This is a genomic window from Mycobacterium venezuelense (assembly GCF_054919535.1).
Window position 1 is genome coordinate 113739 of the sequence record NZ_JBONDW010000010.1, and the last position, 55897, is coordinate 169635.

A 55897-nucleotide genomic window follows, 5' to 3' on the forward strand; every position below is an offset into this window, starting at 1 on the left:
TCTCGATTGATGATCTTCGTGAAGACGGACGCCATGGCCATGAGCATAGTGAGCGGGCGCGGACGCGAGGAGCACACACGGGGTCGAAATGAGACGCCCATCTCGTTGCGTATGGAACGACCGCACGGTTGACTAGTACGGCTTACTAATTTTTTGCATGAAGGAGTTGAGCCGCTCGTGACCGACGCGGTGAAGTGGGAAGCCAATGGCGACGACCCAGCTGCCCCGGACGTACGTGACACTCGGTACGAGTGGATCGATCTCGATGTTCTTGCCGAGAACTGGTGGGAGGTGGTCGATGACCCGGTGCTCGCCGATCGCGGTCAGGACGGCTGGACCTACCACTCCTGCACACCGTCACCGCACGGCGACGATCGCGTTGTTCTGACGTACTACCGGGCGCTCAAACTGCCTGTCTCGCACGGCGTCAGGCCCAGCCGGCGCGGTCGTCGCTTCGAGCGCGGGGTGTGCGGCAGGCGCTAACCGCCACCGATCAGATCGTGCAGTTCGTCGATCGTCCACGGCGGTGACGTGTGGTGGTCGCGGTAGCCGATGAAACCCGGTGATGGTCGGGCGAATTCGCCGACGAAGCCGCCCGCGGCGATGAAGATCCGGCCGGTCACGTCGCGCGCCTTGTCGCTGACGAGGTATCCGTAGGTGGGCGCGACGTACTCGGGCGGGGCCGCGTCGAGCGCGCCCTGCATACTGACGTCGTCGAGGAGCCCGCGCCGGTTCAGATCGGCGATGTGCTGTTCGTAATCGGATCCGGTGGATAGGCGCGTCTTGGCGCCCGGGCACACCACGTTGGCGCGCACGCCGTGTTCGCTCAGTTCGGCGGCGATCGCGAGCGTCAGCCCGTTGACCGCCCCCTTGCCCGCCGGATAACCGGTGCCGCCGTAATCGCCGAGGAAGGCGAACGAGCTGGTGTTAACGATGGCTCCGCCGCCCTGGGCGACCATCTTCGGTGCGGCGGCGCGGCAGGTTTCGAACGCGGTGAGCAGGTGTGCGTGAAGCAGGTCTTTGAACTCGGCACTGCTCACGTTGAGGATCGACGACCCCACCGGCTCGGCGGTCCCAGCACAGTTGACGAGGATGTCGATGCGTCCGAACTCACCGACGCACCTGTCGATCAGCGCGTCGGCCACCTCCGCGTCGGCGGGTGAACCCGGATGTGCCACACCGGAAATCCGCTCCGCCGCGGCCTTGGTGGCCGCGTCGTCGCGGCCGTTGACCACCACGCCCGCGCCAAGGCCCGCGAGTAGTTCGGCGACCGCGAGGCCGATGCCGCGGGTGCCGCCCACGACGACGGCACCGCGGCCGGCCAAGGGACTACTCAGTTTTCTTCCTGTCCGAACTTCATGGCGTCCATGTTCCAGTACCCACGCAGATTCGTGATGAGCCCGGCGTCGTCGACCTTGTAGGTGAACACACCGCGCACGGTCGCGGTGAACCCGTTCGGAAACCTGGTGTGCAGCACCAGGATGTAGGCGATCTCGGCAGGCGAGCTCGACGGGAACGTCTCCTCGCACGTGACCGTCAGCTGGTTCGGGCCGATGTTGGTGTCGTAGAACGCCGACACCGCCTCTTTGCCGCGGACACCGGTGCCGTCCGGATTGGTGACGGCTTCACCGATCGGGTCTTCGATCACGACGTCGTCGGCCATCAACGCCAGCCAGCCGTCCTTATCTCCGGACTGCACGCAGCGCCACGAGGCCAGTGACGCCGCGCGCGCCGGTGAGATCTCCTGGGTTTCAGTCATGCCGGCTCAGCGATCCTCGTCCGTGAAACGGATGACGCCACGGATGTTGCGGCCTTCCAGCATGTCCTTGTAGCCGTCGTTGATCTGCTCCAGCTTGTACTGGCGGGTGACCATGTCGTCGAGGTTGAGCTTGCCCGCCTTGTACATCGACAGCAGCTGCGGAATGTCGAAGTGCGGGTTGCCGCCGCCGAAGATGGTGCCCTGCAGGTTCTTCTGCAACAGCGTCAGCATCGCGAGGTTGATGTTGGCGCTGGTGTCGAGCAGGCTGCCGATCGCCGTCACCACGCAGGTACCGCCCTTGCTGGTGAGGTTCAGGTAGTTGTCGACTTCGGAGCCGTGCAGCTCACCGACGGTGACGATGACCTTCTTGGCCATCAGACCCCAGGTGACCTCCGCGATGCCGGCCATCGCGGCGTTGATGTCGGGATAAACGTGCGTGGCACCGAATTTCAGGGCCTGGTCGCGCTTCCACTCGACCGGGTCGACGACGAAAATGTGCCGAGCGCCGGCATTCACCGCGCCCTGCAGCGCAGCCATGCCCACACCGCCGACGCCGATGACCGCGACGTCATCGCCGGGGCGGATGTCACCGGCGCGCACGGCCGAGCCGTAGCCCGTGGTGACACCGCAGCCGACGAGGCAGGCCACCTCGAACGGGATCGACTTGTCGATCTTCACGACCGAGCTCTTGTGCACCACCATGTACGGCGAGAAGGTGCCGAGCAGTGTCATCGGGAAGACCGGCTGACCCTTGGCGTGGATGCGGTTGGTGCCGTCCGAGACGGCCAGCCCGCCGAGCAAGCCAGCGCCGAGATCGCACAGATTACGCAGGCCGGCCTGACATGACGGACAGACGCCGCAGGACGGGATGAACGACAGCACCACATGGTCGCCGGGCTCGATGCCCTCGACGCCCGGGCCGACCTCGGTGACGATGCCGGCACCCTCGTGCCCGCCGAGTACCGGGAAGCCGGCCATCGGGATGCCGCCGGTGACCAAGTGGTGGTCGGAGTGGCACATGCCCGACGCTTCCATCTGGATCTTGACCTCGTCCTTGACGGGGTCGCCGATCTCGATCTCCTCGATGGACCACGGTTGATTGAACTCCCAGATGAGAGCGCCTTTTGTCTTCATCCATACGTGCCTTCCACTAGTGCCGGTGACCACAGACTAGAACCATTAGTTACGTGCGTCACACGCACCCCCAATCAACTGCTTGGCCGGGACTACCAGATCGGAACCGGTGCTTCGCCGAGCGGGTAGTAGCCGGGGAGCTTCTCGCCCGCGAGGCTGCGCTCGATGCGCTTCTGCATGCCTTCGGAGAGTTTTCCGCTCTCCATGAGCTTCAGATACAGCTTCTGCACGTGGCCGAAGTCGAAGAAGTCGCGCTGCCATTCGATCTTGGGTTCACCGTCGACCTCCGCCAGCCGGAACCAGCTGCCGCCGATGCCGTAGATCTCTTCCTGCGCGCCGTCGGCGTCGGTGGCCACCTGCTTCCAGAACCCGACGACCTCACCCTGCTTGTCGTCGATGATGACCTTCTGGTACGGGTAGGTCCAGTTGCCCAGGCCTTCCATCTCCAAACCCAGTGCGATGTCGCGAATCTCATTGATGCCGACACACATGACGTCTTCTTTCGGGCCGATGTTCCAGCCGTAGGTCGCGTCATCGGTGTAGAAGTCCGCCAACGGTTTCCAGTCACCGGCCTTCTCGGCATCGCGGTTGACCTGAAGCCAGCGCTCGACCCAGTCCTCTAATTGGGCACGCTCAAATGACGCCATTGTCAGTCCTTCTCTTTGATGGAAATTGCTTGGGTGGGACACATTTCAACGGCCCGCTCGACATCCTCGCGGATCTCGTCGGGTGGTTCGGGGTCGACGATCTCGACGACGCCGCGCTTGGGCACCTTGAACACATCCGGCGCCTCCAGTTCGCACATGGCGTGGCCCTGGCACAGATCTTCGTCGAGTTCTACGCGGTAGCAGCCCATAGGCGTCAGTCCTTCACGCGCCTGCGGTAACGGACCTTGGCCGGGCGGGCCAGCTGGACGACCATCTTGGAGTGGTCGTTTCGGTAGCTCTCGGGGGGCTGTGCCATCTCGAACTCATACTCGCGCAACAGAACCGAGAAGATCGCCTTGATCTGCATCTGCGCGAAGGCCGCACCGACGCAGCGGTGCCGCCCGGCCCCGAACGGAATCCAGGTCCAGCGGTTGACCAGGTCCTCTTGGCGCGGCTTCACATAGCGGTCGGGATCGAAGGCATCGGGATCGGGGAAGTCCTCAGGAATGCGGTTCGAGATCGCCGGCGAGGCCGCCACCATCTGCCCCTTGTGGATCGGGAAGCCCTCCACCTCGAACTCGTCCTGTGCGACCCGCATGAGAATGATCAGCGGCGGATGCAGCCGCAGGGTCTCCTTGAGTGCGTTGTCCAGGTGCGGAATTTGGCGCAGCGCATGGAAGCTCACCTCTTGACCATCGGCGTAGAGCTCGTCGAGCTCCTGCTGGACCTTGGCGTAGTACTCCGGATGACGCAGCAGCTCGATCATCGTCCACGACGAGGTGCCCGAGCTCGTGTGGTGCCCGGCGAACATCAGCGAGATGAACATGCCCGTCACCTCGTTGGCCGAGAAGCGCGGGTTGCCGTCTTCGTCCTTGATCGACACCAGCACGTCGAGCAGGTCGCGATCGCTCTTGTCCTTGGGCGGGTTGGCGATTCGCCCGTTCATGACCTCCTGCACCAACTCCACGAGGTTGGCCCGGGCCTCATCGCGGATGCGGAAGCTCTCGATGGGCAGGTAGGGGTCGACGTAGCAGAGCGGATCGGTGCCGCGCTCGAGCAGGTGGTAGTAGTTCGCGAACCGGGAGTCGAGCTGGTTGCGGAACTTCAACCCGATCAAGCAGGCCGTCGAAGTGTAGATGGTCAGCTCGGCGAAAAACTCCAGTAGATCAATTTCCCCGCTCTCACCCCATCCTTCGGTCATCCTGCGGACTTCGTTCTCGATGGTCGCCGCATGACCCTTCATCTGCTCGCCGCGCAGCGCGGTATTGTGCAGCATCTCGGCCCGGCGCTCCGGGTCGGCGTCGAACACCACGCCCTCGCCGAAGATCGGCGTCATGAACGGATATGCCTCGGCCTGGTTGAGCTCGCTGTCGGTGGACCGGAAGAAGAACTCGTTGGCTTCGGCTCCGGACAGCAGCACGACCTGCTTGTCGGCGAGCTGGAACCAGCCGGCGTCACCGCATTCCTCACGGATGCGCTTCATGAGCCCGATCGGATCGGTGCGGAACTCTTCCAGGTGGCCGTGCTCCTCTTCGCCACCCGAAACCCGTTGTACCTCTTTAGTTACGGTCATTGTCCGGGCATCCCTTCTTCACCCAAGGCCAGCTTCTGGCGGTCCTTGACCTCCGCCAGCGGAGCCTCGGGCTGAAGCTCCATGCTCGCGATGAACCCGCCGCGCGGAGTCTCGGCGACAAACGTGATCGCGCGGGCCAGGTCGGCCGCGCGCAGGAAGTAGTCGTGGCGCGCCTGGCCCCACTTCGCCCAGTCTTCGAGCGCAGGTCCGATGAGCTCGGCGGGCAGGCTCCAGCCCATCGAGGTCTTCGTCGGACCGGGATGCACGATCGAGGCGCGCACACCGGTGCCCTCGAGCTCCATCTGGTAGTTGGTGACCATTGCCACGAGAGCGGCCTTGGCGGCGCCGTAGGCGCCCATATGCGGCCGCTGGCGAAGCGCGACATCGGATCCCACGAAGATCAGGTCTCCGCGCCTGCGCTCGATCATGCCGGGCAGCACCGCCGTCGCGACCCGGTTGGCGCCGATCAGATGGATCTGCACCTGTGACTCGAACTGCTCGGTGCTGATCGAGTCGAGCTTGCCGAAATAGGTGTCGCCCGCTCCGGCGACGAGCACCTCGATGTCGCCGAGTTCGGAGGTGGTCTGCTCGACGGCGGCTTTCACCGAATCCGGGTCGGTGACATCGAGATGCACAGCAATGGCCTCGCCGCCGTCGGCGCGGATCTTGCCGACGATCTCCTCGAGCTTCTCCATCCGGCGAGCGCCGAGCGCGACGGGAAATCCGCTGGCGGCGAGCTTGATCGCGGTAGCCTCGCCGATGCCGGACGAGGCGCCGGCGACGAGCGCGGGACGGCGCTCGGGAAGCGGTTCAAAACGGGGCATTTAACGTTTCTCCACTGTGATCGGAAGGTGAGCGAACCCGCGGACACTGCTGGAATGGACTCGGACGGCATTGGCCTCGTCGACCTCATATCCGCGGATTCGCTTGAACAACTCGGTCAACGCCACCCTGGCCTCCATGCGCGCGAGGTGCGCGCCGAGGCAGAAATGGGCGCCGCTGCCGAAACTCACCAGCTTCGAACCGATGTCACGGCCGATCCGGTACTCGTCGGGATTCTCGAAGGCACGCTCGTCGCGGTTGGCCGAACCGGCCAGCAGCACCAGCACATCGCCCGCTGGAATCGTGGTGTCGTAGAACGTCAGGTCTTCGACGACCGCGCGGGCCAGGATCTGGCTGGACGTGTCGTAGCGCAGCGTCTCCTCGACCCACGGCGTGATGAGGTCGTGATCGTCGAACACCGGCGCGAGCTGATCGGCGTTCTTGTAGCCCCAATATGCCGCGTTGGCAAGAAGTTTGGTGGTGGTCTCGTTGCCGGCGACGACCATCAGGAACAGGAATGCCATGATCTCGTCGTCGGTGAGCTTGTCCCCGTCGATCTCGGCTTCCACGAGCGCCGATGTCAGGTCGTCGGTCAGGTTGCGGCGGCGCTGCTTGACCATGTCGGCGTAGTAGACCAGGAGCTCGCCGGACGCCGCGATGGCCGATGCAGGCACGTCGGCGACTCCGTCCTCGCGGTGCATGACGCCGTCGGCCAGCGCCCTGATGCGTACCCGGTCCTCTTCTGGCACACCCATGAGCTCGGAGATGACGTCCATGGGAAGCTTGCCCGCGAAGTCGTCCACATAGTCGAAGCTGTCGGATTCGAGCGCGGCATCGAGATGCTGTACGGCGATCTCGGTGACCCGGCCTTCGAGTTCGCGGATGCGCCGCGGCGTGAAACCCTTCGAGACGAGCGTGCGCAGCCGCAGGTGGGCGGGATCGTCGAGGGCCAAGAAGGACATCACGCGATGGGCTTCGTCGTTGCGCGACACCGGATCCAGCGAGACACCATGCTTGTTCGACAGTGCGGTGCTGTTGCGGAATCCCTGCACCACGTCCTTGTGCCGCGAGAGCGCCCAGAACTTGAGGTTCTCGTTGCGGTACAGGGGCGCCTCATCCCGCAGGCGCTTGTAGTAGGGGTATGGGTCCTCGTGGAAGTGGTAGTCGTACGGGTCGAGTATCAACTCGACCGTGGGTAGGGTCATCGGTTCTCTCCGAGGTTCATGGGGTTTTCTCATCTCCGAGAAGAAGGCCGACCACGTAGGTGAGGCGGTCGGCGATCTGGTGGTAGGTGAAGGCGCCGCTGCCGGCATTGACCAGCGCCCCGAAGAAGGTCATTTCCAGGGCCGACACGATGCGCGGATCTGCATCGGGTCCAACGGCTGAACGGATCCGTTTGTGGATCTCGGCTCCGATGCGGTCGCGGACTGTGCGTACCGCCGGATCGCTGCCGCCGCCCAGCAGAGCCGTGGTGCAGGCGGCGGCGACTTCGGGCTCGTCCGCGACGACCAACGTCAGCGCGCGGACCGCCTTGTCGACCCGGGTGATCATGGAGTCGTTGACGTCGGTGAAGTAGGGGACCTGGCGCACCAGATCGAGGTAGACCTCGGCGATCAGATGGTTCTTCGACGAGAAGTAGGTGTAGGCCGTGGCCGGCGCGACCTTGGCGCGGGCCGCGACGGCGCGCACCGTGAGATCGGCATACGACGATTCGCGCAGCATCTCGATCCCGGCGGTGAGGACCTTGCGGAAGGTCTCCTCCTGGCGTCGGTTGCGCGGCGTCTCGTTGACTGATCCTGTGACTGCGGCCACTGCATCGCTGGACACATGTCCAAGTTATCCGACGATGCGCTCGCCGGGCAAGTGCGGCGGTGGTAATGCCAGGCCAACACGCTGTTTTCACGCCTCGCCCGCGCAGCCGGCCCGGACACCCTTGCGGCTCGACATTGTCGGGGACTATCGTTCGAAACGAGACAGCCGGACAGTTGTCCAGAATTCGTGAAGTGGAGTTCACCGATGCCGGTACTGGCCGATCGCCAGAGTCAACTGCTCATCGACGGCAAGCTCGTCGGCGGTGGCGGGGGCGTGTTCGAGACCGTCAACCCCGCGACCGAAGAGGTCCTCGGCGTCGCGGCCGACGCCACCGCCGAGGACATGAGCAATGCCATCGAGGCGGCGCGGCGCGCCTTCGACGACACCGACTGGTCGACGAACACCGCGCTGCGGGTGCGATGCCTGCGCCAGCTGCGGGATGCGATGCGCGAAAACGTCGAAGAGCTACGGGAACTGACCATCTCGGAGGTCGGCGCACCGCGCATGCTCACCTCGGGCGCTCAGCTGGAAGGCCCCATCGACGACCTCGCGTTCTCGGCCGACACCGCCGAGAACTACGAGTGGCGAACCGATCTCGGCCATGCGACACCGCAGGGCATCCCGACGAACCGGGTGGTGGCGCGTGAAGCCGTCGGTGTCGTCGGCGCGATCACGCCGTGGAACTTCCCGCACCAGATCAACCTGGCGAAGGTCGGCCCCGCACTCGCGGCGGGCAACACGCTGATCCTCAAGCCGGCCCCGGACACCCCGTGGGCGGCGGCCGCCGTCGGCCAGATCATCGCCGAGCAGACCGATTTCCCGCCGGGCGTGGTCAACATCGTCACGTCCAGCGATCACTCGGTGGGCGCACTGCTGTCGAAAGACCCACGAGTGGACATGGTTTCGTTCACCGGATCGACGGCGACGGGCCGCGCGGTGATGACCGACGCGGCGCTGACCATCAAGAAGGTGTTCCTCGAACTCGGCGGCAAGTCGGCGTTCCTGGTGCTCGACGACGCCGATCTGGCAGGCGCCTGCTCGATGTCGGCGTTCACGGTGGCCATGCACGCGGGTCAGGGATGTGCGATCACCACGCGCCTGGTGGTGCCGAGGGCCCGCTACGACGAGGCCGTCGAGATCGCCGCGGCCACCCTGGGGTCGATCAAGCCGGGCGATCCGAACAGCAAGCGCACGGTGTGCGGGCCGCTGATCTCGGCCCGCCAGCGTGATCGGGTCCAGTCCTATCTCGACCTCGCGATCGCCGAGGGCGGCCGGTTCGCCTGCGGCGGTGGCCGTCCCGCCGATCTGGACACCGGCTTCTACATTGAGCCGACCGTGATCGCCGGGCTCGACAACAACGCGCGCGTCTCGCGTGAAGAGATCTTCGGGCCGGTCCTGACGGTGATCGCGCACGACGGCGACGACGATGCCGTGCGGATTGCCAACGACTCGCCCTACGGGTTGTCGGGCACTGTCTTCGGCAGCGACGACGAGCGCGCCCAGGCGGTGGCTGCGCGGATGCGGGTCGGCACGGTCAATGTCAACGGCGGCATCTGGTACTCGGCCGATGCTCCGTTCGGCGGTTACAAACAGTCCGGGGTCGGCCGGGAGATGGGCGTGGCCGGCTTCGAGGAATACACCGAGATCAAATGCATTGCGACGCTGGCTAACTAAGGAGAACCTGAATGGGACAGTTCGATAACAAGGTGGCCATCGTCACCGGCGCCGGCGGTGGCATCGGGCAGGCGTACGCCGAGGCGCTCGCGCGCGAAGGCGCTGCGGTCGTGGTTGCCGACATCAACGCCGAGGGCGCCCAGAAGGTCGTCGACGGCATTAAGGGCGAGGGTGGCAACGCCCTCGCCGTGCGGGTCGACGTCTCCGACATCGACTCGGCCAAAGATATGGCCGCTCAGACTCTTTCGGAGTTCAGCGGCATCGACTACCTGGTCAACAACGCCGCGATCTTCGGTGGAATGAAGCTCGACTTCCTGCTCACGGTCGACTGGGACTACTACAAGAAGTTCATGAGCGTGAACCTCGACGGCGCGCTCGTCTGCACCCGCGCGGTGTACCGCAAGATGGCCAAGCGCGGTGGCGGGGCGATCGTCAACCAGTCCTCGACCGCGGCATGGCTGTACTCCAACTTCTACGGTCTGGCCAAGGTCGGCATCAACGGCCTGACTCAGCAGCTGGCCACCGAGCTGGGTGGTCAGAACATCCGCATCAACGCGATCGCACCCGGTCCGATCGACACCGAGGCCAACCGGACGACCACGCCGCAGGAGATGGTCGCCGACATCGTCAAGGGCATTCCGCTGTCGCGCATGGGGCAGCCAGAGGATCTGGTCGGCATGTGCCTGTTCCTGTTGTCCGATCAGGCCAGCTGGATCACGGGCCAGATCTTCAATGTCGACGGCGGACAGATCATCCGGTCATGACTCCGCAGCGATACGGATACATCGGCCTTGGGAACATGGGCGCGCCGATGGCCAAACGGCTCGTCGAGTGGCCGGGCGGGGTCATCGTCTACGACGTGCGCACCGAGGCGATGACGCCGTTGGCCGAGCTGGGTGCGTCCTTGGCGGACGATGTCACGGATGTTGCTCAGGCCGACATCATCAGTGTGACCGTGCTCAACGACGAGCAGGTGCGCGACGTGGTTGGGCAGCTGGCATCGAAGGTCAAGCCCGACACCGTCATCGCGATCCACTCCACGATCAGCGACACCACGGCGGTGGAGCTGGCAGCTCAGCTCAAACCGCAGGGCATCCACGTCGTCGATGCTCCGGTCAGCGGCGGCGGGGGAGCCGCGGAGAAGGGTGAGCTCGCGATCATGGTCGGCGCCGAGCGTCCCGTCTATGAACGAATCAAGCCGGCGTTCAAGCAGTTCGCGTCTATGGTGATCCATGCCGGTGAGCCAGGCGCGGGGACACGGATGAAGCTGGCCCGCAACATGTTGACCTTCACCTCCTACGCCGCGGCATGCGAGGCGATGAAGCTGGCCGAGGCCGCCGGGCTGGACGTGCAGGCGCTGGGCCGCGTGGTCCGGCACACCGATGCGCTGACCGGTGGTCCGGGGGCCATCATGGTGCGCGACAACATGTCCCAGTTGACGCCCGACCACTGGCTCTACGATGCGTTCACCCACACCCGTGGTCTCGGTGAAAAGGACCTCAGCTTGGCGCTCGGGCTGGGAGACGTTGTCGGAGTTGATCTTCCATTGGCTCAGGTGGCCCTGCAGCGGCTCGCCGACGGGCTGGGCGTACCGCACACGAAGGAGTGACAGGTATGGACGAACTGCGGGCCAAGGGCCTGGCCAAGATGAACGAGGTTTACGGCTGGGAGATGCCCAACATCGAGGGAGACCCGTACTTCGATCTCACCGTCGACCACCTTTTCGGCACCATCTGGACCAAACCCGGGCTGTCCATGCGCGAGAAGCGGCTCATGACGTTGTCCGCGGTGACCGCCGTCGGATTGCAGGACCTCGCCGAGATCCAGGTCAATGCCGCGTTGCTCAACGGTGAGTTCACCGAGGAAGAGCTCAAGGACATCGCGATATTCCTCACCCAGTACCTCGGCTTCCCCCTCGGCTCTGCGCTCAACGGCACTGTGTCGAAGGTGGTGGCCAAGCGGCGCAAGGCGGCCGAGAAGGGCGAGGCCGAGGACCGGCGCGCGAACGTGAACGCCGCGGTCAAGATGAATACGGGGACGACGCTCGATGACAAGTAGGTATGCGGCACTAACCCACGACCAGTTGGTCAAGCTGGTGCCTGAGCTGCTGCTCATGGGCCAGATGATCGACCGGTCCGGAATGGCTTGGTGCATCAGCAGTTTCGGACGTGAAGAGATGCTGCAGATCGCCATCGAGGAATGGATGGCGGCCAGCCCCGTCTACACCAAGCGCATGCAGAAGGCGCTGAACTACGAGGGCGTCGACGTCATCACGATCTTCAAGGGTCTGCAGCTCGACATCGGTGCGCCGCCGCAGTTCATGGACTTCCGCTACACCGTGCACGACCGCTGGCACGGTGAATTCCACCTCGATCATTGCGGCGCCCTGCTCGATGTCGAGCCGATGGGAGAGGATTACGTGCGCGGCATGTGCCACGACATCGAGGACCCCACGTTCGACGCAACGGCGCTGGCCACCAACCGCAAAGCCCAGATCCGGCCGATCCACCGGCCGCCGCGCACACCCGCCGACCGGCATCCGCACTGCGCGTGGACCGTGATCATCGACGAGTCCTACCCCGAGGTACCCGACCTTCCGGCCCTCGACGTGATCCGCCGAACCCGCGCCGCCCAAACCGAACTCGATCCGATCGATCCGTCCGACGAGGGGCAGGCCGACTACTCCGGCCCGCTGCTGTCGGATTTCGATTTCGCCGCGTTCTCGCATTCCGCCCTGGTCCGGATTGCCGACGAGGTGTGCCTGCAGATGCATCTGCTCAACCTGTCGTACGTCATCGCCGTCGGTGCGCGCGCCGAGGCGGACACCGCGCTCGCGGCCGACATCTGCACCAAGCAGCTGATCGGCGTGGCAGGCCTGGGCGCCGAGCGCATCCACCGGGCGCTGGAACTGCCCGGCGGCATCGAGGGCGCGGTCCGGGTACTCGAACTCCACCCGCTGCTGAACCCGATGGCCTATGTCACCGCCGAATTCGGGCCCGACACAGTCTCGGTGCGTCGTTCCCCCGCGCACGAGGACGGCGCGTGGGTGTCGCTCGTGACGCCTGGCGAGACACGTCCGCTGCAGGCGATCGTCGCGGGCGTCGACCCTCGTCTGAACGTCGAGGTGATCGGCTCGGAGTCCGACTGGACTGCGCGAGTGTTCGAAAGCGAGACCCCGGCAAAGGAATTCGGCGAGGTTGCGGTGGCGAAGGTGAGCGGCGGTGCTACGTTCCAGTTCGAGCCGAGGAAGTCGTTGCCGTTGACGGTGGTGTGACGACTCCGGCGTCACATCCGCCACATCCGTACCTGTCCGGAAGTGCGGACACGGTTTTCAACTGCGATATCGCGGGCGATATCGCTCTATTTCGGAAGCGTCAGCGGCTGTTCGCGGGGTCCGTCGTCACGACGGCCGCGCCCACCCAGCGCCGCAGATAGTCGCGCAGCGCCTCACCGGTGCGCGGTGGCCGGCCCGGGTCGATGACGAACGACTGGATGATCCGCAGCAGGTGTTCGGCAAGCTCGTCGAGGTCGGCGTCGCGGTAACCCAGGCCGGCCCAGTCCACGTCGAACTTGCGCAACATCGCCCGCGCGAAGTCCACGGCCACGTCCGACGTCACCGATTCGGTGTGCGCGTTGGGGCGACCCGGAGCGATGAGCAGGCCGATGTGCTTGTCCTTGGGCAGCCACTCGAGCGCGGTGGCGATCGCCTCGGCCACCGCGTCGACGGGATCGGTGATGCCCTGCAGATGGGTGGCCAGCCGGTCGAGGAAGTCGCTTGCCGCATGCACCGCGGCAGCCACCAGCAGAGCCTCGGTGCTGGGGAAGTACCGGTAGACGGTTTGCCTCGTGACGCCGAGCGTGCGCGCGACGTCGGCGATGGAGAAATCGGCGCCCCGCTCGTCGATCGCCTTGCTGGCGGCGGTCAGGATGCGCGCGACGGCCTCGTCGTCAGTAGCCGGTGCTGAGCCGGCCCAGCCGTGGGTGCGCATCCCGGCATCGTAGTCCAGCTACCGATAGGAGACCTGCAGGTCCTTGACCCCGTTGATCCACCCCGACCGAAGACGTTGCGGCTCGCCGAGCTTGGCGATGTCGGGGATCTGATCGGCGATCTCGTTGAACATGAGCTTGATTTCCATCCGGGCCAGGTTGGCACCGATGCAGAAGTGCGCGCCGTTGCCGCCGAACGCGAGGTGCGGGTTGGGGTTACGCAAAATGTTGAACTGGAAGGGGTTGTCGAACACCTCTTCGTCGTAGTTCGCCGAGCTGTAGAACAGCCCCGCACGCTGACCCGCCCGGATGGTGACGCCGCCGACCTCGGTGTCGACCATGGCGGTGCGCTGGAAACAGTGCACCGGGCTCGCCCACCGGATGATCTCCTCGATGGCGGTGTCGGGCCGGTCGCGCTTGAAAAGCTCCCACTGGTCCGGGTTTTCGAGAAATGCGTTCATGCCGTGGGTCATCGCGTTGCGCGTGGTCTCATTGCCGGCCACCGCCAGCAGGATCACGAAGAACGCGAACTCCACGTCTTGGAGTGACTCGCCATCTATATCGGCTTGTACCAGCCGGGTGACGATGTCATCGGCCGGGCACTTCCGGCGCTGCTCGGCCATGGTGTAGGCGTAGCCCATCAACTCGGCGTTGGCCGTCGTCGGGTCACTGTCGAAATCGGGGTCGTCGGTGTTCATGATGCAGTTGGACCAGTGGAAGATCTTCTCCCGGTCCTCCTCCGGGACGCCGATCAGATCGGCGATGGCCTGCAGCGGCAGGCTCATCGCGACGTCGTCGACGAAATTGCCGCTGTCTTTCTCCTTGGCGGCGGCGACGATGTCGCGGGCGGCGATCGCCAGCTTCTCTTCCAGGGCGGCGACCGAGCGCGGGGTGAACAGCCGGGAGACGAGCTTGCGCAGCCTGGTGTGTTCGGGCGCGTCGTGGTTGATCAGGAGCGCCTTGGTCAGGTCGAGCTGATCGGCGGTGATGCCATCGGGCAGCCGCATGACCGCGCCCTTGGCGTTCGTTGACCATACGTCCCCGCTGTTGCGGGAGATGGCCTTGACGTCCGCATGGCGGCTGATCACCCAGTAACCGCCGTCGTTGAAGATCGATTCGCCCTGCTCGTTCCACCACACCGGGGCGGTCTTGCGCAGCTCGGCGAACTCCCGCACCGGGATTCCCTGTAGGAGGACGTCGGGGTCGGTGAAGTCGATCCCCGGGGGTAGGAGCGGAGCGACTGGGGGGACATCGCTGCCGGGCCCGAACGGACATGTGCTCTGCGTCATAGTCAGACCATACACCTCGGCGTCAAGTGTATGCCCGCGGCTTGGGACTACGCTTTAGCTCCGTGCGCGTCCTCGTAATCGGATCCGGTGCCCGTGAACACGCCCTGCTGCTGGCTCTGCGCCGGGACCCGGCGGTCGAGGAATTGGCCGTCGCCCCGGGCAACGCTGGCACCGAGGTCATCGCCGACCAGTACGACGTCGACATCACGTCCGGCGAGGCCGTCGTGAAACTGGCGCAGCGCATCGGCAGCGACCTGGTGGTCGTCGGTCCTGAGGTGCCACTCGTGCTCGGGGTGGCAGACGCCGTGCGCGCCGCCGGAATCGCCTGTTTCGGCCCGACCAAGGACGCTGCGCGCATCGAAGGGTCGAAGGCATTCGCCAAGGACGTCATGGCCGCGGCCGGAGTGCGCACCGCGGGTAGTGAGATCGTCGACAACCCGGCCCACCTCGACGCCGCGCTGGACCGGTTCGGGCCACCTGCCGGCCAGGCAGCCTGGGTGGTCAAAGACGACGGCCTCGCAGCAGGCAAGGGTGTGGTGGTCAGCGCCGACCGCGACGCCGCGCGGGCGCACGCCGCGAGCCTGCTCGACTCGGGTCACCCCGTGTTGCTGGAATCCTTCCTGGACGGCCCCGAGGTATCGCTGTTCTGCGTCGTCGACGGCGAGACGGTGGTGCCGCTGCTGGCCGCCCAGGACTTCAAGCGCGTCGGAGACGGCGACACCGGGCCCAACACGGGCGGTATGGGCGCTTACGCGCCGCTGCCCTGGCTGCCCGAATCGGTGACCACCCAGATCGTCGAGGAGATCGTCAAACCCGTTGCGGCCGAGCTGGTTACGCGCGGCAGCTCGTTCTCCGGCCTGCTCTACGCCGGCCTGGCGATCACGAGCAACGGCCCCGCGGTGGTTGAATTCAACTGCCGCTTCGGCGATCCCGAGACTCAGTCGGTGCTGGCGCTGCTGGAATCGCCGCTCGGGCAACTCCTGCGGGCGGCCGCGACCGGTCAGCTGGCGTCGTTCGGGGAACTGCAGTGGCGCGACGGGTACGCCGTCACAGTGGTGCTCGCGGCCGAGAACTATCCCGGCCGTCCCCGTGTCGGTGACGTCATCCACGGATCGGAGGCCGACGGCGTGCTGCACGCGGGTACCGCCCGCCGCGACGACGGGGCGGTGGTGTCCTCCGGCGGCCGCGTGCTTTCGGTGGTCGGCACCGGTGCGGACCTGCCTGCCGCGCGCGATGCCGCCTACACGCTCATAAAGTCAATCCGGTTGCCGGGCAGCCACTTCCGTACCGATATCGGTCTGGCCGCGGCCGAGGGGCGGATCAGCGTCTAGGCGACGAGCAGCGGCGCCATCCACGTCAGCTCGGCGGGCAACTGAGAACTCCAGAACCCGCCGTCGTGCCCACCGGGGGAGAAGCCGCCGGCGGGCGGATTGGGGAGTTGTGCGATGAACTGCTTGGTCGCCGAATAGAACGGATCGCTGCTGCCGCAGTCGATCCGGATCGGAATGGACCCGAGCGCTGACGCACCCCACACGCTGTTGGCGGCGTAATCCTCGGCGCTGTCGAAGGCGCCGGGTGCGGCCGCGCCGGATGATGTCCACAGCGCAGGGCTGACGGCGCAGATCGCGGCGGTGCGGCCCGGGCCCATCCGCGACCCCAGCAGCAGCGCGCCATAGCCGCCCATCGACCAGCCGAGGAACGCCACCCGAGAGGTGTCCAAACCCTGCTCGCCGAGCATGGGGATCAACTCGTCCAACACCATCGCGCCCGAGTCCTCACCGGATGCCCGTTTGTGCCAATAGCTTCCGCCACCGTCGACCGCGACGACGGCAAACGGCGGCAGCCCTGCCGCGACCGCTTCGGCCAGGCCCTGTTCGACCCCGCCCGCCATCACCCCCGCGGCGTCCTGGCCCTTGCCGTGCAGTGCGATCACGGGGCGTAGGGCGCCGGTCTGGCCCGGCGGGCGGGCGACGGCCCAATTCGTGTTGACGCCACCACGCGCGGCCGACACGAACGAGCCCGTGACATACGTCGGCGCGGCCGCGGCGGGGCCCGACCCGAGGGCCAAGGCGCCTGCGGCACCGGCGGCGGCACCGACGCCAAGGCGCAGCACCGCGCGACGGCTCAAGGTAGGCATGCGGGCCATCTTGCCATCGCCGAGACCCGCAGCGACCAATGGCACAATCGGCGGTGCAAAACCTGAGTAAAGCCTGATGATTGGCCGAAAGCCCCATGTGACGCGGGTCATCCTGGCAGCATGATCAAGGTGACGGCAGCGGTCACTCCTAAGGGGGAGCGTCGGCGGTACGCCCTCGTCAGGGCGGCCGCAGACTTGCTGTGCGAGGGCGGCTTCGACGCCGTCCGGCACCGCGCAGTGGCACGGCGCGCGGGCCTGCCGCTGGCGTCGACGACGTACTACTTCTCCTCGCTGGACGACCTCATCGCCAAGGCGGTCGAGTACATCGGGACGCGGGAAGCCGAGCAGCTGCAAGCGGGGGTCGCCGCACTGTCGAGGCGCCGTCGCGGCGCCGAGTCGACGGCCGACATCCTGGTGGATCTCTTGGTCGGCGAGTCGCCCGAAACGCGCATCACCGAGCAGTTGATCTCCCGGTACGAGCGGTACATCGCGTGCGCACGGCAACCCGGCTTACGTGACATCCAGCGCCGAATACTGCAGCAGCGCACTGACGCGGTCGTGGAGGTGGTGGAACGGTCCGGACGTTCGGTCCGGGCCGAGCTGGTCACCGCTCTGGTGTGCGCGGTCGACGGAGCCGTGGTTGCATCGCTGGTGGACGACGGGGACGGGCCACGGGCCAGTGCACGTGCCACGCTGATCGATGTGATCGACGTGCTCGCGCCCGTCGACGATCGGGCGGTACGCGTCTGACCGAGCGAAGGAGGGGGTATGTCTCAACCAGAAACCGTTGAGCAGCAGCCGCAGTTGCGGCGCGTGATGGGCCCGGGCCTGTTGCTGTTGTTCGTCGTAGGAGACATTCTCGGTACGGGTGTGTACGCCCTGACGGGTCAGGTGGCCAAGGAAGTCGGTGGCGCGGCATGGCTTCCGTTCCTGGTCGCATTCCTCATCGCGACCATCACCGCGTTCAGCTATCTCGAACTGGTCACCAAATATCCGCAGGCCGCCGGTGCGGCGTTATACGCGCACAAGGCTTTCGGAATCCAATTCGTGACGTTCCTCGTGGCGTTCGTGGTGATGTGTTCCGGAATCACCTCTGCCTCAACCGCTTCGCGGTTCTTCGCGGTGAGCTTCTTCGATGCCATCGAGCAGATCTTCAATCACATCTTCAGCTGGGAGAAGATCGGCGTCGTCCTGATCGCGCTGCTGTTCATGGCGGTGATCGCGGCGGTCAACCTCCGTGGCGTCACCGAAAGCGTCGTGCTCAACGTCATTCTCACCATCATCGAGATCACCGGCCTGGCCATCGTCATCCTCGTCGGGCTGTGGGCGATTCTCAGCGGTGCCGACGTCGACTTCGCGCGCGTCGTCGCGTTCGAGACCGCCGAGGAGAAGAACGCCTTCCTCGCGGTCACCGCCGCGACGTCGCTGGCATTCTTCGCCATGGTCGGTTTCGAAGACTCCGTCAATATGGCCGAGGAGACCAAGGATCCGGTACGGATCTTCCCCAAGGTGCTGCTCTCCGGTCTGGGAATCGCCGGTGTCGTCTACGTCGTCGTCGCCGTCATCGCGGTGGCACTTGTGCCGGTCGGCGAACTCGCCGCAGCCAACTCACCGCTCGTCAAGGTGGTCGAAACGGCCGCGCCCGGACTGCCGTTCCAGCAGATCCTGCCGATCATCTCGATGTTCGCAGTGTCCAACACCGCACTCATCAACATGTTGATGGCCAGCCGGCTCATCTACGGCATGGCCCGCCAGCACGTGCTGCCCCCGGTGCTCGGGACCGTGGCCCCGCGGCGCCGCACCCCTTGGGTCGCAATCGCATTCACCACCCTGATCGCGTTCGGGCTGATCTTCTACGTCTCGGCATTCGCGAGCAGCAACGCCATATCCGTACTGGGCGGCACCACCTCGCTGCTGCTGCTCGCGGTGTTCGCCACCGTCAACGTCGCGGTGCTGGTGCTGCGCCGCGACGTTCGCGAGGACGGCAGTCATTTCAAGACCCCGACGATCCTGCCGGTGATCGGCTTCGTCGCGTCGCTGTACCTGGTGTTGCCGACCTCCGGCCGGCCTGCGCAACAGTACTTCCTGGCGCTCGCGCTGATCGTCATCGGCATCGTGCTGTTCCTCATCACCATGGCGATCAACCGGCAACTCGGAATTCGCGGGCCCGGCGTGATCGATCCGACCCATCTGAGCGACGCGCCTTAAGGCTTGCCGCGCAGCCGTCCGATCCGGTTCTGCAACAGTGGGATTCGATGCGAATTGCCTTGTAGGCCCACGTAGCGATCGCCGAACACGGCCAGCAGCGCGTCGTCGAGGCGGCGCACTGCGCCCGGCGGATACCGGTAATCCATGACGCGGTTGATCTCATCGGCGTCGACGGAGTCCAGCACCGCCGTCAACGCGTCGAGCGACGTGATGCCGAGCTCGAGGAGCAGCCCGGAGATCCACCCGTAGTGATCGGTGCGCGACCAACCGGCGTCGGCGTAGCGGTTCCCGAGGTAGGTGGCCAGCACGGGCGTCGGGATGCGCGAATCGGTCGAGAAGTCGGTTTCGTCCTCGGTCATGGTGGTGCGCAGCCGTTCCCGGATTTCGGTGAACTCGCGGTCGGCCAGCTCCAGTAGCCCGGCCGCCAGGGTGAATCGCCGGTCCAACTCGGTGACGTGTTCGGCCGGAATCGATCCCTTGTAGCGCACATCGTGCTCGAACTCCGCCCAGGCGTGTTGCAGGACCGTGCGGACCTGGATCGAGGCGGGCTGCTGCTCGCCTTCGACGCCGATCAGCAGATGCCTACTGGCATAACCCCATCGGCCCTCGCGTGCGGTCTCGGCGCCCATGTCGCGGTCGTCGAGCAGCCGCATCTCCTCGGCGAGCAGATTGGCGACCGCGTCGACGTCCTCGCGCAGGTACGTGATCACCCGCAAGCCAACCTGATCGGTGATCTCCACCAGCGGGTCGGTGTACATCGGCTCGCCGTTGACGGTACGGGTGACCTTGGCCGCGAACGACTCCACGCTCTTGGTGCGCCCGGTGATGCTCAGGTAGTTGATACCCGCATCGTCGAGCAGGCCGGTCACCAACTCGAGGTAGTGCCCGGTGGCCGTCACCAGGGCCGGGCGACGCGCCGCGTACTCGGCAACCGCGGGCGGCATCGCGGAATGCGGCGTCAAATCCTCCGGCAGCGTCGGCGTCAAGATGTAGCCCGTGTCGACGTCGCCGTAGATCGTGACGTCGTCGGGCCTCCTGGTGGCGTACAAAGCGACGTACGCGCACAACACCGCGTCGACCGGATCCTCGGCACGCCGCAGCTCGCTCTTGGTCGTCGCGGCCTCCACGGATTGATACAGCTCCTGCCACTGCTCGTTGCCCGCGACCTGCAGCGCGACCTCGGCGTGCCGCAAACCGGCGATCAGCTCCATCAGCCGCAACAGCTCCGACCGCAACTGCTCGAACGTGCGCCCCGGCTTCGACTTGTATTTCAGCGTGCGGCCCAGACGGAACAACGCGACCGATGCCGCGTGGGGATACACCTCGAGCGCCCGCCGGGTCCGCGCGGTGTGGGGATCGAGGTCCAGGTCGAGCGCCGTCGCGAGCCGGGCCCCGCGCGGAGTGTCGGCGAACTCGGGCTTTCCGGTGTTCGACGGGTGCGCGCCCGCTTCGAACGCGCGGAAATCCCGATTGAGGGCGGCCTCGCCGGGACGGTTGCCGGTCGGGTTGGTCACGATGAGCGGCGCGTCGATGCCGACCACACAATCGTCGCTGGTGAACGGCTTGACCGCGGCCATGATGCTGGCGTCGTCGGTCTGAGCCGACACGTGTACGAGCCGGCCGTCCTCGTCGACGACGGCGACGCCGGTGGGCTTGCGCTCGCCCCAGGCGAGGTCCAGGCCGATGAAGTGCATGTCTCAAGACTGCCTCACCCGCCCCGTAAGCTGTGTGTTCGTGACGATTCCGAATGTTCTGGCCAACCGCTACGCCAGCGACGAGATGGTCGCGATCTGGTCGCCCGAGGCCAAGATCATCGCCGAGCGCCGCCTGTGGCTCGCCGTCCTGCGCGCGCAGGCCGAACTCGGGGTCGCGGTGCCCGACGGGGTGGTCGAAGACTACGAGCGCGTGCTCGAGAACGTCGACCTCGCCTCGATCGCCGCGCGCGAGCGCGTGACCCGTCACGACGTCAAGGCGCGCATCGAAGAGTTCAACGCGCTGGCCGGCCATGAGCACGTGCACAAGGGCATGACGAGCCGCGACCTCACCGAGAACGTCGAGCAACTGCAGATCCGCCGCTCGCTCGAGCTGGTGTTCTCCCACGGCGTCGCGGTGGTGGCCAGGCTCGCCGAGCGGTCGGTGGTCTACCGCGATCTGGTCATGGCCGGGCGCAGTCACAACGTCGCCGCGCAGGCCACGACCCTCGGCAAGCGGTTCGCGTCGGCCGCCGAGGAGACGCTGATCGCGCTCACGCGCCTGCGTGAGCTGATCGACCGGTACCCGCTGCGCGGGATCAAGGGGCCGATGGGTACCGCGCAAGACATGCTCGACCTGTTCGACGGCGATGTCGGCCGGCTCGCCGAACTGGAACGCCGAGTCGCTGAATTCCTCGGCTTCACAGAGGTTTTCACGAGCGTCGGACAGGTCTATCCGCGGTCGCTCGACCACGACGTGGTGTCGGCTCTGGTTCAGCTGGGTGCGGGTCCGTCGTCACTCGCGCACACCATCCGGCTGATGGCCGGCCACGAGCTGGTGACCGAGGGCTTCGCGCCCGGCCAGGTCGGCTCGTCGGCCATGCCGCACAAGATGAACACGCGCTCCTGCGAACGTGTCAACGGGTTGCAGGTGGTACTGCGCGGATACGCCTCGATGGCCGCCGAACTGGCCGGTGCGCAGTGGAACGAGGGCGACGTGTTCTGTTCGGTCGTGCGTCGTGTCGCGCTGCCCGACGCGTTTTTCGCGATCGACGGGCAGACCGAGACTTTCCTGACCGTGCTCGACGAGTTCGGCGCCTACCCGGCGGTGATCCAGCGGGAGCTCGACCGCTATCTGCCGTTCCTGGCAACCACGCGGATCCTGATCGCGGCGGTTCGCGCGGGCGTCGGCCGCGAAGCCGCGCACGAGGTCATCAAGGAACATGCCGTCGCGGTGGCCCTGGCCATGCGGGAGAAAGGCCAGGAACCCGATCTGCTCGACCGGCTCGCAGCCGATCCGCGGCTGCCGCTGGATCGCGCGGCGCTTGAGGCCGCACTCGCCGACAAGCAGGCGTTCACCGGCGCGGCGGGCGCCCAGGTCGACGGCGTCGTCGCGGCGGTCGACGACCTCGTGAGCCGCTACCCCGAGGCCGCCAAGTACACGTCGGGCGCGATCTTGTGACGCTGTGATGCCGGCCGACCTCACCGACCTGGACAACTTCGCCGACGGTTTCCCGCATGCGTTGTTCGAGCAGCATCGGCAGCAGGCGCCGGTGTATTGGCACGAGCCCACCGAGCACACCCCCGACGGCGAAGGCTTCTGGTCGGTCGCGACATACGCCGAAACCCTTGCGGTACTGCGTGATCCGGCGACATTCTCGTCGGTGACCGGCGGCTCGCGGCCCTACGGCGGGACCCTGCTGCAGGATCTGGCCATCGCGGGCCAGGTGCTCAACATGATGGACGACCCGCGGCATTCCGAGATCCGCCGGCTGGTCAGCTCCGGACTGACCCCGCGGATGATCAAACGGGTCGAGGACGATCTGCGTGCCCGGGCACGTCGTCTGCTGGACGGTGTCGTGCCAGGCGAACCATTCGACTTCCTGGTCGACGTGGCCGCCGAACTGCCCATGCAGATGATCTGCATTCTGCTGGGAGTGCCCGAATCCGAACGGCATTGGTTGTTTCACGCGATCGAGCCGCAGTTCGACTTCGGCGGTTCGCGGACGGCGTCGGTGGGGCAGATGTCGGCCGAGGAAGCCGGCTCGCGGATGTATGCCTATGGGCAGGAACTCATCGCGGCCAAACGCGCCGAGCCCACCGACGACATGTTGTCGGTGGTCGCCAATGCCACCGACGCGGACATGTCCGACCTGGAGCTGTATCTGTTCTTCAGCCTGCTGTTCAGTGCGGGCGCCGAGACCACCCGCAACTCGGTGGCGGGCGGGCTGTTGGCGTTGATCGAGAACCCCGCACAGCTGGCGTTGTTGCGTGCGGACATGTCGCTGCTGCCGACCGCGATCGAGGAGATGGTGCGCTGGACATCCCCGTCGCCATCCAAGCGGCGCACCGCAACCCGCCCGGTGACCTTGGGCGGCTGCGATATCGAAGCCGGGCAGAAAGTCCAGATCTGGGAGGGCTCGGCGAACCGGGACGCCGCGGTGTTCGCACATGCAGATGTCTTCGACGTCACGCGAAAACCCAATCCGCACTTGGGTTTCGGCCAGGGTGTGCACTACTGCCTCGGTGCGAACCTGGCCCGGCTCGAGTTGCGGGTGCTGTTCGAGGAGCTGCTGGCCAGATTCGGCACGGCGCGCCTGGTCAAGCCCGTCGAATGGACCCGCAGTAACCGCCACACCGGCATTCGGCACCTGGTGGTCGAGCTCGACTCGTGAAGCCAGAAGCGTTCGCGGCGGTCATGGCTACCGGCATCGTGTCCGTCGCGGCACAAACGCGACAGGGTGTTCGCCTAATCTCAGAACATGGACTCAGGCCGAAATGACCATCTCCGAGTCTCAGACGCCGAGCGGGCGAAGGTCGGACAGCTCCTCGAACGCGCGGTAGCGGAAGGCATGCTCACGCTCGACGAGTTCAGTGAGCGGTACGACTCCGCGCTGGCGGCACGCACTCGCGGCGAGCTGAGTGCCGTCGTGGCCGACCTGCCGATGGCCTTGCCCGCGGCGCCTCCGATGCCCCACCCCTCCGTCGGAACTCCCGAGGAACTGCGCGGCTGGATGTCCTCGATCGTGCGGCGTGGCCAGTGGACGGTGGCGCCTGCATTGCACCTGACCACGCGGATGTGCAGCACCACGCTGGACTTCACCGCTGCGGTCCTGCCGGGGCCCGTCGTGGAGATCGTGATCGACGACTACTGCAGCTCGACCGAATTCATCGTGCCCACGGCGGCCACCGCCGACCTCAACGGGGTCAACGCCGTGGCGGGCAGCGCCACGGTCAAGGTGCGCACGAGCCCGCCGTCGAGTCAGCTGCACCTGATCGTGCGCGGCCGGGTCCGCATGGGTTCGGTCACCGTGCGTCATCCCTTCGGAAGCTGGCTGCGGCGCCTGCACGGGACCGGATAGCGAACCCGATCTCGCCGACGACCCGCTGCGGATACTCGGTCAGGTCCAGCCACGTGAACCGCAAAACCTGCCAGCCCATCAGCGCGAGCTCGTTCTGCTTGACGCGATCTTGCTGGAAGTCCTCCTGGTCACTGTGGAACGCCCAGCCGTCGGTTTCGATCGCGATCTTCAAGCCGGGGAACGCGACGTCGACCACATACCGGCCGACACGACGGTTGGCCTTCCAGCCCGTGATCTTCGCATCGCGCAAAAGTTTGACCAACAGACGCTCGGCCGCAGACCGGGCGCCGTCGTCGGCCGCGATGAGCAGCCTGCGCGCGGCAGGTGAACCATGCCTGCCCTTGTTACGCAGATGAGCCCGCCACAGCTCTCGCAGCTCGACATGACGCTGCAGCGCGGAGTCCATGAGTTTGGCGCCGCCACCTCGTCTGGCCGCGGCTTCTACGACGGTCAGCGGCAGCGACGTGATTCGCAGGCCTCGGCGTTCGACGATGTCGGCGGGGCCGAGGTCGCGGCGCCGTATCCGGGTGCCGAACCTCGGCCGGTGATTGCTGACTCTCGGGACGGTGACCTCGACCGACTCCGGCGGGTATTTCGTGACGTCGTGCCACCATGCGGCAGCCAGCCCGCTCGCCGTGGCCGCGGGTCCCAACGACCACACCGCTGCCCGGATGCGTGCGGCGTCGGTGAACGGCCGGTCGTCGGCGAAATACACGCCAGGAGAGCAGCGGAGCCATCGCCCGGACCTGACTCTGCGATTCACCGCATCTTGGCTCAAGCCCGCCTGCCGCGCCTGGGCCAAGGTGATTACGCCGTCGTTGTCACGCAAATAGTCGTCGAGCATGCCCGTTTGGACGGTGTGCACCCCTCAAACGGTTCCCACCCCTGCGATTTGTGCACCGCGACCGGCGCTCACCGCCGCTTGCGGTGCACAAATCACTGGATGCGGCGCAGGCTCATGCCGGCTGAGCGGAGTTCGAGGGCGGCGAGGCCGCGAATGGCGGCCGGGTCTTGGCTGCGCCACGCGCCGACGGGGTCGTCGGACACCGCGGTGAGCTTGGCCAGCGGCCGGTTGGCCAGTGCACGCAGGGCCAGCAGCTGCTCGCCCGCCGCGGTCGAGGCCAGGGTGATCGCCGTCCACTTGCGCCGGAAGAACCGCACGCGCAGATACAGCCATGGCATCGCGACGAAGAGGATCGGCGCCCCGGCCACGGCCAGCGCGAGCACCCACGCGAGCCAGCTCGCGGTGGTGTCGAGGTTGTGGCCTGCGCCCGCGATGTCGAGCGCGGCATCGCTGGCTGCCCGCAATGGCTTGCTCAGGGTGTCGCCGACCAGCGGAAAGTCGTCGGTGTTGTCGCCGGCCGAGCTGAGGTTGTCGGCGACGCCGTTGGCGCCCGTCTCGACCTGCCTGCCGACTTCGGCGATGGTGGCGACGGCCGAATACACGGCCATGCCGACCAGCACCCACACCGCGGTCCAGATGATGACCGCCACATCGCTGAACAGCTGGGCCAGCAACCGGCCGGGTCGGGTCGCATAGGGCAGGTACCGCGATCTCATGGCACCGATCCCAACACATAGGCTGGCCCGATGCGCCCTGCTCTGTCCGACTACCAGCATCTGGCCAGCGGCAAAGTCCGCGAGCTGTACCGCATCGACGATCAGCACCTGCTCTTCGTGGCAAGCGACCGTATCTCGGCGTACGACTACATCCTCGACTCCGCGATTCCGGACAAGGGCCGGATCCTGACCGCGATGAGCGTGTTCTTCTTCGACTATCTCGACGTTCCCAATCATCTGGGCGGCCCGCCGGACGATCCCCGGATCCCCGAAGAGGTGTTGGGCCGCGCGCTGGTGGTGCGCCAACTCGAGATGCTGCCGGTCGAGTGTGTGGCCCGCGGCTACCTGACCGGTTCTGGCCTGATCGACTACGAGAAGTCCGGCTCGGTATGTGGCATCCCGTTGCCGCCGGGTTTGGGGGAGGCGAGCAAGTTCACCGAACCGCTGTTCACGCCGGCCACCAAGGCCGAGCTCGGTGAGCACGACGAGAACATCTCGTTCGACAAGGTGATCGATCTGGTCGGCCCGGTGTTGGCCAACCAGCTGCGCGAGCGCACGCTGCAGACGTATGTGCAGGGCGCTGACCACGCGTTGACCAAGGGCGTCATCATCGCGGACACCAAGTTCGAGTTCGGGGTCGATCAGGACGGCAACGTGGTGTTGGCCGATGAGGTGTTCACCCCGGACTCGTCGCGGTACTGGCGGGCGGAGTCCTACCGGCAGGGTGTGGTCCAGGAGAGTTTCGACAAGCAGTTCGTCCGCAATTGGCTGACCAGCCCGGAGTCTGGATGGGACCGGCATGGCGACACCCCGCCACCACCGCTGCCCGACGAGATCGTGAGGGCGACACGAGACAGATACATCGAGGCATACGAACGGATTTCGGGCCTGCGATTCGCGGATTGGATCGGCGCATGAGTGTGAAACCCCCGGTGGCCAAGCGTGCCAACCACCGCCGTGAGCACCACGGCGACGTATTCATCGACCCCTACGAATGGCTGCGGGACAAGGACGATCCGGAGGTGATCGCGCACCTCGAAGCCGAGAACGCCTACACCGCGGACGTCACCGCGCACCTCGAGCCGTTGCGGCAGAAGATCTTCGACGAGATCAAGGCACGCACCAAGGAGACCGACCTGTCGGTCCCCATGCGCCGCGAACTGTGGTGGTACTACGCGCGCAGCTTCGAGGGCAAGCAGTACGCAGTCCACTGCCGGTGCCCGGTCACCGACCCCGACGACTGGACGCCACCGCAGCTCGACGAGCACACCGAGATACCCGGCGAGCAGGTGCTGCTCGACGAGAACGTCGAGGCCGAAGGGCATGAGTACTTCGCGCTCGGCGCGGCAACCGTCACGCTGGACGGCAGCGTCCTCGCCTACTCGGTCGACACCAAGGGCGACGAGCGATACACGCTGAGGTTCAAGGATTTACGCACCGGCGAGCTGTACGAGGACACGATCGCCGGTATCGGCTCCGGAGGTACGTGGGCGGCCGACAACCGCACGCTGTACTACACCACGGTCGACGACGCCTGGCGGCCCGACACCGTGTGGCGTCACCGCCTCGGCTCGGGGCTGCCCGCCGAGCGGGTGTATCACGAGGCCGATGAGCGCTTCTGGATCGGCATCGGCCGAAGCCGGAGCAACAAATACCTGTTCATCGCGTCGGGCAGTGCCGTCACGACCGAGGTCAGGTATGCCGACGCGACCGATCCGCACGCCGAGTTCACCACGGTGTGGGGGCGCCGTGACCTGGTGGAGTATTCCGTCGAGCATGCCGTCGTCGGTGGTGAGGACCGGTTCCTCATCCTGCACAACGACGGCGCGGAGAACTTCGCTCTCGTGGACGCTCCCGTCAATGACCCCAACGACTTCCGTCCGCTGATCGCGCACCGCGACGATGTGCGCCTCGATGCGGTCGACGCGTTCGACGGGTTCCTGGTGGTCAGCTACCGCAGTGATGCGCTGCCGAAGATCCAGCTCTGGCCGATCAACGCCAATGGCGGCTATGGCCGTGCCGAGGAGCTGACTTTCGAGTCCGAGCTCACCGCAGCCGGCCTCGGCGGCAATCCGAACTGGTCGACGCCGAAGCTGCGCATCGCCGCCACGTCGTTCGTCATCCCGGCCCGCGTGTACGACCTCGACGTCGTCACCGGGGAACGAACCCTGCTGCGCGAGCAGCCGGTACTCGGTGACTACCGGCCCGAAGAGTATGTGGAACGCCGGGATTGGGCCATCGCGTCCGACGGCGCCCGGGTACCGATCTCGATCATCCACCGGGCCGGGCTGCAGTTCCCGGCCCCTGCGCTGCTGTACGGATACGGCGCCTACGAAGCGTGTGAGGACCCCCGGTTCTCCATCGCGCGGCTGTCGCTGCTGGATCGCGGCATGGTGTTCGCGATTGCCCATGTCCGCGGCGGGGGTGAGCTGGGCCGCCCGTGGTACGAACACGGCAAGATGTTGGAGAAGCGGAACACCTTCACCGATTTCATCGCGGTGGCACAGCATCTCATCGCAGGCGACATCACGCGGCCGCAAAATCTGGTGGCGCTCGGCGGAAGCGCGGGCGGATTGCTGATGGGGGCGGTCGCCAACATGGCTCCCGGCCTGTTCGCCGGGATCTTGGCCCAGGTGCCGTTCGTCGACGCGCTCACCACGATCCTCGACCCGTCACTGCCGTTGACCGTCACCGAGTGGGACGAGTGGGGAAATCCCTTGGAGGACCCCGAGGTTTACCGGTACATGAAGTCGTACACGCCGTACGAGAACGTCACGGCGCAGGACTACCCGGCGATCCTCGCGATGACGTCGCTCAACGACACCAGGGTGTACTACGTCGAACCGGCCAAATGGGTTGCCGCACTTCGTCATATCAAAACCGACGGCCATCCGGTGCTGTTGAAGACGGAGATGACGGCTGGCCATGGCGGTATCAGTGGACGCTATGAACGCTGGAAGGAAGCCGCGTTCCAGTACGCCTGGCTACTGGCTGCCGCCGACCCAGACAATTACGGCGGCGGCCAGGTAGACAGCCTCTTCGGCGGTCCGGACACTTAACCGCGAGGTCATCGACTTCGGCGGGTCGGGCATCCTCGCCGCGTAGACATTGGCCGGGAACATGGCCAGCATCAACAGGAACAGGCACACCGCCGCCGCCACCCGTGTCGGCGGGTACAGCAGCCCGGCCGCGCCTGCGAGTTCCAGCACCCCGGTGATGGTGACGAGCGCGCCGGGGGCGGGCAATCGCGGCGGCACGATCGCGATCATGTCGCGGCGCAACGGGTTCACGAAGTGCGCGACACCGGTGAGGGCGAACATCGCAGCCAGTCCGACCGCGAGCGCGTCGGGCCAGCTGTCGACATAATCCACGCCCAATAGTCCGAGCCCGCGCGCAGCAATGGTGCCCAGCACCAACGTCAGGAATACCGCCACCACGCCCTCCGTAACCTGTCAGTGTCTAGATTTAACGTAGCGCCAATCTAGGCATTGTCAAGTTTCGGGGCTAGAATGGCCGCATGGGTTATCACCATGGCGACCTCAAGGCCGTGATCCTGGCGCAGGCCGCCACCCTGGTGGCCGAACGCGGAGCGGACGGCATCTCGCTACGGGAACTGGCGCGCGAAGCCGGCGTCTCCCACGCTGCGCCTGCACATCACTTCACGGATCGGCGCGGCCTGTTCACCGCACTCGCCGCCGAGGGGTTCCGGTTGCTGGCCGAGGCGCTGAACGGGGCCAGGCCGCAGTTCATCGATGCCGCCAAGGCGTATGTGCGCTTCGCCCTTGATCATCCGGGCCACTACGAGGTGATGTTCGACAAGTCGCTGTACGACGACGCCGATACCGAACTGGTCGAAGCCGCCGCGGCGGCGGGTTTCGAGCTCAACCGCGGCGTCGGCACGCTCGCCGACCCCAAGGCCAAGGCCGATCCCGATGCCGCGGCGCTCGCGGCGTGGTCGATGGTGCACGGCTTCTCGCTGTTGTGGCTCAATGACGCGATCGACACATCCGGCGACCCGATCGGGACCGTCGAGCGGCTGGGCAAGATCCTGTTCGACGGATAGCTCCGGTAGCGTCGAACCCGTGAGCCTCAACGACATTGCGCTGACCACCCTCGACGGAAACGCCACCACGCTGGCGGAGTTGGCCCCCGGCGCCGCGCTTGTGGTCAATGTGGCCTCCAAATGTGGCCTGACGCCGCAGTACAGCGCGCTGGAGAAGCTCGCGCAGGAGTACGGCGAGCGCGGTCTCACGGTCATCGGGGTGCCGTGCAACCAGTTCATGGGCCAGGAGCCGGGCACCGCCGAGGAAATCCAGACGTTCTGCTCGACCACATACGGCGTCACGTTCCCGCTGCTGGCCAAAACCGACGTCAACGGACCCGACCGCCATCCGCTGTACGCCGAGCTGACCAAGACCGCTGACGGCAGTGGGGAAGCCGGTGACATCCAGTGGAACTTCGAGAAGTTCCTCCTGGCGCCCGACGGTACGGTGGCCAACCGATTCCGGCCGCGTACCGAGCCCGATGCACCCGAGGTCGTGGCGGCCATCGAAGCCGTATTGCCCGCCTGAGCGGGTATCGCCAAATGGACACTCCGCGTCAGAGTGTTCGAAACCGTTGCGACATCTGACGTTGCCACACTGGTGTACGTGACCGGACAACTCATCGTCTCGATCTCGCAGATCAGCGACCGCACGCGCGACGACGTCGCGTCGTTCTGCGCGGAACTCGATGCCCGTGGTGTGCCGGCCTCCCTGCTGGTGGCGCCGCGGCTCAAGGGCGGTTACCGGCTGGATCGCGACGCCCCGACCGTAGAGTGGCTGACCGCGCGACGCGTCGCCGGTGACGCTGTTGTGCTGCACGGCTACGACGAGGCCGCCACCAAGAAGCGGCGCGGCGAGTTCGCGAGCCTGCCCGCCCACGAGGCGAACCTGCGGCTCATGGGCGCCGACCGCGTGCTCGAGCACCTGGGCCTGCGGACGAGGCTGTTCGCCGCGCCCGGCTGGAACGCCTCGCAAGGGACGGTCGTCGCCTTGCCGCGCAACGGCTTTCGCTTGTTGGCCGAGCTCAACGGAGTCACCGACCTGGTGCGTCGGACCACCGTGCGCGCTCGCGTGCTCGGCATCGGCGAGGGCTTTTTGACCGAACCGTGGTGGTGCCGGACGCTCGTGCTGTCGGCAGAGCGCACCGCACGCCGTGCGGGCGTGGTGCGGGTTGCCGTCGCGGCACGGCACCTGCGTAGGCCAGGGCCGCGGCAAGCGATGCTCGACGCGATCGATCTGGCTTTGCTGCACCGAAGCGTGCCCGGGGTCTACCAATGGCGGCCCTATCCAGTACTGACCGACGCCGCCTGACTCGCGCTACTCTTGCGTCTCATGGCAGACGCCGATGTCATCGTCGTGGGAGCGGGTCTGGCCGGGCTGGTCGCCGCGTGCGAATTGGTCGAGCGTGGGCACCGTGTGCTCATCGTGGACCAGGAGAACGCCGCCAACCTCGGCGGCCAGGCCTACTGGTCTTTTGGTGGACTGTTCTTCGTCGACAGCCCCGAACAGCGCAGGCTCGGGATCCGGGACAGTCAGGAACTGGCCTTGCAGGACTGGCTGGGCACGGCGGGCTTCGACCGCCCGGAGGACCACTGGCCACGGGAGTGGGCACACGCCTACGTCGACTTCGCCGCGGGGGAGAAGCGTAGTTGGCTGCGGGCGCGCGGTTTGCAGACCTTCCCGTTGGTCGGCTGGGCCGAGCGGGGCGGGTACGACGCACTCGGCCACGGCAATTCGGTGCCGCGATTCCACATCACGTGGGGGACGGGCCCGGCGCTCGTCGAGATGTTCGCGCGCCGGATCCGCGACAGTGTGCGGGTGCGGTTCGCTCACCGGCACCGGGTCGACGAGCTGATCGTCAACGAAGGTCTGGTGGCCGGGGTCCGGGGCTCGGTCCTGGAAGCCACCAATGCGCCGCGCGGCGTGGCCACATCGCGAAACGTCGTCGGTGAGTTCGAGTTTCGTGCGTCGGCGGTCATCGTGGCGAGCGGCGGCATCGGCGGCAACCACGAACTCGTGCGCAAGAACTGGCCGCCCAGGATGGGCCGGGTGCCCGAGCAACTGCTCAGCGGTGTGCCTGCCCACGTCGACGGCCGGATGATTGGGATCTCACAGGCGGCGGGCGCACACGTCATCAACAGCGACCGGATGTGGCACTACACCGAGGGAATCACCAACTACGATCCGATCTGGCCGGCCCACGGCATTCGGATCCTCCCCGGGCCATCGTCACTATGGTTGGACGCCAACGGAAATCGGCTTCCGGTGCCGCTGTATCCCGGATTCGACACACTCGGCACCCTTGAGCACATCTGCCGGACCGGCCAGGACTACACGTGGTTCATCCTGAACGCGCGCATCATCGCCAAGGAATTCGCGTTGTCCGGCCAGGAACAGAACCCGGACCTCACATCGCGCAGCGTGCGCGACGTGCTGTCGCGGATCCGGCCGGGCGCACCGGCACCCGTGCAGGCATTCGTCGACCGCGGCGTCGACTTCGTGAGCGCGAATACGTTGCGCGAGTTGGTATCGGCGATGAACGACGTACCCGACGTCGTGCCGCTCGACTACGCCGCGATCGCTGCCGAGGTGACGGCGCGCGACCGTGAGGTCGCCAACAAGTTCACCAAGGACGGCCAGATCACCGCGATCCACGGGGCGCGCAGCTATCTGGGCGACCGGTTCGGCCGCGTCGTCGCCCCGCACCGCCTCACCGACCCGAAGGCCGGTCCGCTCATCGCGGTCAAGTTGCACATCCTCACCCGGAAATCGTTGGGCGGCATGGAGACCGATCTGAGCTCGCGTGTGCTCAAGCAGGACGGCACGGCATTTGGCGGGCTGTACGCGGCCGGCGAGGCGGCCGGGTTCGGCGGCGGTGGAGTGCACGGCTACCGGTCGCTGGAAGGCACCTTCCTCGGCGGCTGCATCTTCTCCGGTCGCGCGGCCGGGCGTGGTGCCGCAGCCGACATCGCCTAGCTAGAACTCCGTTCCGTTCTCCTGGTCGAGTACCTGGAAGTCGGTCGAGGTCATCTCCGCGAGGCGTCCGTAGTAGATGCCGCGTGCACTCGGGTCGATGATCCCCTGGTGGATCGGAACCGCCCGGGCCGGCGCTACCGCACGCAGAAAGTCAACGGCCTCAGAGATTTTCATCCACGGCGCGGCCGCAGGGGTGGCCAGCACGTCGACCGGTTCGCCCGGCACGAACAGCGCGTCGCCAGGATGCATCAGCCGGGCCGGATGCTCGTCATCGCCCAACAGATACGAAATGTTGTCGATCACAGGGATTTCCGGGTGTATCACCGCATGCCTGCCGCCCGCTCCGCGAACGTTGAGGGAGCCGATCCGGAACTCGTCGCCGACATGCACGGCTTTCCACGGCTCGCCGAGCTGTGCGGCCGTCTGCGGATCGGCGTACAACGCGGCCTGCGGATTGGCGTCGAGCAGCGCGGGCAGCCGCGTGGTGTCGGCGTGATCGGGATGCTGATGGGTGATCAGGATCGCCGACAACCCCGTGATGCCCTCGAATCCGTGCGAGAAGTTGCCCGGGTCGAACAACACCGTGGTGTCCGAAATGTCGGCCAGAAGGCAAGAATGTCCGAAATGCGTCAATTGCATGGCTATATTGTGGCGCTCAGTGGGTGGATTCTTGCGGTTGATTTGGGCGATGTTGCTCGTGGCCTTCGCATGGGCTGCCGCGCCCGGTTCGGCGTGGTCGGAGCCCATCGACTGCCCGCCGATGTGCGATCGAATTCCCGCGTCGGCCTGGATGGCATCGTCGGATGTCCCGCTGTACCGGGAATACCGCTGGCCGGGCCTGGCCGGGCTGGCGGTGACGACCACGTCACCGCGGTTCCGGTTCGAGGAAGACTGCGCATTGCCACTGCTGCCGGGCGACTCCCGCGAGTACGCGGTGACCGCGCGCGCCTCGGTGAGTCAGCCCGAGGGGCAATGGCAGCTGCAGGTTCAGGTGATGCACTGGCGCGGGGAGACCTGGCGGGGCGGCGAGACGGCGATGTCGGCTGTGAGCGTGGCGGCAGGCGCCATGCGGGCCTGCCAGCTGACGAGACCGGGAAGCTCACCGTCGATCACGACCGACGAGCCGGGCCGGCTGGCCGCGGTGATCACCTTCGGCGGCGGGCGCGTGCTGCGACAGTATTTGCTGGCCGATCCGGACAACAGCACTGTGGTCGAGCTTGCGATGTGGTCGACGACGCCGCCGCGAGTGGCGTGGCCCACAGTGTCCGATAGCCACGTGCTCGATGCGATGGCCAGGCCACTGTGCAGCGCTTACGTTGGATCGTGCCGGTAGAGTGAGCGCCGTGGCAAAGGTGGTTGTGCACGTCATGCCGAAGGCTGAGATCCTCGACCCGCAGGGTCAGGCCATCGTCGGGGCGCTCGGTCGCCTCGGGCATGCCGGTATTTCAGACGTCCGGCAGGGCAAGCGGTTTGAGCTCGAGGTCGACGATTCCGTGGCCGACGAAACGTTGGCCGAGATCGCCGAATCCTTGCTGGCCAACACGGTCATCGAGGACTTCTCGGTGAGCCGGGAGGACTCGTGACCGCGCGGGTCGGGGTCATCACGTTCCCCGGAACGCTCGACGACGTCGACGCGGTACGTGCGGTTCGCCTGGCCGGAGCCGAGGCCGTGAACCTATGGCATGCCGACGCCGATCTACGTGGCGTTGACGCGGTCGTCGTCCCCGGTGGTTTCTCCTACGGTGACTACCTGCGCTGCGGCGCGATCGCGAAGTTCGCGCCGGTGATGGGCTCGGTGATCGAGGCAGCCGGTAAAGGCATGCCGGTGCTCGGCATCTGCAACGGCTTCCAGGTTCTATGCGAGGCCGGTTTGCTGCCGGGCGCGCTGACCCGCAACGCCGGGCTGCATTTCATCTGCCGCGACGTGTGGCTTCAGGTCGCGTCCAACACCACGGCATGGACCACCCGTTACGACGCCGGTGCGGATCTGCTGGTACCGCTGAAATCCGGCGAGGGCCGTTACGTCGCCACCGAGGACGTGCTCGACGAGCTCGAGGGGGAGGACCGTGTGGTCTTCCGCTACCGCGAGAACCTCAACGGGTCGATGCGCGACATCGCGGGCATCTGCTCGGCCAACCGACGCGTCGTCGGACTCATGCCGCACCCCGAACACGCCACCGAGGCGCTCACGGGCCCGTCCGATGACGGGCTGGGCCTGTTCTACTCCGCTCTCGACGCGGTGCTGTCCGTTTCCTGACGCCACTGGAGTGGGCCCCGTGGTGTGTGGGCGATGAGATTCTCGATCGCGACCGCATTCCTGTGTGTGCTGTTGGGCCCATTCGGGGTGCTTTGTGCCGTATGGACCTTCGTGTTCATCGGGCGCGCCGAGTTTCTCTCGGCCGTCGTGGCACTTGGATTCGCGGTCTTCACGCTCGGGATGGTTGCGATGATGGTCGTAGTCGCGTCGCGCAAAGTGGCGCCCCGCATTACGTGCCACGACGACGGGACGACGTTGCGGCCCGATCCCCGGGTCGATCGCTACCTCACGGCATCGACAGTCGGTTTGTTCGTCGCGATGGCGGTGTATGCGGTGTTCGCACCGCTCGACATGCTGGACATCCCGACGCCGCGCGACGACCAGAAGTACTTCGTATTCACGTGCGCTGTCGGAGCGGTTGTCGGCGTTTTCAGCGTGCGCCACATCCTGAGACAACGCGGTACGAGCCGGCTACGCATGAGCGCCGGGGGAATCGAGCTGGGGAACACGATGTCCACGGCAAGGCGCTCGTGGGACGAACTGACCGAGATTGCCGACAGGCCGCGTAACGGTCGTAAGCCCAGCGGTACGACATACATCACGACCGATGGCGGGCACACCCGAGTACTGCCCTCGGATTGGTACACGCCTGGGGGCCACGCGTTACGCGACCTGGTGCGCTTCTACTGGCAGCATCCCGAACAGCGCGCGGAACTCGCTGACGGGCGCGTGGTGCAGCGACTCGAATCGGTCGCTTGAGACGGCCGCGAGTCGCCCGCGAGCGTGCGCAAATTGTTGCTGAAATACGGCGTGGCGGGCAGCAGACACGCACGCTCGCGGTGCAGGCGGGGGGACTCAGGCGGTTAGGGCGACGGACGCCTCGGCGGTGTAGCAGAGGAACGTCATGGTCTCCTGCATGTACAGGTGGACCACCTCGGCATCGTGGGACAGATAGCCGATCGACACGTCGGTGCCGAGCTGCAGATCGAAATCGCCGCCGCGGGTTGACAGTACGAACGCGCCGTCGATCGCGGGCGCCCAGATGATCTCGCCGTCGACGAGGCGATTGATGTGCTCGCGGATCGGATAGCCGTGCGCGGTGGTCTCGCTGACCTTGGTGTAGGTCTCGGCCGAGAGCAGCACCGAGTAGGGCCCGTCGACGCCGGCCAGCCGCAGCTCCGACAGTGCCTGGGCGATCACGTCGGGAATCTCGCGGGCGTCGTCGGGCAGGGCGAGCGCGGGGTTGGAGCTCGAGCTGCGGATGCCTTCGATCGACGCGGCCTCGTAGCCTTCGAAGATCGCGCGGTCCTCGACGAACGCGAGCTTCTTGGCGGCGTCCTTCACCGGATCCCAGTCGGAGTCCTGCGATCCGCGTTCGACGTCGTCGATGTCCTTGCGGGCCACCGTGAACGGCACCCGCAGCCGCACGAGCGGCTTGGCCTCGCGCAGGTGGGCGATCACGCCGTCGCCGGGCGGGTTGACGTCGAGCAGATGCCCGGTGCTGATCGCGGCGGTGACCGGACCGCCGGGGTCGCTGACATCGACAACGCGCCGCCCGGCGATGTGGCGCTTGAACGTCCGCGTGGCCTCCAATTCGATCTCGGCCCAAGCGGACTCGGTGATCGGGGCAAGTTCGCGGTACAGGTTGTTCATCAACGGGTTCCTTTCAGACTGCCGATACCGAGCGAGCCGTCATGACTGACCGGAGCGGTGACCGTCACTTGCGGTCGTTGGCTTTCCTCCGACGGGAGAGGCGGTGGATCATCGAGAAAGTCGATGGTGGGCGAGAAGAACAATCCACCGGTGACCGCGGTCGAGAAATCGAGGATGCGGTCGGTGTTACCGGGCGGATCGCCGATGAACATGTTGTTGAGCATGCGTTCGGTGACGGCGGGGGTGCGCGAGTATCCGATGTAGTACGTGCCGAATTCGCCCTTGCCGATCTCGCCGAACGGCATGTTGTGCCGGATTATCTTGAGTTCGTTGCCGTCCGCGTCCTCGATGACGTTCAGCGCGACATGTGAATTGGCGGGTTTCACCGCATCGTCGAGCTCGATGTCGTCGAGCTTGGTGCGGCCGATCACCCGCTCCTGCTCCTCGGTGGACAACGAGTTCCACGAACCCATGTCGTGCAGGTACTTCTGTACGTGCACATAGCAGCCGCCGGCGAAATCCGGGTCTTCGTCGCCGATTTGGGTCGCGTTGACGGCGACGGGCCCGTCCGGGTTCTCGGTGCCGTCGACGAAACCCATCAGGTCGCGGTTGTCGAAGAACTTGAACCCGTGCACTTCGTCGACGACCGTGATCGCCCCCGACATGGCTTCGACGAGTTTGGTGGCGAGCTCGAAACACACGTCCATGGACTCGGCACGCAGATGGAACAGCAAGTCGCCCGGGGTTGCCGGGGCGTGATGGCGCGGCCCATGGAGTTCGACGAAGCGGTGCAACTCGGCGGGGCGGGGCCCGGAGAACAGCCGGTCCCACGCGTCGGAGCCGATCGACACGATCGCGGAGAGACGTTTGGTGGGGTCACGGAACCCGATGGCGCGGACCAGACCCGAGATATCCGGCAGTGCGTCGTGAACCGTCGCCTCCTGCCCCTCGTCGATCGTCGCGACCAGGAAGACGGCGGCAGGCGTCAACGGGGCGAGTACCGGTTGGGGCTGTGGTGCGGGCACATCGAGACCCTAACGCGGAGCGCGCCGAAATCCCGGTCAAGATAGAGATATGGCAGCTAGCCCCCAGAGCTTGTGCGAATTCATCGACGCCTCACCGTCGCCGTTCCATGTGTGCGCCACCACAGCGCACCGGTTGCGTGCGGCCGGTTTCACCGAGCTGGCCGAGACGGACCGCTGGCCGGCGACGGGGAACTTCTTCACGGTGCGCGCGGGGTCGCTGGTCGCCTGGAAAACCGGCGCCGGCCCTTTCCGGGTGGTGGGCGGTCACACCGACAGCCCCAATCTGCGCGTCAAGCAGCATCCGGACCGGGTCGTCGCGGGCTGGCGGGTGGTCGCGCTGCAGCCGTACGGCGGCGCGTGGCTGAACTCGTGGCTCGACCGTGACCTCGGCATCAGCGGGCGGCTCTCGGTCCGCAGCGGCGCGGGTATCGACCATCGGTTGGTCCGGATCGACGATCCGATCCTGCGCGTGCCACAGCTGGCGATCCACCTGTCCGACGACCGCAAGGGGGTCAGCCCCGACCCGCAGCGTCACGTCAACGCGGTGTGGGGGCTGGGGGAGCGGCCGCGCTCGTTCGTCGGCTTCGTCGCCGAGCATGCCGGTGTGGCAGAAGGCGACGTCCTCGGCTTCGACCTGATGACACATGACCTGACTCCGTCGGCCGTCACGGGCGCAGGCGGCGAGTTCGTCAGCGCGCCCCGGCTGGACAACCAGGCGACCTGTTACGCGGGGCTGGAGGCGTTCCTGGCCGCCGATGCCGATGTCCACGTCCCGGTGCTGGCGTTGTTCGACCATGAGGAGGTCGGCTCGACCTCCGATCACGGCGCGCAATCGGAGCTGCTGCCGACCGTGCTGGAGCGCATCACCCTGTCCGCGGGCGGCACCAGGGAGGATTTCCTGCGGCGGGTCGCCGGCTCGATGGTGGCGTCCGGCGACATGGCGCACGCGACGCACCCGAACTACCCCGACCGCCACGAACCGGGCCATCAGATCGCGGTGAACGCCGGGCCGGTCCTCAAGGTGCAACCCAACCTGCGCTACGCGACCGACGGCCGCACCGCGGCGGCGTTCGCCCTCGCCTGCGATCAGGCCGGCGTGGCGCTGCAACGCTACGAGCACCGTGCCGACCTGCCGTGCGGGTCCACCATCGGACCGATGACGTCGGCACGCACCGGCATACCGACCGTGGACGTCGGCGCGGCCCAGCTCGCCATGCATTCTGCGCGGGAGTTCATGGGCGCCCACGACGTCGCGGCCTACTCGGCGGCTCTGCGGGCTTTCTTGTCACCGGCGTGATCTAAGGTCTGCCCCATGACGCTGCGCGTGGAGATGATCACCTTCGACTGCACCGACCCCGACGCGCTCGCCCAGTGGTGGGCGGGAGCTGTCGGGGGCGACGTAACTGCCTTTGCGCCAGGCGAATTCGTGGCGCTGATGCGGCCGGACGGTCCGCGGCTCGGTTTCCAGAAGGTCCCGGATCCGACTCCGGGCAAGAACCGCGTACACCTCGACCTCACCGCCTCGGACGTGGAGGCCGAGGTGGGACGGTTGGTGTCACTCGGGGCCAGCGAAACGGGACGGCACAGCTTCGGACCTGAATTCAGCTGGGTGGTCCTGGCCGACCCCGAGGGCAACGCATTCTGTATTGCGGCGGCCGAACAGTCCTCTACTTGATGCGGCTGGCCAGCAGCTGCTTGGCCATCTCGGCACCCTTGCGGCTGTCGGACTGGGCCTTGCGGAACAACTCGACGACCTCGTTGTCGCCGTCACGTTCGGCGTCGGCGATGTAGGTCTCCATCCGCAGGGCGTTCTCCAGGCACTGCTCGGTGTACCAGATGAGGTTGTAGTTCTTGTCCTTGGTTCCGGTCACATGGCCGGATTCGGTGGTTGCGCTCATGGGTTTGGGTCACTCTCCTTCGGTTCTTGATTTTTGGGTGACGTCGTGGGCCTACCCCTGGCTCCGAGAAGGCAAACCCGTACGCGTAAGCAGTTCGGCCGCTTTGTTCTTGGCGATTTCGGCGAACAGGTGCCAGCCGTTCGGATCGCCTTTGACCACGGCCTCGGCGGTGGCCTTCATCTGCTCATAGGTGGCGTGCGGGGGGATGGGAGGAACCTCCGGATCGGTGTGCACATCGAGCACCACGGGCTCGTCGGCGGCGAGCGCGGCATCCCACGCCGCTCCGAGCCGCTCGGGGTCGTCGACGGTGATCGAACGGATGCCCATGGCCGTCGCCACGTCGGCGTAGGACACGTCCGGCAGGTTCTGCGACTCCTCGAACTTCGGCGCCCCGCCCATCGCGCGCAGTTCCCACGTGACATGCGCGAGATCGTTGTTGTGGAACACGCACACCACGAGCCGCGGATCCGCCCACAGCCGGTGATAACGCCGGATCGTCATCAACTCGGCCAGCCCGTTCATCTGCATCGCGCCGTCGCCGACGAGGGCGATCACCGGGCGGTCGGGCTGGGCGAACTTCGCGCCGATCGCATAGGGCACAGCCGAGCCCATGGTGGCTAGCGTGCCCGAAAGCGACCCGTTCGTCGTCGGACCGAACCGCAGACACCGGGCATACCAGTTGGTCGACGAACCCGAATCGCCCGTGACGATCGCGTAGTCCGGCAGCCGGGCCGAGAGTTCCCACACCACCCGCATCGGGTTGACCGGCTTCGCCGACAGCATCGACTGGCGTTCCACGGTCTCCCACCAGCGCGCCACATTGCGTTCCACGGTCTCTCGCCAGCCGCGGTCCGATTTCGCCGTGAGCAGCGGAATGAGCTCAGCGAGTGTGGTTTTCGCATCGGCGACGATGTTGACCTCGGTGGGGTAGCGCATGCCGATGTTGGCGCCGTCGATATCGATCTCGATCGCGCGGGCCTGACCGTAGTCGGGGAGGAACTGGCTGTAGGGAAAGTTCGAGCCGACGATGAGCAGGGTGTCGCAGTCGCGCATCAGCTCATAGCTGGGGCGTGTTCCGAGCAGCCCGATCGACCCGGTGACATACGGCAGGTCATCGGAAAGCACGTCCTTGCCGAGCAGCGCCTTGGCGATCCCGGCCCCGGTGAGCTCGGCCATGCGGGCGAGTTCGTCGGCCGCGCCACGGGCGCCCTGACCCACCAGGATGGCCACTTTGGACCCGTCGTTGATGATGTCGGCGGCGGCCCGCAGGGCTGTCGGGTCGGGTGCCAGCACGGGCGCGGCATCGTGCGGTCCGCTGGACGGGACCTGTTTGAACTCATGGCCGGGCGGCTCGTACGGCTGCTCCTGCAGATCCGACGGAATCACGATCGCGGTCGGCGCCCGCCTGGCGCGCGCCGTGCGAAAGGCCCGGTCGAGCGCATTCGGTAGCTGACTGGCGACGTTGACCTCGACGAGGTAGTCACTGGCGACATCGGAGAACAACGCCTGCAGATCGACCTCCTGCTGATAGCTGCCGCCCATCGCGCTGCGGGCCGTCTGGCCCACGATCGCGACGACCGGGGTGTGGTCGAGCTTGGCGTCGTAAAGCCCGTTGAGCAGATGGATGGCGCCGGGACCCGACGTGGCGAGACACACGCCGACGTTGCCGGAGAACTTGGCGTAACCGGTCGCCGCGAGCGCGGCCATCTCCTCGTGACGGGCCTGCACGAACTTGGGTCCGGCCGATTCGTCTTTTCCGAACGCGGCAACGAGCCCGTTGATGCCGTCGCCCGGATAGCCGAAGACCTGTTCGACCTGCCATTGGCGGAGACGGTCAAGGACATGTTCGGCGACTGTTTGGCTCATGCGCCGGGGCTACCCGTGTCGCCACCGGAATAACCTGAGGTGGCGCTGGAAAGATCACGTCCGTGGTGTTGTCGCTCATCGCGGTGTCGGTCGTGCTGGCCGCATGGTCGTTGCTGTCGCGGAGGCTGGAACGGATGCGGCTGACGGCCGCGATGATCCTTGTGCTCGCCGGGGTGGCAGTCGGGTTCACCACGCAGGACGTGCTGGCCGAAACCCTCAACACCGACACCGCCGAGCATGTCGCCGAGATCATCCTCGCGGTGTTGCTGTTCGTCGACGCCACCGAGGTGCGCGGCGGTTTTCTCGGCAGGGATCCGCGGACGGCCCTGCGGTTGTTGTTCATCGCGATGCCGCTCGGCCTTGCGCTCTCGGTGCTGTTGGGACTGTGGCTGCTGCCGGGCCTGTCCTGGGCGGTGCTGCTGGTCATCGCGTGCATCGTGGTACCGATCGACTTCGCGCCGACCTCGACGTTGTTGCGCGACGAGCGGATACCCGAACGGGTGCGCGGACTGCTCAACGTCGAGGCCGGCTACAACGACGGCATCGTCTCGCCCATCTTCTTGTTCGCGGTGGTGCTGGCCGCCGAGCACACCCACGCACGGACCCCGTTGGACGCGCTGGCAGCCGCGGTGCCGCCCGCGGCCAAGGCCCTGCTCGTCGGTGTCGTCGTCGGCGCCGGCTTGGCGCTGCTGACCAACGCCGCCGAACGGCGTGGTCTCATGACCGGCCAGGCCAAACGCCTGATCCTGGTGGCCGCGCCGCTGCTGGCGTTCGGCGTGAGCCTCGGCGTGGACGGCAACGGGTTCGTGTCGGCGTTCGTCTGCGGCCTCGCGTTCAACAACCTGCGGTCCTCGCCCACGTTCCGCGCCGAACTCGAGCTCGTCGACGACGTCGGGTTCCTGCTCGCCGCGCTCATGTGGTTCGTGTTCGGCCTGACGGCCGTGGTCGCGCTGAGCGCAGGCGTGCCGCTGGGGCTGGTGGTGTTCTGCCTGCTCGCACTCACTGTCGTGCGGCTCATCCCGGTGCTCGCGGCGATGCTCGGATCGCGGGTGAGCTGGCGCGACCGGCTGTTGTTGGGGTGGCTGGGGCCCCGCGGCGTCACGTCGATCGTGTTCGGGTTGCTCGCGTTCAACGCGCTCGGCGGGGTGGCCGAGCACACGGTCGCACTCGTCCTGGTGGTCGCGGTTTCTGGCAGCGTCGTCGTCCACGGCGTCGGCGCACCAGCGGCTGCCCGCGCCTACCAGCGAACACAAACTAAACTGGCTCCGTGACGTCTGAGCTCACCCACGACATCGACTCGGTGCAGCGGGCAGCCGCCACCCCCGATCACCCCCAGCCCTACCGCGAACTCGGCCTCAAGGACGACGAGTACCAGCGGATACGCGAGATTCTCGGCCGTCGGCCCACCGACGCCGAGCTGGCGATGTACTCGGTGATGTGGAGTGAGCACTGCTCCTACAAATCCTCCAAGGTGCATCTGCGCTACTTCGGTGAGACCACCACCGATGAGATGCGGGCCGGCATGCTGGCCGGCATCGGCGAGAACGCCGGCGTCGTCGACATCGGCGACGGCTGGGCCGTGACGTTCAAGGTCGAATCGCACAACCACCCGTCCTACGTCGAGCCCTACCAGGGCGCGGCCACGGGCGTCGGCGGCATCGTCCGCGACATCATGGCGATGGGCGCCCGGCCCGTGGCGGTCATGGACCAACTGCGGTTCGGTGCGGCCGACGCCCCCGACACGCGCCGCGTGCTCGACGGCGTCGTGCGTGGTGTGGGCGGCTACGGCAACTCGCTCGGCCTGCCCAACATCGGCGGCGAGACGGTATTCGACCCGTCGTACGCAGGCAACCCGTTGGTCAACGCGCTGTGCGTCGGCGCGCTGCGCAAGGAAGACCTGCATCTCGCGTTCGCGTCGGGCACCGGGAACAAGATCATCCTGTTCGGCGCCCGCACGGGTCTCGACGGCATCGGCGGCGTTTCGGTGCTGGCCTCCGACACGTTCGGCGGCGACGAGAGCGGGGCGGCAGGCCGCAAGAAGCTGCCGAGCGTTCAGGTGGGCGACCCGTTCACCGAGAAGGTCCTCATCGAGTGCTGCCTCGAGCTGTACGCGGCCGGTCTGGTTGTCGGGATCCAGGACCTCGGCGGTGCCGGATTGTCCTGCGCGACTTCGGAACTCGCCTCAGCAGGCGACGGCGGTATGCGCGTCGAGCTCGACACCGTGCCGCTGCGCGCGGCGAACATGACCCCGGCCGAGATCCTGTCGAGCGAATCGCAGGAGCGCATGTGCGCCGTCGTCACCCCGGACAACGTCGAGGCGTTCATGGCGGTGTGCCGTAAGTGGGATGTGCTGGCCACCGTGATCGGCGAGGTCACCGACGGGGACCGGCTGCAGATCACGTGGCACGGCGAGACCGTCGTCGACGTCCCGCCGCGCACCGTTGCCCACGAAGGCCCGGTCTACCAGCGGCCGGTGGCCCGTCCCGACACCCAGGACGCGCTGATCGCCGACACCTCCGCCAAACTGCCGCGGCCGTCGACCGGTGACGAACTGCGGGCGACCCTGCTCGCGATGGTGGGCAGCCCGCATCTGTGCAGCCGCGCGTTCATCACCGAGCAGTACGACCGCTACGTGCGCGGCAATACCGTGCTCGCCGAGCACGCCGACGGTGGCGTCCTGCGCATCGACGAGTCCACGGGACGCGGCATCGCGGTATCCACCGACGCGTCCGGCCGCTACACGCAGCTCGATCCGTACGCCGGTGCGCAGCTGGCGCTGGCCGAGGCCTACCGCAACGTCGCGGTCACCGGGGCCACCCCGGTCGCGGTGACGAACTGCCTCAACTTCGGATCGCCCGAGGATCCGGGCGTGATGTGGCAGTTCAGCCAGGCCGTGCGCGGACTCGCCGATGGCTGTGCGGCCCTTGGTATTCCGGTCACCGGCGGCAACGTGAGCTTCTACAACCAGACCGGCACCACCGCGATCCTGCCGACCCCGGTGGTCGGCGTGCTAGGTGTGATCGACGATGTGAAGCGCCGTATCCCAACCGGTTTGGGCACCGAACCGGGCGAGACGCTGCTGCTGCTCGGTGACACCCACGACGAGTTCGACGGGTCGATCTGGGCCCAGGTCACGGCCGACCACCTCGGCGGCGTGCCGCCGAAGGTGGATCTGGCCCGCGAGAAGCTGCTGGCCGAGGTGCTGACCGCGGCGTCGCGCGACGGGCTGATCTCCGCCGCACACGACCTGTCTGAGGGCGGACTGATCCAGGCGGTTGTCGAGGCCGCCCTGGCCGGCGAAACCGGTTGTCGCGTCATCATTCCCGAAGGGGCCGACCCGTTCGTGACGCTGTTCTCGGAGTCGGCGGGCCGCGTGCTGGTCGCGGTGCCCCGCACCGAGGAGAGCCGGTTCCGGTCGATGTGCGAGGCCAGGGGCCTGCCCGTGACGCGGATCGGCGTTACCGACCAGGGCAGCGATTCGGTCGAAGTGCAGGGCCAGTTCAGCATCACCCTTTCGGAGCTGCGGAGCACGTCGGAGGGCGTGCTGCCCGGGCTGTTCGGGTGAGGGTCGACAACCACACCGAACGTCACCCTCTGCTGCTCTGGGCCTGGAGCCTGGTCCGACTGGACTTCGTCGGCATCGCCGCCGGTGCGCTGTTCTTCTGCCTGTCACTGACCCCGTCGCTGCTGCCACGGGACTGGTTGTTCGCCGGCCTGATCGGCGGCATCAACGCCGCCATCGGGTATGGCCTCGGCGTGCTCGTCGGAAAAGGCCTGTACCGCTTCGTGTTACGGAACCGGTCGTGGTGGCCGCCACGCAGGTGGGTACTGTTGTGGGCCAAGACGGTCATCGTCGGAGGCTCGGCCGCGGCCTGCGTGTTGATGTTGATCCCGGCAGCGGCGTGGCAGCGACAGGTGTCGCGGCTCATGGGCATCGAAGGCCCCGCGACCCTCGGCTACCTGCGCACGCTGATCATCGCCGTCGCGGTCGCGGGTGCCCTGATCGCCACCGCGCGGGTGCTGCGCGACACCGTACGGTTGCTGGCCAAGGTGCTCATCCGGCGCTGGCATCTGCACCGCGAGGTCGCCCAGTTCATCGGCACCGCCATCGTGGTGGTGCTGGTGGTCATGCTCGTCAACGGCGTGATCTACCGAGGATTCCTCGCGGGGGCCAGCCAGGTGTTCCAGCCGCAGAACACCACCACGCGTGAGGGCGTGGCGCAGCCGATGGAACCCGAAAGATCCGGCAGCCCAGCATCTTTCGCGGCGTGGGACACGCTCGGCTTCCAGGGCCGCAACTTCGTCGCGACCGGTCCGCGGGCCGAGGAACTCGAAGAGGTCAACGGGCGCCCGGCCAGAGAGCCGATCCGGGTCTATGCCGGCCTGCAGACCGCGGACACCGACGAGCAGCGAATCGCGGTGCTGCTCAGTGAACTCGAACGCACCCATGCGTTCGATCGCGAAGTGCTCATCATCGTCCCCACCACGGGCACCGGCTGGGTCAACCCGCTGGCGGCCAGGGCGATCGAGTTGATGTACAACGGCGACACCGCGATGGTCGGCATGCAGTATTCGTATCTGCCGAGCTGGATTTCGTTCATGGGTGACCGGCAGAGATCCATGCAGACCGGTCGCTTGATGATCGATGCCATCCAGGCGCGTTGGCAGAAGCTGCCGCCGGAACGCCGGCCGAAACTGGCGTTGTACGGCGAGAGCCTGGGATCGATGGCCGGGCAGGGCGCGTTCGGTTGGCTGCCCGACATATCCAGAATGGGTTTCTCGTCAGTGCTGTGGGTCGGCCCACCCAACGCCAGCCCGTTGTGGCGGGGTCTGACGGTGCGGCGGGACCCTGGCACTCCGGAGGTCCGGCCGCGCTACGACAACGGCCGCACCGTTCGGTTCTCGCAGGCCGCCGATGCCGAGGAGATTGCTCGTGACGCGGCTGAGCCGTGGGAGGGCACACGTGTGCTGTTCATGCAGCATCCGTCCGATCCGATCGTCTGGTGGTCGACCGATCTCCTCTTTTCCCAACCGGATTGGCTGGTCGAGCCGCCCGGCGGAGACCGCACCGCATCCATGCGCTGGTACCCGATCATCACCTTCTGGCAGGTCGCCGCGGACATGACGAATGCCTCGAGCGTGCCTGCCGGACACGGCCACAACTACGGCGAGTGGGTGCTCGACGGATGGGCCGCGGTCGCGCCGCCGCCGGGCTGGACGCCCGAGGACACTGAACGGATCCGCATCGCGCTGCAGAAGACCGCGGCCAACGATGGCCCCGAGTACTGATGCGCGGCAAGCAGGTAGGTGCGATAGCACTGGCCGCGGGCCTCGTCGGGTGGAACGGTCTGGTCGATCCGCGCCTGCCCGCGCGCTGGCAACCGTTGATCCGGGCGATGATCGGATCCGGGCTGCTGGTGGTGACCCGGACGCGGCCGGGCCTGCGTCCGCCCGCGCTGTGGGCCGGGGCCCGGATGGGAGCGGCGGCAGCGGGTGCGCTGTCGGCCGGGGTTGCGGCGACCACGGCCATCCCCGCGGTGCGGGCGGCGATGGTGGTGCGCGAACTGCCGCCCGCGGCAGGCTGGTTGCTGCTGCGGATCCCGCTCGGCACCGTCTGGTCGGAGGAGGCGGCGTTTCGGGCCGCCCTGGCCACGGTGGGCGCGGCCGCATTCGGACCCGTGGGCGGTCAGCTTGTGCAGGCAACGGCGTTCGGGTTGTCGCACATCGCCGATGCGCGCGCGACCGGAGAACCGGTCATCGGGACTGTGCTGGTCACCGGTGTGGCAGGCTGGGCCCTTGGCTGGCTCGCGAGGCGGTCCGGCAGCCTCGCCGCGCCGATGCTGGCGCACCTGGCGATCAATGAGGCAGGGGCGATCGCTGCGCTTGCGTACCAACGCGGGCCAGTAGCGCTGCGACGCCTACGACGACGGCCGTGACGGCGACCGGCCACAGCGACTGCACCGCGAAATCATCGGCACGCAACGGGATCAACACCGCTCCGACGAGGACCACCGCCATCAGTGCGCGGGGCGCCTGTGCGGCCAGCCCGTCGCCTTCGATGCGTGAATTCGCCTCGGCCACAAGCAGATAGACGATCAGCAACAAGAGCGCCGCGGTGAGCAGCGCCACACTGCCGACGGCCGTCTGGAAACGGCAGATCGCGACGGCGAGGACACACATCGCGGCGGGCAGCAGCACGGCGGGCACGAGGCCTGCACCGAACAGCCGACGGCTCACGTACATTGCTGCCCACATCGCCGCGAGCGCCGCGGCCGCGCTGAGGCAGACGCCACCGGTGATCAGGCAGTACCGGCCGAGTTCTCCGAAGAGGTCGACCGCGATGAGTGAGAGGTAGCCGGCGTCGTAGTGGAATCCGCCGATGGTGCTGATGTTGGTGGCGACCAGCAGAGTCGCCGCACACAACACCGTCACCGCCACCGCGGCGCCGAGCGGACGGCCGACCGACGACAGCCTGCTGCTGGCTGCCGTCGCGGCTTCGAACCCGGCGAGCCCGAGCGCGAGAGGTATCACCGCGGCAATCATCAGCAGCGCCGACGGGAAGCCGGCCGGACCGTACATGTGGGGCGAGGTGCCCGATGCCACCTTCGCCATGACCGCCAGTCCGAGGTAGAAGTACACGAGCAGGCCCACGCCGGCCAGCACCGCGGCCATGGCCCCGACCGCCCTCGTCGGCAGCTGCGCCACGATCGCGGCCGCGGCGACGACGGTGGTGACCGACCACGCCGGCCACCACCAGCTCGCCAGTGCGGTCTCGGGATCGGCGACGCCGGTCAACGGCTGCAGTCCGAGGGCGGCGGCAGCTCCGACCCCGAGTACGGCGTAGGCGACCAGTTGGATGAGGCTCGTGAACCTCCCGGCCATCGAGCCGAGCTTCGAGGCGACCAGATCACCGGTCGACGGCGATTGCGGTGCGTCGCGGTGCAGCCGCACCAGTGCATAGATCACCGCAGCCGCCACAATCGCCGCACACAGCGTGCCGATCCCGTTGAAGGCTGCGCTGGCGATCACCGCGAGCGACAGGCCCGTCGCGCGCCACGGCTGCAGTGGTGCGGGGACGTATCCGGGTTGCTCACGGCCGGACACCGCACGCTTAGGCATCGATCAACTCCCGGATCTCGGTGGGCACGCGTGTTTCGGGGGTGACGGCGGTCTTGCGCCAACTGCCATCGGTACCGCGGTCGACGTGTGCCGCACCTACATCGCGTGACAGCAGCCACAATTGATCGTGGGTGGACAGCCAGGTGACGCCGGTTCCGTGCCGGGTGCTGTAGGCGTAGTCGTCGCGGAACACCTCGGCTCCCGATTCGTCGATGATGAGCGCGACCCAGGTCTCGACGCCGTTCTGGGCCGCTCCGGTGTCGACGGCCGCGGTGTAGTCACCCGACGGCGACAGCTTCGGCGATCCGGGTGCGACGAAACGGTCGCGCCCGCCGTCACCGCCGAACCACGCACAGCCGGACAGCGCGATGGCCACTACCAGCGCGATACCGCCGGCCGACCGCTGATTTCCCCCCACCGTGTGATGGTAGAGCCGATCACACCGATCTGATGTCAGGTACGAGCTGGTGCGGTTCGGATTGCTGATCGTCGATGCCGAAGCTGATGATGCGCTGCGGTGTGATGCGGATGATCGCGGCATCCAGCTCGTCGCCGCCTTTGCCGGTCGATACCGGGACGTGTGCCTGTTCGGCCGTGCCCCGGATCTCCAGGCAGCGGACGCGCCACGGGTCGCGTGAGGTGATGTCGTCGACGACGAACGCCACGCGGTTGTTGTGGGCGATGTTGCGGTACTTCTGGCTGTGCGACATGCGGTAGCCGGCGATGTCGATGGTGCCCAGCTGCTCGTTGTAGCTGAATCCGACCGGGCTGTTCTGTGGTGTGCCGTCGGGCTGGATGGTGGCCAGCCGACCCAGATCGGCCTCGTTCAGGAACGCCAGTTCATGAGGTTTGAAGGTCATACGGCCAACGTAGAACCTCAACGGAAGTTGATGTCAACGTCATGGATTGATGGTCGGCTCGCCGATCTGGCGGCCCCACACGTAGTCGACGAACAGGGGTGACGCGATCTCGGCGTGGTTGTAAGGCGCGATCGACAACCCGGTGTCCATCACCAGGTACGGTGCGGGCCACAGCTCACGCGTGATCTTCTGCCAACAACCCGGCCGGCCTTCCGGGCCGCCCTTGGCGTTCACACGTGGCAGATTGTCCGGATAGACATACGGGTTGCCCGCACCCATGGGCGTCCCGTACGACTCGAGCGAGTAGCCGTTGTCGCCGCCGAACGCCTGCTTGAGCCCCGGTGCGACATCGTGGTAGTTGCGGATGGTGCAGAAGATCATGCCGCGATAGTCGTCGAGCAGCTTCGACGTCGGGATCAGGTCCTTGGCGCCGCGCTGCAGGTACGGGCCGCCGCGCTCGAGGATGTCCGAACCGGTGCCGGCGAACCCGATGGCGGCGATCAGCGCGGCGTCGATGTCGCTGCGCTGAACGTTCAGCGTGGTTGCGCTGCGAGCCGCGTTGTCCAGCCCGGCGAACAGGTCGGGGGCGGACGCGGCGTAGATCTCACCCAGGTCGGCCAGCCCGCTGACATCGCGGCGCAACGGGGCCATCCGCGAATTGAGGTCATCGAGGATCGTGTTGCCGTCGACGAGTGATCTTCCGAATTTGTCGCCGAGGCCGGTGAGCGCCTGTGCCGTTGCTGACAGCGTCTGGTTCAGCTTGATCGGATCGACCTGCTCGGTGATCTTGGTGATGGTCTCGAACAACGAGTTGAACTCGGTGGTCACCGTCGACACGTCGATCGGCGTGGTGGTCGAAACACGTTGTGTGCTGGGCTTTTCCGGTGACCGGAACGCGACGTACTTGTTGCCGAACACCGTGGTGGCCTGGATCGAGGTCTCGATGTTGGCCGGCAGCAGGCTCAGGTAGCGCGGTTCGACGTCGAGAACCACTCTGGCTTTGAGGCCGTCGTCGGATGCGGTGCGGACGGCGGCGACTCGGCCGATCGGCACGCCGTTGTAGGTCACCTTGGAGCCGGGGTCGAGCACCAGCCCGGCCCGCGCGGTCAGCAGGGTCAGCTGTGCCTTGGGCTCGAGCGTTCCACGGAACATCAGCGCGATGAGCGTCAGGATGAGAGCCAGGACCACCAGGAACACCGCACCGGCCGCTTTGTACGGCGGATTGTGGCGATCGGCAAACACTTTGAGACACTAAGGTATGGCAGCCCGTCGTAGTGCCGATCCGGCAAAGACGCGTGCGGCGGTCACGGCCGTTGCCGACTGGTTGCGCGACGCCGACAGCCCCGAGCCCGCCCGGACCGAACTCGCCGAGGCAGTCCGGTTGACGGCCCGCACCCTGGCCGCGCTGGCGCCGGGCGCCAGCGTCGAGGTCCGTGTGCCACCGTTCGTTGCGGTTCAGTGCATCTCAGGCCCGCGTCATACCCGTGGCAACCCACCCAACGTCGTCGAGACCGATCCGCGCACCTGGCTGCTGCTGGCCACGGGGCTGCTCGACATCGCGGCCGCGGGTGGTGTGGTGCAGATGTCGGGTTCGCGGGCCGGCGAGATCGCCAAGTGGTTGCCGCTGGTGTCCCTGGAGCGCTGACTCAGCGGAAGTAGGGATACTCCTGGACCCAGTGAAAGCCTCGGTTACGGAGCGTGAACTGGTTGAGATCGACCTGCTCCAGCGAGATCTGCACCGTACGACCCTCGAGTTGGCCGGCCAGTTCCAGACGCTGCGGTTCCGGACGGGACACCGTGAGATCGGCCAGCGCGGATCCGTCGGGAGCGGACAGCGTGAGGATGTCATCGGTGACCTCGGCAGGTGCCTGCACGAGTTCGCCGTTCATGCGTTGGTAGGTGACCACGTCAGGTTCGTCGAAAATCACTCGCTGCCAACGTGTTCGGTCGGTGGTCACCGGCGGTAGGACGGCGTCGCCGGCCTGGAATTCACGGACCGCCCAGATGCCGTACAGCTCGGGTTTGACCCGTCCACCGCCGTATTCACCCCATGCCTGCCAGCTGATCCACGCGCAGCCGATCAGCACCCAGACGCCCAACAGCGCCTGCACGCGGGCCGACATCGCGTTCGCGCGGGCATCGGTGAACAGCTCGGGCTGGCTCGCTGGTTCCGAGGGTCGTTGCAGCACAAGAATATTCGCCAGCCGCCTGACCTGTGGCGCGATAAGGACGAGGCTCATCAAGAGCAGATGCCCGGACAGGATCTTGACCGGCACGTCGAATGTCATGTTCAGCAGAAACACCTGCACCATGCTCGCGAGGCCTAGAAGTGCGCCAAGCGTCGCGGTGCGCGGCCAGAACAGCAGCATCCCGGCGAGCACCTCGACCGCGCCGAGCATGATCTCGTAGGGGTAGGACGTACCGACCTGCAACCACAGCACCGACGCCGGACTGAACTCGCCGTAGGGCCGTAGCAATGCAGCCAGCGGCGGGGCGGGCATCTGGGTCGGGATCAGCTTCGCGAACCCGTAGAACAGCAGCTGCCCGCCCACGCACAGCCGCAGGCCCGTCAAGAACCATGCCCACAGCCGCGAGTACTCGGCCCGCCGCCGGTCGGCAACCGACCACACTGCGGTCGCGACGACCGCCACCACCAACAGGCAGAACACCAGTACCCAGATCGCGGCCTGATCGCCACTGCCCGAATCGTGCCGCACGTGGGCGTCGACGCCGAAGACCGTGCGGCCCACCCAGCCGAGCACCGGATCGGCCAGCAGCATCTGCCACATCACCGCCTGTTCGGGCAGCCACTGGCCGATGATCCCGGCGAACACGAACACGATCTGTGCGAACAGCAGACAAAACAACCCGAAGTAGACGAAGCAGAACCGGAATGCGATCTTCGTCACGCCGCGCCACGGTGCGGTTGGCATGGAATCGACGGGTGCGGTGGTCGGCTTCTCCGAGAGTTGGCGTGTCACCACGCCATCGTTGCCGCGCCGAATGCGTTGAGTCGATGGGGTTATCCCGCCGGATCGCGGTACGGCCAGCCCTACCGCCGGAAATGAGATCGACGTTTCGGTTGTTGCAAAAGTTCGGCACCGACGGGCCGTTCGATTCCGTCGTAGCCCTACCTTGACCGTAGACTCGGTTATGTCACCAACCGCCGCCCCGGGAGCAGCCCTATCGTGACTGGTCACCAGCTCGACGAAAACGAACCACGTGAAGAGTGCGGCGTATTCGGGGTCTGGGCGCCGGGCGAGGAAGTCGCCAAGCTGACCTACTACGGCCTCTATGCGCTGCAACACCGCGGTCAGGAAGCCGCGGGCATCGCGGTCGCCGACGGCGCGCAGGTGCTGGTCTTCAAAGACCTCGGCCTGGTGAGCCAGGTGTTCGACGAGCAGACCTTGGCCGCCATGCCGGGCCACGTCGCCGTCGGGCACTGCCGCTACTCCACGACCGGCTCTACCACCTGGGAAAACGCCCAGCCGGTGTTCCGCAACACCGCCGCGGGTACGGGCGTCGCACTCGGCCACAACGGCAACCTCGTGAACACCGCCGAGCTGGCCGCGCGGGCCCGCGACGCCGGGCTGATCGACATGAAGGGCGCGCCCGCGGCGACCACCGACTCCGACATCCTCGGCGCACTGCTGGCCCACGGCGCCGCCGACGCGACCCTCGAGCAGGCCGCCCTCGAACTGCTGCCGACCGTGCGCGGGGCGTTCTGCCTGACGTTCATGGACGAGAACACGCTGTATGCGGCCCGTGACCCGCACGGCGTGCGGCCGCTGTCGCTCGGCCGCCTCGACCGGGGCTGGGTCGTCGCATCCGAGACCGCGGCGCTCGACATCGTGGGCGCGTCGTTCGTCCGCGACATCGAGCCCGGCGAGCTGCTGGCGATCGACGCCGACGGCGTCCGCTCCACGCGCTTCGCCAACCCAGAGCCCAAGGGCTGCGTCTTCGAGTACGTCTACCTGGCCCGTCCCGACAGCACCCTCGTCGGCCGCTCGGTGCACGCCACCCGCGTCGACATCGGCCGGCGCCTGGCGCGCGAGCACCCGATCGACGCCGACCTGGTGATCGGTGTCCCGGAATCGGGCACCCCGGCCGCGGTCGGATACGCGCAGGAGTCCGGCATCCCGTTCGGGCAGGGCCTGATGAAGAACGCGTACGTCGGCCGCACCTTCATCCAGCCGTCGCAGACCATCCGCCAGCTCGGCATCCGGCTCAAGCTCAATCCGCTCAGAGAGGTGATCCGCGGTAAGCGGCTCATCGTGGTGGACGATTCGATCGTGCGCGGCAACACCCAGCGCGCGCTGATCCGGATGTTGCGCGAAGCCGGCGCCGTCGAGGTGCACGTCCGGATCGCCTCGCCGCCCGTCAAATGGCCGTGCTTCTACGGCATCGACTTCGCCACCCCGGCCGAGCTGATCGCGAACGCGGCACCCCAGGAGCACGAGGGCGAGATGCTGGAGGCCGTGCGACACGCGATCGGTGCCGACACCCTCGGCTACATCTCGCAACACGGCATGATCGCGGCCACCGAACAGCCCGCCACCCGGCTGTGCTCGGCGTGCTTCGACGGCAACTACCCGATCGAGCTGCCCGGCGAGAACGCGCTTGGTAAGAACGTCATCGAGCACATGCTGGCCAGCGCCGCCCGCAGCGGCATCCCGGTCCAGGCTGACAACGACAACGCATCGGCGCTGCGTCGGCCCTGACCGAAAATTACTGTGGCTCAGTCGAACTGAACCGCAACAGGCGTCGCCGGCCGGAATCGGCCGCGGTGCCGTCGCCCTGTAGCGCCTGCGTAACCGCATCGCGGTAACCGGTGAGCCCGCCGGACGGCGGCGCGATCACATCGTCGATGTCGTGTTCACCCATGACCGCGTCACATTCCAGCGATTCGACCAGCGGGCGCGCCAGGCCGGACGGGATGGGCGTCACCAACCCGACCCACCAGCTCGCGATCGCCGGGGTGAGAAACGGCAGCACCACGATCAACCGCCTGCGCAGACCCGCGACATCGGCGTACACCTGCATCGCCGCGCCGTACTCCATCACGTCCGGTCCGCCGATGTCCCAGGTCCGTGAGCCCGGCACCGATGCGGTGGCTGCGCCGGTGAGATAGTGCAGCACATCGCCGACGGCGATCGGCTGGATCTTGTTGTGCACCCACTTCGGGGTCGTCATCGCAGGCAATCGATCGGTGAGGTGACGGATCATCTCGAACGACGCCGAACCCGATCCGACGACGATGCCCGCCTGCAGGACGATCGTCTCGATATCGGACGCGAGCAGAATTTCGCCGACCGCGACCCGGGATTCGAGGTGGCGGGAGAGCGTGGCGCTCGTCGGATGGAGCCCGCCGAGGTACACCAGGCGACGGACACCGGCGCTGCGTGCTGCCTCGACCACGTTGCGTGCCGACTGCTTCTCGTCGGCGACGAAGTCCTTCGAGGTGCCCATCGAGTGCACGAGGTAGTACACGACGTCCATCCCGTCGAACGCGGAGGTCAGCGACTCCGGTTCGGTGAGATCCCCGCGGACCACCTCGACGCGGTCGCGCCACGTCGCATGGTCGAGCTTGGCGGGGGTACGGGCCATCGCCCGGACGGTATGACCGGCTTCGAGCAACTCGGGAACGAGCCGACCCCCGATGTAGCCGGTGGCACCGGTGACCAGACAACGGAGTGTTTGAGCGGGCACCAGGCACGGATGACCGTTTCGGCGGCCGGGCAAACCGGCTCCGCAACCCGACGGTGAGCGACGTCGGCCGGGAAGGGGAGAGGTAGCCTTGCAGGCGATGAACGAGCGCGCCGAACAACACGGCATTTCTTATGCATCGGCCGGGGTAGACATCGAAGCAGGCGACCGCGCCGTCGAACTCTTCAAACCACTCGCCGCGAAAGCGACGCGTCCCGAGGTGCGCGGCGGCCTCGGCGGGTTTGCCGGCCTCTTCGCCTTACGCGGCGGCTATCGCGAGCCGGTCCTGGCCTCGTCGACCGACGGGGTCGGCACGAAGCTCGCGGTGGCCCAGGCCATGGACAAGCACGACACCGTCGGGCTCGACCTGGTCGCGATGGTGGTCGACGACCTCGTGGTGTGCGGTGCCGAGCCACTGTTCCTGCAGGACTACATCGCCGTCGGCCGCACCGTGCCCGAGCGTGTGAGTGCCATCGTCTCCGGCATCGCCGAAGGCTGTGTGCGGGCGGGCTGTGCGTTGCTGGGCGGTGAGACGGCCGAGCATCCGGGGCTCATGGAGCCCGACCACTACGACATCTCCGCGACGGGCGTCGGCATCGTGGAAGCCGACGACGTGCTCGGACCCGATCGCGTCAAACCAGGCGACGTGATCATCGCCATGGCCTCATCCGGGCTGCACTCCAACGGCTACTCGCTGGCCCGCAAGGTGCTGCTGGACATCGACCGGATGAACCTCGCCGGACACGTCGAGGAGTTCGGCCGCACGCTCGGCGAGGAGCTGCTTGAGCCGACGCTGATCTACGCCAAGGACTGCCTGGCGCTGGCCGCCGAAACCCAGG

Annotated in this window: 59 protein-coding genes (2 of these 59 only partly in view); 31 read left to right on the plus strand and 28 right to left on the minus strand. The window is 66.8% G+C overall.

What is annotated here, in order from left to right:
- Positions 1 to 35, minus strand: partial view of an HIT family protein gene (locus tag ACRCUN_RS18125; RefSeq protein WP_462143010.1) — the start only. The gene continues 382 nt to the left of window position 1, outside the view; only the first 35 of its 417 coding nucleotides appear in the window; its start codon is at positions 33 to 35; its stop codon lies beyond the left edge, outside the window.
- A gap of 142 nt (positions 36 to 177) precedes the next feature.
- Here ACRCUN_RS18125 and ACRCUN_RS18130 point away from each other — a divergent pair, with 142 nt between their 5' ends.
- Complete coding sequence (locus tag ACRCUN_RS18130) at positions 178 to 483, plus strand: hypothetical protein (RefSeq protein WP_462143011.1); 306 nt, start codon at positions 178 to 180, stop codon at positions 481 to 483.
- On the opposite strand, the gene ACRCUN_RS18135 is transcribed toward ACRCUN_RS18130, so the two are convergent.
- The 9 genes from ACRCUN_RS18135 to ACRCUN_RS18175 all read right to left on the minus strand — a co-directional run bounded on the left by ACRCUN_RS18135 (position 480) and on the right by ACRCUN_RS18175 (position 7762).
- Positions 480 to 1325 (minus strand): SDR family NAD(P)-dependent oxidoreductase, encoded by an 846-nt coding sequence (locus tag ACRCUN_RS18135; protein WP_462143012.1) that lies wholly within the window; start codon positions 1323 to 1325, stop codon positions 480 to 482. The two genes, ACRCUN_RS18130 and ACRCUN_RS18135, sit on opposite strands and share 4 nt — an antisense overlap.
- An 8-nt stretch (positions 1326 to 1333) precedes the next feature.
- Positions 1334 to 1759 (minus strand): nuclear transport factor 2 family protein, encoded by a 426-nt coding sequence (locus tag ACRCUN_RS18140; protein ID WP_462143013.1) that lies wholly within the window; start codon positions 1757 to 1759, stop codon positions 1334 to 1336.
- 6 nt (positions 1760 to 1765) lie between these two features.
- A complete protein-coding gene (locus ACRCUN_RS18145) occupies positions 1766 to 2893 on the minus strand; it encodes an NDMA-dependent alcohol dehydrogenase (RefSeq protein ID WP_462143014.1) in 1128 nt (375 codons plus the stop codon).
- 92 nt (positions 2894 to 2985) lie between these two features.
- On the minus strand, positions 2986 to 3540 hold the full coding sequence (locus tag ACRCUN_RS18150) for a Cif family virulence factor (protein ID WP_462143015.1): 555 nt from the start codon (positions 3538 to 3540) through the stop codon (positions 2986 to 2988).
- Between the two features lie 2 nt (positions 3541 to 3542).
- Positions 3543 to 3749, minus strand: coding sequence for a ferredoxin Fdx (locus ACRCUN_RS18155; RefSeq protein WP_067846648.1), 207 nt, complete (start codon positions 3747 to 3749; stop codon positions 3543 to 3545).
- Between the two features lie 5 nt (positions 3750 to 3754).
- Complete coding sequence (locus ACRCUN_RS18160; RefSeq protein ID WP_462143016.1) at positions 3755 to 5113, minus strand: lanosterol 14-alpha demethylase; 1359 nt, start codon at positions 5111 to 5113, stop codon at positions 3755 to 3757.
- A complete protein-coding gene (locus ACRCUN_RS18165; RefSeq protein WP_462143017.1) occupies positions 5110 to 5937 on the minus strand; it encodes an SDR family oxidoreductase in 828 nt (275 codons plus the stop codon). The genes ACRCUN_RS18160 and ACRCUN_RS18165 overlap by 4 nt, the downstream gene beginning before the upstream one ends.
- Positions 5938 to 7140: a cytochrome P450 gene (locus ACRCUN_RS18170; protein ID WP_462143018.1), complete on the minus strand. Its 1203-nt coding sequence runs from the start codon at positions 7138 to 7140 to the stop codon at positions 5938 to 5940.
- Positions 7141 to 7156: 16 nt separating this feature from the next.
- Entirely contained in the window at positions 7157 to 7762 is a 606-nt protein-coding gene (locus ACRCUN_RS18175) for a TetR family transcriptional regulator (protein WP_462143019.1), read from the minus strand.
- A gap of 189 nt (positions 7763 to 7951) precedes the next feature.
- Here ACRCUN_RS18175 and ACRCUN_RS18180 point away from each other — a divergent pair, with 189 nt between their 5' ends.
- The 5 genes from ACRCUN_RS18180 to ACRCUN_RS18200 are packed head-to-tail and all read left to right on the plus strand — an operon-like array spanning position 7952 to position 12695.
- Positions 7952 to 9421, plus strand: coding sequence for an aldehyde dehydrogenase (locus ACRCUN_RS18180; protein ID WP_462143020.1), 1470 nt, complete (start codon positions 7952 to 7954; stop codon positions 9419 to 9421).
- A gap of 11 nt (positions 9422 to 9432) precedes the next feature.
- Positions 9433 to 10185 carry an SDR family oxidoreductase gene (locus tag ACRCUN_RS18185; protein WP_462143021.1) on the plus strand — a complete coding sequence of 251 codons (753 nt, stop codon included), beginning with the start codon at positions 9433 to 9435 and terminating at the stop codon, positions 10183 to 10185.
- Positions 10182 to 11030, plus strand: a complete 849-nt coding sequence (locus ACRCUN_RS18190; RefSeq protein ID WP_462143022.1) for an NAD(P)-dependent oxidoreductase — start codon at positions 10182 to 10184, stop codon at positions 11028 to 11030. The genes ACRCUN_RS18185 and ACRCUN_RS18190 overlap by 4 nt, the downstream gene beginning before the upstream one ends.
- A gap of 5 nt (positions 11031 to 11035) precedes the next feature.
- A complete protein-coding gene (locus tag ACRCUN_RS18195) occupies positions 11036 to 11479 on the plus strand; it encodes a carboxymuconolactone decarboxylase family protein (protein ID WP_462143023.1) in 444 nt (147 codons plus the stop codon).
- Complete coding sequence (locus ACRCUN_RS18200; RefSeq protein ID WP_462143024.1) at positions 11469 to 12695, plus strand: hypothetical protein; 1227 nt, start codon at positions 11469 to 11471, stop codon at positions 12693 to 12695. The genes ACRCUN_RS18195 and ACRCUN_RS18200 overlap by 11 nt, the downstream gene beginning before the upstream one ends.
- 100 nt (positions 12696 to 12795) lie before the next feature.
- On the opposite strand, the gene ACRCUN_RS18205 is transcribed toward ACRCUN_RS18200, so the two are convergent.
- On the minus strand, positions 12796 to 13410 hold the full coding sequence (locus tag ACRCUN_RS18205) for a TetR/AcrR family transcriptional regulator (protein WP_462143025.1): 615 nt from the start codon (positions 13408 to 13410) through the stop codon (positions 12796 to 12798).
- Between the two features lie 18 nt (positions 13411 to 13428).
- Positions 13429 to 14697 carry a cytochrome P450 gene (locus ACRCUN_RS18210; RefSeq protein WP_462143026.1) on the minus strand — a complete coding sequence of 423 codons (1269 nt, stop codon included), beginning with the start codon at positions 14695 to 14697 and terminating at the stop codon, positions 13429 to 13431.
- A gap of 62 nt (positions 14698 to 14759) precedes the next feature.
- Here ACRCUN_RS18210 and purD point away from each other — a divergent pair, with 62 nt between their 5' ends.
- Positions 14760 to 16028: a phosphoribosylamine--glycine ligase gene (purD, locus tag ACRCUN_RS18215; protein ID WP_462143027.1), complete on the plus strand. Its 1269-nt coding sequence runs from the start codon at positions 14760 to 14762 to the stop codon at positions 16026 to 16028.
- On the opposite strand, the gene ACRCUN_RS18220 is transcribed toward purD, so the two are convergent.
- A complete protein-coding gene (locus ACRCUN_RS18220) occupies positions 16025 to 16843 on the minus strand; it encodes an alpha/beta hydrolase (RefSeq protein ID WP_462143028.1) in 819 nt (272 codons plus the stop codon). The genes purD and ACRCUN_RS18220 overlap by 4 nt on opposite strands.
- Before the next feature lie 111 nt (positions 16844 to 16954).
- On the opposite strand from ACRCUN_RS18220, the gene ACRCUN_RS18225 reads away from it, so the two are divergent.
- Both ACRCUN_RS18225 and ACRCUN_RS18230 read left to right on the plus strand, forming a co-directional pair.
- The gene (locus tag ACRCUN_RS18225) at positions 16955 to 17584 is read left to right on the plus strand and encodes a TetR/AcrR family transcriptional regulator (protein WP_462143029.1); all 630 of its coding nucleotides are present in this window, start codon (positions 16955 to 16957) and stop codon (positions 17582 to 17584) included.
- An 18-nt stretch (positions 17585 to 17602) separates the two neighbouring features.
- Positions 17603 to 19042 (plus strand): APC family permease, encoded by a 1440-nt coding sequence (locus tag ACRCUN_RS18230; protein WP_462143030.1) that lies wholly within the window; start codon positions 17603 to 17605, stop codon positions 19040 to 19042.
- Here ACRCUN_RS18230 and relZ read toward each other — a convergent pair.
- The gene (relZ, locus tag ACRCUN_RS18235) at positions 19039 to 20736 is read right to left on the minus strand and encodes a bifunctional ribonuclease/(p)ppGpp synthase (RefSeq protein ID WP_462143031.1); all 1698 of its coding nucleotides are present in this window, start codon (positions 20734 to 20736) and stop codon (positions 19039 to 19041) included. The genes ACRCUN_RS18230 and relZ overlap by 4 nt on opposite strands.
- Positions 20737 to 20776: 40 nt before the next feature.
- Here relZ and purB point away from each other — a divergent pair, with 40 nt between their 5' ends.
- From purB to ACRCUN_RS18250, 3 genes are all read left to right on the plus strand, one after another.
- Positions 20777 to 22195: an adenylosuccinate lyase gene (gene purB, locus ACRCUN_RS18240; RefSeq protein ID WP_462143032.1), complete on the plus strand. Its 1419-nt coding sequence runs from the start codon at positions 20777 to 20779 to the stop codon at positions 22193 to 22195.
- Positions 22196 to 22202: 7 nt separating this feature from the next.
- Positions 22203 to 23408 (plus strand): cytochrome P450, encoded by a 1206-nt coding sequence (locus ACRCUN_RS18245; RefSeq protein ID WP_462143033.1) that lies wholly within the window; start codon positions 22203 to 22205, stop codon positions 23406 to 23408.
- A gap of 87 nt (positions 23409 to 23495) precedes the next feature.
- A complete protein-coding gene (locus ACRCUN_RS18250; RefSeq protein ID WP_462143034.1) occupies positions 23496 to 24095 on the plus strand; it encodes a DUF1707 SHOCT-like domain-containing protein in 600 nt (199 codons plus the stop codon).
- Here the strand turns inward: ACRCUN_RS18250 and ACRCUN_RS18255 are convergent.
- Both ACRCUN_RS18255 and ACRCUN_RS18260 read right to left on the minus strand, forming a co-directional pair.
- A complete protein-coding gene (locus tag ACRCUN_RS18255; protein ID WP_462143142.1) occupies positions 24040 to 24939 on the minus strand; it encodes a DUF559 domain-containing protein in 900 nt (299 codons plus the stop codon). The genes ACRCUN_RS18250 and ACRCUN_RS18255 overlap by 56 nt on opposite strands.
- A gap of 92 nt (positions 24940 to 25031) precedes the next feature.
- The gene (locus ACRCUN_RS18260) at positions 25032 to 25655 is read right to left on the minus strand and encodes a hypothetical protein (protein WP_462143035.1); all 624 of its coding nucleotides are present in this window, start codon (positions 25653 to 25655) and stop codon (positions 25032 to 25034) included.
- Positions 25656 to 25685: 30 nt separating this feature from the next.
- Between ACRCUN_RS18260 and ACRCUN_RS18265 the strand changes: the two genes are divergently transcribed.
- Together ACRCUN_RS18265 and ACRCUN_RS18270 are read left to right on the plus strand one after the other, a co-directional pair.
- Positions 25686 to 26573, plus strand: coding sequence for a phosphoribosylaminoimidazolesuccinocarboxamide synthase (locus ACRCUN_RS18265; protein ID WP_462143036.1), 888 nt, complete (start codon positions 25686 to 25688; stop codon positions 26571 to 26573).
- Positions 26570 to 28714: a S9 family peptidase gene (locus ACRCUN_RS18270; RefSeq protein ID WP_462143037.1), complete on the plus strand. Its 2145-nt coding sequence runs from the start codon at positions 26570 to 26572 to the stop codon at positions 28712 to 28714. Before ACRCUN_RS18265 ends, ACRCUN_RS18270 begins: the two co-directional genes overlap by 4 nt.
- Here the strand turns inward: ACRCUN_RS18270 and ACRCUN_RS18275 are convergent.
- Complete coding sequence (locus tag ACRCUN_RS18275) at positions 28640 to 29089, minus strand: DoxX family protein (protein ID WP_462143038.1); 450 nt, start codon at positions 29087 to 29089, stop codon at positions 28640 to 28642. The genes ACRCUN_RS18270 and ACRCUN_RS18275 overlap by 75 nt on opposite strands.
- A gap of 83 nt (positions 29090 to 29172) precedes the next feature.
- On the opposite strand from ACRCUN_RS18275, the gene ACRCUN_RS18280 reads away from it, so the two are divergent.
- From ACRCUN_RS18280 to ACRCUN_RS18295, 4 genes are all read left to right on the plus strand, one after another.
- On the plus strand, positions 29173 to 29718 hold the full coding sequence (locus tag ACRCUN_RS18280) for a TetR/AcrR family transcriptional regulator (protein WP_462143039.1): 546 nt from the start codon (positions 29173 to 29175) through the stop codon (positions 29716 to 29718).
- Between the two features lie 19 nt (positions 29719 to 29737).
- Positions 29738 to 30226 carry a glutathione peroxidase gene (locus tag ACRCUN_RS18285; RefSeq protein ID WP_462143040.1) on the plus strand — a complete coding sequence of 163 codons (489 nt, stop codon included), beginning with the start codon at positions 29738 to 29740 and terminating at the stop codon, positions 30224 to 30226.
- Positions 30227 to 30304: 78 nt separating this feature from the next.
- Positions 30305 to 31009 carry a DUF2334 domain-containing protein gene (locus ACRCUN_RS18290; protein ID WP_462143041.1) on the plus strand — a complete coding sequence of 235 codons (705 nt, stop codon included), beginning with the start codon at positions 30305 to 30307 and terminating at the stop codon, positions 31007 to 31009.
- A 21-nt stretch (positions 31010 to 31030) separates the two neighbouring features.
- Entirely contained in the window at positions 31031 to 32674 is a 1644-nt protein-coding gene (locus ACRCUN_RS18295) for an FAD-binding dehydrogenase (RefSeq protein ID WP_462143042.1), read from the plus strand.
- Here the strand turns inward: ACRCUN_RS18295 and ACRCUN_RS18300 are convergent, their stop codons facing one another.
- A complete protein-coding gene (locus tag ACRCUN_RS18300) occupies positions 32675 to 33313 on the minus strand; it encodes an MBL fold metallo-hydrolase (protein ID WP_462143043.1) in 639 nt (212 codons plus the stop codon).
- Between the two features lie 19 nt (positions 33314 to 33332).
- On the opposite strand from ACRCUN_RS18300, the gene ACRCUN_RS18305 reads away from it, so the two are divergent.
- Genes ACRCUN_RS18305 through ACRCUN_RS18320 form a run of 4 tightly spaced genes read left to right on the plus strand, consistent with a single transcriptional unit; the run spans position 33333 to position 35690 of the window.
- Positions 33333 to 34007, plus strand: coding sequence for an ATPase (locus tag ACRCUN_RS18305; protein ID WP_462143044.1), 675 nt, complete (start codon positions 33333 to 33335; stop codon positions 34005 to 34007).
- Positions 34008 to 34017: 10 nt separating this feature from the next.
- Complete coding sequence (gene purS / locus ACRCUN_RS18310) at positions 34018 to 34257, plus strand: phosphoribosylformylglycinamidine synthase subunit PurS (protein ID WP_085142811.1); 240 nt, start codon at positions 34018 to 34020, stop codon at positions 34255 to 34257.
- Complete coding sequence (purQ, locus tag ACRCUN_RS18315) at positions 34254 to 34931, plus strand: phosphoribosylformylglycinamidine synthase subunit PurQ (protein ID WP_462143045.1); 678 nt, start codon at positions 34254 to 34256, stop codon at positions 34929 to 34931. The genes purS and purQ overlap by 4 nt, the downstream gene beginning before the upstream one ends.
- 33 nt (positions 34932 to 34964) lie before the next feature.
- Complete coding sequence (locus ACRCUN_RS18320; protein WP_462143046.1) at positions 34965 to 35690, plus strand: hypothetical protein; 726 nt, start codon at positions 34965 to 34967, stop codon at positions 35688 to 35690.
- Positions 35691 to 35786: 96 nt separating this feature from the next.
- Here ACRCUN_RS18320 and ACRCUN_RS18325 read toward each other — a convergent pair whose 3' ends face one another.
- Both ACRCUN_RS18325 and ACRCUN_RS18330 read right to left on the minus strand, forming a co-directional pair.
- The gene (locus tag ACRCUN_RS18325; protein ID WP_462143047.1) at positions 35787 to 36584 is read right to left on the minus strand and encodes a family 1 encapsulin nanocompartment shell protein; all 798 of its coding nucleotides are present in this window, start codon (positions 36582 to 36584) and stop codon (positions 35787 to 35789) included.
- Positions 36584 to 37609, minus strand: coding sequence for a Dyp-type peroxidase (locus ACRCUN_RS18330; RefSeq protein ID WP_462143048.1), 1026 nt, complete (start codon positions 37607 to 37609; stop codon positions 36584 to 36586). Before ACRCUN_RS18330 ends, ACRCUN_RS18325 begins: the two co-directional genes overlap by 1 nt.
- 49 nt (positions 37610 to 37658) lie before the next feature.
- Here ACRCUN_RS18330 and ACRCUN_RS18335 point away from each other — a divergent pair, with 49 nt between their 5' ends.
- Both ACRCUN_RS18335 and ACRCUN_RS18340 read left to right on the plus strand, forming a co-directional pair.
- On the plus strand, positions 37659 to 38906 hold the full coding sequence (locus ACRCUN_RS18335; RefSeq protein WP_462143049.1) for a M18 family aminopeptidase: 1248 nt from the start codon (positions 37659 to 37661) through the stop codon (positions 38904 to 38906).
- Between the two features lie 15 nt (positions 38907 to 38921).
- Entirely contained in the window at positions 38922 to 39284 is a 363-nt protein-coding gene (locus ACRCUN_RS18340) for a VOC family protein (protein ID WP_462143050.1), read from the plus strand.
- On the opposite strand, the gene ACRCUN_RS18345 is transcribed toward ACRCUN_RS18340, so the two are convergent.
- Positions 39277 to 39507, minus strand: coding sequence for a hypothetical protein (locus tag ACRCUN_RS18345; RefSeq protein ID WP_462143051.1), 231 nt, complete (start codon positions 39505 to 39507; stop codon positions 39277 to 39279). The two genes, ACRCUN_RS18340 and ACRCUN_RS18345, sit on opposite strands and share 8 nt — an antisense overlap.
- Before the next feature lie 51 nt (positions 39508 to 39558).
- On the minus strand, positions 39559 to 41373 hold the full coding sequence (locus ACRCUN_RS18350; protein ID WP_462143052.1) for a thiamine pyrophosphate-requiring protein: 1815 nt from the start codon (positions 41371 to 41373) through the stop codon (positions 39559 to 39561).
- A gap of 62 nt (positions 41374 to 41435) precedes the next feature.
- Between ACRCUN_RS18350 and ACRCUN_RS18355 the strand changes: the two genes are divergently transcribed.
- The 4 genes from ACRCUN_RS18355 to ACRCUN_RS18370 are packed head-to-tail and all read left to right on the plus strand — an operon-like array spanning position 41436 to position 47309.
- A complete protein-coding gene (locus ACRCUN_RS18355) occupies positions 41436 to 42644 on the plus strand; it encodes a cation:proton antiporter domain-containing protein (protein WP_462143053.1) in 1209 nt (402 codons plus the stop codon).
- Positions 42645 to 42664: 20 nt separating this feature from the next.
- On the plus strand, positions 42665 to 44938 hold the full coding sequence (purL, locus tag ACRCUN_RS18360; RefSeq protein ID WP_462143143.1) for a phosphoribosylformylglycinamidine synthase subunit PurL: 2274 nt from the start codon (positions 42665 to 42667) through the stop codon (positions 44936 to 44938).
- Complete coding sequence (locus ACRCUN_RS18365) at positions 44935 to 46662, plus strand: alpha/beta hydrolase (RefSeq protein ID WP_462143054.1); 1728 nt, start codon at positions 44935 to 44937, stop codon at positions 46660 to 46662. The genes purL and ACRCUN_RS18365 overlap by 4 nt, the downstream gene beginning before the upstream one ends.
- Positions 46662 to 47309, plus strand: coding sequence for an Rv0804 family intramembrane glutamic endopeptidase (locus tag ACRCUN_RS18370; protein ID WP_462143055.1), 648 nt, complete (start codon positions 46662 to 46664; stop codon positions 47307 to 47309). Before ACRCUN_RS18365 ends, ACRCUN_RS18370 begins: the two co-directional genes overlap by 1 nt.
- Here the strand turns inward: ACRCUN_RS18370 and ACRCUN_RS18375 are convergent.
- Genes ACRCUN_RS18375 through ACRCUN_RS18390 form a run of 4 tightly spaced genes read right to left on the minus strand, consistent with a single transcriptional unit; the run spans position 47230 to position 50594 of the window.
- Positions 47230 to 48492: a hypothetical protein gene (locus ACRCUN_RS18375; protein ID WP_462143056.1), complete on the minus strand. Its 1263-nt coding sequence runs from the start codon at positions 48490 to 48492 to the stop codon at positions 47230 to 47232. The two genes, ACRCUN_RS18370 and ACRCUN_RS18375, sit on opposite strands and share 80 nt — an antisense overlap.
- On the minus strand, positions 48485 to 48910 hold the full coding sequence (locus ACRCUN_RS18380) for a hypothetical protein (RefSeq protein WP_462143057.1): 426 nt from the start codon (positions 48908 to 48910) through the stop codon (positions 48485 to 48487). Before ACRCUN_RS18380 ends, ACRCUN_RS18375 begins: the two co-directional genes overlap by 8 nt.
- A gap of 19 nt (positions 48911 to 48929) precedes the next feature.
- Entirely contained in the window at positions 48930 to 49352 is a 423-nt protein-coding gene (locus tag ACRCUN_RS18385) for a PPOX class F420-dependent oxidoreductase (RefSeq protein WP_462143058.1), read from the minus strand.
- 39 nt (positions 49353 to 49391) lie between these two features.
- Positions 49392 to 50594 (minus strand): MCE family protein, encoded by a 1203-nt coding sequence (locus ACRCUN_RS18390; protein WP_462143059.1) that lies wholly within the window; start codon positions 50592 to 50594, stop codon positions 49392 to 49394.
- A gap of 16 nt (positions 50595 to 50610) precedes the next feature.
- On the opposite strand from ACRCUN_RS18390, the gene ACRCUN_RS18395 reads away from it, so the two are divergent.
- Positions 50611 to 50997 carry a sterol carrier family protein gene (locus ACRCUN_RS18395; RefSeq protein ID WP_462143060.1) on the plus strand — a complete coding sequence of 129 codons (387 nt, stop codon included), beginning with the start codon at positions 50611 to 50613 and terminating at the stop codon, positions 50995 to 50997.
- Between the two features lies 1 nt (position 50998).
- On the opposite strand, the gene ACRCUN_RS18400 is transcribed toward ACRCUN_RS18395, so the two are convergent.
- Positions 50999 to 52285, minus strand: a complete 1287-nt coding sequence (locus ACRCUN_RS18400) for a DoxX family protein (protein ID WP_462143144.1) — start codon at positions 52283 to 52285, stop codon at positions 50999 to 51001.
- A gap of 255 nt (positions 52286 to 52540) precedes the next feature.
- Here ACRCUN_RS18400 and purF point away from each other — a divergent pair, with 255 nt between their 5' ends.
- On the plus strand, positions 52541 to 54073 hold the full coding sequence (purF, locus tag ACRCUN_RS18405) for an amidophosphoribosyltransferase (RefSeq protein ID WP_462143061.1): 1533 nt from the start codon (positions 52541 to 52543) through the stop codon (positions 54071 to 54073).
- Positions 54074 to 54080: 7 nt separating this feature from the next.
- On the opposite strand, the gene ACRCUN_RS18410 is transcribed toward purF, so the two are convergent.
- Positions 54081 to 55061, minus strand: a complete 981-nt coding sequence (locus ACRCUN_RS18410; RefSeq protein ID WP_462143062.1) for an NAD(P)H-binding protein — start codon at positions 55059 to 55061, stop codon at positions 54081 to 54083.
- A 97-nt stretch (positions 55062 to 55158) separates the two neighbouring features.
- Between ACRCUN_RS18410 and purM the strand changes: the two genes are divergently transcribed.
- Positions 55159 to 55897: the 5' portion of a phosphoribosylformylglycinamidine cyclo-ligase gene (gene purM, locus ACRCUN_RS18415; protein ID WP_462143063.1), read on the plus strand. It continues 335 nt past the right edge of the window; the window shows 739 of its 1074 coding nt (coding positions 1-739); it begins with the start codon at positions 55159 to 55161; its stop codon lies beyond the right edge, outside the window.

Coding starts and splice junctions, on each gene's coding strand:
- ACRCUN_RS18140 (WP_462143013.1), bottom strand. CDS start 1,759: ATGACTGAAACCCAGGAGATCTCACCGGCGCGCGCGGCGTCACTGGCC.
- ACRCUN_RS18145 (WP_462143014.1), bottom strand. CDS start 2,893: ATGAAGACAAAAGGCGCTCTCATCTGGGAGTTCAATCAACCGTGGTCC.
- ACRCUN_RS18150 (WP_462143015.1), bottom strand. CDS start 3,540: ATGGCGTCATTTGAGCGTGCCCAATTAGAGGACTGGGTCGAGCGCTGG.
- ACRCUN_RS18155 (WP_067846648.1), bottom strand. CDS start 3,749: ATGGGCTGCTACCGCGTAGAACTCGACGAAGATCTGTGCCAGGGCCAC.
- ACRCUN_RS18160 (WP_462143016.1), bottom strand. CDS start 5,113: ATGACCGTAACTAAAGAGGTACAACGGGTTTCGGGTGGCGAAGAGGAG.
- ACRCUN_RS18165 (WP_462143017.1), bottom strand. CDS start 5,937: ATGCCCCGTTTTGAACCGCTTCCCGAGCGCCGTCCCGCGCTCGTCGCC.
- ACRCUN_RS18170 (WP_462143018.1), bottom strand. CDS start 7,140: ATGACCCTACCCACGGTCGAGTTGATACTCGACCCGTACGACTACCAC.
- ACRCUN_RS18180 (WP_462143020.1), top strand. CDS start 7,952: ATGCCGGTACTGGCCGATCGCCAGAGTCAACTGCTCATCGACGGCAAG.
- ACRCUN_RS18185 (WP_462143021.1), top strand. CDS start 9,433: ATGGGACAGTTCGATAACAAGGTGGCCATCGTCACCGGCGCCGGCGGT.
- ACRCUN_RS18190 (WP_462143022.1), top strand. CDS start 10,182: ATGACTCCGCAGCGATACGGATACATCGGCCTTGGGAACATGGGCGCG.
- ACRCUN_RS18195 (WP_462143023.1), top strand. CDS start 11,036: ATGGACGAACTGCGGGCCAAGGGCCTGGCCAAGATGAACGAGGTTTAC.
- ACRCUN_RS18200 (WP_462143024.1), top strand. CDS start 11,469: ATGACAAGTAGGTATGCGGCACTAACCCACGACCAGTTGGTCAAGCTG.
- ACRCUN_RS18205 (WP_462143025.1), bottom strand. CDS start 13,410: ATGCGCACCCACGGCTGGGCCGGCTCAGCACCGGCTACTGACGACGAG.
- ACRCUN_RS18210 (WP_462143026.1), bottom strand. CDS start 14,697: ATGACGCAGAGCACATGTCCGTTCGGGCCCGGCAGCGATGTCCCCCCA.
- ACRCUN_RS18220 (WP_462143028.1), bottom strand. CDS start 16,843: ATGGCCCGCATGCCTACCTTGAGCCGTCGCGCGGTGCTGCGCCTTGGC.
- ACRCUN_RS18225 (WP_462143029.1), top strand. CDS start 16,955: ATGATCAAGGTGACGGCAGCGGTCACTCCTAAGGGGGAGCGTCGGCGG.
- ACRCUN_RS18230 (WP_462143030.1), top strand. CDS start 17,603: ATGTCTCAACCAGAAACCGTTGAGCAGCAGCCGCAGTTGCGGCGCGTG.
- relZ (WP_462143031.1), bottom strand. CDS start 20,736: ATGCACTTCATCGGCCTGGACCTCGCCTGGGGCGAGCGCAAGCCCACC.
- ACRCUN_RS18245 (WP_462143033.1), top strand. CDS start 22,203: ATGCCGGCCGACCTCACCGACCTGGACAACTTCGCCGACGGTTTCCCG.
- ACRCUN_RS18250 (WP_462143034.1), top strand. CDS start 23,496: ATGGACTCAGGCCGAAATGACCATCTCCGAGTCTCAGACGCCGAGCGG.
- ACRCUN_RS18255 (WP_462143142.1), bottom strand. CDS start 24,939: ATGCTCGACGACTATTTGCGTGACAACGACGGCGTAATCACCTTGGCC.
- ACRCUN_RS18260 (WP_462143035.1), bottom strand. CDS start 25,655: ATGAGATCGCGGTACCTGCCCTATGCGACCCGACCCGGCCGGTTGCTG.
- ACRCUN_RS18265 (WP_462143036.1), top strand. CDS start 25,686: ATGCGCCCTGCTCTGTCCGACTACCAGCATCTGGCCAGCGGCAAAGTC.
- ACRCUN_RS18270 (WP_462143037.1), top strand. CDS start 26,570: ATGAGTGTGAAACCCCCGGTGGCCAAGCGTGCCAACCACCGCCGTGAG.
- ACRCUN_RS18280 (WP_462143039.1), top strand. CDS start 29,173: ATGGGTTATCACCATGGCGACCTCAAGGCCGTGATCCTGGCGCAGGCC.
- ACRCUN_RS18295 (WP_462143042.1), top strand. CDS start 31,031: ATGGCAGACGCCGATGTCATCGTCGTGGGAGCGGGTCTGGCCGGGCTG.
- ACRCUN_RS18300 (WP_462143043.1), bottom strand. CDS start 33,313: ATGCAATTGACGCATTTCGGACATTCTTGCCTTCTGGCCGACATTTCG.
- ACRCUN_RS18320 (WP_462143046.1), top strand. CDS start 34,965: ATGAGATTCTCGATCGCGACCGCATTCCTGTGTGTGCTGTTGGGCCCA.
- ACRCUN_RS18325 (WP_462143047.1), bottom strand. CDS start 36,584: ATGAACAACCTGTACCGCGAACTTGCCCCGATCACCGAGTCCGCTTGG.
- ACRCUN_RS18335 (WP_462143049.1), top strand. CDS start 37,659: ATGGCAGCTAGCCCCCAGAGCTTGTGCGAATTCATCGACGCCTCACCG.
- ACRCUN_RS18340 (WP_462143050.1), top strand. CDS start 38,922: ATGACGCTGCGCGTGGAGATGATCACCTTCGACTGCACCGACCCCGAC.
- ACRCUN_RS18345 (WP_462143051.1), bottom strand. CDS start 39,507: ATGAGCGCAACCACCGAATCCGGCCATGTGACCGGAACCAAGGACAAG.
- ACRCUN_RS18350 (WP_462143052.1), bottom strand. CDS start 41,373: ATGAGCCAAACAGTCGCCGAACATGTCCTTGACCGTCTCCGCCAATGG.
- ACRCUN_RS18370 (WP_462143055.1), top strand. CDS start 46,662: ATGCGCGGCAAGCAGGTAGGTGCGATAGCACTGGCCGCGGGCCTCGTC.
- ACRCUN_RS18375 (WP_462143056.1), bottom strand. CDS start 48,492: ATGCCTAAGCGTGCGGTGTCCGGCCGTGAGCAACCCGGATACGTCCCC.
- ACRCUN_RS18385 (WP_462143058.1), bottom strand. CDS start 49,352: ATGACCTTCAAACCTCATGAACTGGCGTTCCTGAACGAGGCCGATCTG.
- ACRCUN_RS18395 (WP_462143060.1), top strand. CDS start 50,611: ATGGCAGCCCGTCGTAGTGCCGATCCGGCAAAGACGCGTGCGGCGGTC.
- ACRCUN_RS18400 (WP_462143144.1), bottom strand. CDS start 52,285: ATGCCAACCGCACCGTGGCGCGGCGTGACGAAGATCGCATTCCGGTTC.